Raw genomic sequence first — 42,796 nt, 5'->3', positions numbered from 1 at the left:
AGGAAACAGCTGAAGCCCCCGCCGGATCGGCGGGGGCTTCCCGTTCTTGCAGGTCAGGACAGGACTACTCTTTGTCAAGTGCCTCACATCCGGCCGCGCATGTACGGGTCGACCGAGAGGTGGGTGTTGCGCACCAGGATCTCGCCGGGACCCGGGACCCGGACCGGCGCCTGGACCAGGGCGAAGTCCGTCGGGACCGGCCAGCCCTGCGGACGGGCGGCGAGGTGCCATTCGCGGGCGGTGGCGGGCGCTTCCTGCTCTGCCATCGGTGGTGCTCCTTGAGGTTTCTGGGTGGTCCCCCGGTGATACCGCTCGACCTGAAAGGTTGAGCGACTGAAGTAACGATGGACATGAAAGGTTCATGTTGTCAACTGTTCAGGTAGACTGTCACCCATGGACACCCAGCCGACCGGGGCCGCCACGCCGCAGCCCGACGAGATCACCCGTGAGGTCGTCGACCTGATGGCCAATCTGGTCGCGCTCTTCCACCGCGAGTACGAGGAGGCCGCCGCCGCCCGCTCGCTCACCGGAGCCCAGGCCAAGGTCCTCGCCCTGCTGCGGCGCGGACCGATGCCGATGCGCCACATCGCCCAGACGCTCAGCTGCGAGCCGTCCAACATCACCGGCATCGTCGACCGGCTGGAGTCCCGCGGCTTCGTGACCAGGGAGGCCGACCGGCAGGACCGCCGGGTCAAGCTCGTCGCCGCCACCGAGACCGGCTCGGCCGCCTCGGAGGAGCTGCGCGAGTCGCTGAACTTCGCCCGCGAACCGCTGGCCGCGCTCGGCCCGGACGAGCGGACGGCCCTGCGCGACCTGCTGCGCCGGATGCTGGCGGGCGCCTCCGGCCCCGGGGCGTGAGCAGCATCACAGCCCCAGCGGCCGATCCGGCCGAATTGGCAGGCCATCGGCTGTAACCGAACACTCTCCCGAGTCGTCTAACGTTCGAGACTTGGCACCGGCCCTCCCACGGCCGGTGTGCGCAGGAACGACACCAGAAGACGGGGGGCCGGGGAGGATGAGCAGCAGCACGCGCCGGCGGCGCATCGTACGGACCGCCGTGGGGCTCGCCGCCGTTCTGGTGCTGTCCGTCGCAGGGGCGGGAGCCTGGTTCTACCACCGGCTGGACAGCAACATCACCACCTTCGACGCGGGCGGCGTCGCCACCGAGCGGCCCCCGGCCCCCGTCCCGGTCACCCCGGGCGCCTCCGTCCCGGTCAACGTCCTGGTGCTCGGCTCGGACACCCGGGACGACGGCAACGCCGACCTCGGCGGCGGCGAGGAGGGCGTCGGCCACTCGGACACCGCGATCCTGCTGCACGTCTACGCCGACCACAAGCACGCCGTCGGCGTCTCGATCCCCCGCGACGCGCTGGTGACCATCCCGTCCTGCAAGCTGCCGAGCGGCAGGTGGACGGAGCCCCGGACGAACCAGATGTTCAACTCGGCGTTCACCATAGGCGAGTTCCCCCAGGGGAACCCGGCCTGCACGCAGAACACCGTCGAGGCGCTCACCGGCCTGCGCATCGACCACACCATCGTGGTCGACTTCAAGGGCGTCGCCGCGATGACCGAGGCGATCAACGGCGTGGACGTCTGCGTCCCGAACGACGTGAACTCGCACAACATCAAGCTCAGGAAGGGCATGCAGAAGCTCTCCGGGCAGCCCGCGGTGGACTACCTGCGGGCGCGGTACGGCTTCGGCGACAACTCCGACATCGGGCGGATGAAGCGCCAGCAGGCCTTCCTCTCCGCGATGATCAGCAAGATCCAGGGCCAGGGCTTCTCGCTGCCGACCCTGCTCCCGCTGGCCGACGCCGCCACCCGCTCGCTCACCGTGGACGAGGGCCTGGGCACCGCGATGAAGCTGGTGGACTTCGCCCAGTCGCTGCAGAGCATCAAGCTCGCCGACATCACCTTCGTCACCACCCCGTGGCGCTTCGCCGGCGACCGGGTCGCACTGGTCCACCCGGACGTGGACACCCTCTGGAAGCTGCTGCGGGAGGACCGCACGCTGGACGGCCAGAGCACCGGCCAGGTGGGCGACCCGACCGCCGCGTCCGCCTCCCCGTCCGCCTCCGCCGTGCCCGCCGCCTCGCCCACCGCGCTCTCCCCCGAGCAGGCGGCCGTGCCGATCACCGTGGTCAACGGCGTCGGCACCCCCGGGCTGGCCGGGAAGGGCGCGGAGGCGGTCCGCGCCAGGGGCTTCCAGAACGTCGCCCTGGACGCCACCAGCGGCAGCCGGCTGCGCACCGAGATCGCCTACGACCCGGCCTTCAGGACCACCGCCGACCAGCTGCTGCTGCTCTTCCCGCAGGCCCGCTCGGTCGAGGAGCCCGGCGCCGGGGGGATCATCGTCACACTGGGCCGCGACTACCACCCGGCGGCGGCCACGAAGCTCGACGCCACCGGCTCCCCGGTCGGTCCGACGACCGGTTCGACGGCCGGTGCGACGGCCGGTCCGGGCTCCGGCGCGACGGCCACGCCCGGCGGCGTCCCGACCGGCATCGCCGAGAACGCCCGCGGGGCCGACACCGACCCGTGCGCCAACCTGACCTTCGGCTAGGCGCTGTCCGGCGGATCGGGCAGCCCGGTGACCACCGCGGTCAGCCGGGTGCCCGCCGGGAAGGCACCGGCGGCGGCCAGGTCCGACAGGGCCGCGAGCAGTTTGGCGACGTAGCGGTGCTCCAGCCCGATCCCGTGGCGCAGCTCGAAGCGCTCGGCGAAGGCGGCGAGCGCGGCCGGCACCTTGCCGTAGCCGCCGCCGTGGTGGTCGTGGTCGATCCGCCAGTTGTCGAACTCCCGGCCGTACGCGGCCCGGTGCAGCCGGCCGACCTCACCCTCCAGGTACCCGGCGCCGCCGCGCAACACCGCCACGCCGAGCGCCCGCGCACCCGGCGGCAGGCCGGCCGCGATGCCGGCGAGGGTGCCGCCGGTGCCGACCGGGCAACAGACCACGTCCCGATCGCCGAGGTCGGGCAGCTCGGCCGGAACGGCCGCCGCGCCGATCGCCGCCAACGCGTTGGAGCCGCCCTCCGGCAGCACCAGGCCGGGGCCCCAGCGCCGTTGCAGAGCGGCCTCCATCCCGGCATCGGACGCCCAGCGGCCGGCCGTCTCCCGGTACTCCGACCGGGACAGGAACGCCAGCCGCATGCCCGCCGCCTCGGCCGCCCGCAGCGACCAGTTGCGCGGAGCCCCCGCCAGCTCCTCGCCCCGGACCAGCCCGACGCTCTCCAGCCCGAGCGCGCCGGCGGCCACCGCCACCGCCCGCAGATGGGTGGAGTACGCCCCGCCGAAGGTCAGCAGCCTGGTGTGCCCCTGCTCGACCGCCGCCGCCAGGTTGGGCGCGAGCTTGCGCCACTTGTTGCCCGGCACCGTCGGGTGCAGCAGGTCGTCGCGCTTGAGCCGCAGCTCCACGCCGACCCGCGCCAACGCCTCGTCGGTGCAGTCCGTCAGCGGAGTGGGCAGCCGTGCGGGTTCGAGCATCGGGCCAGGATACGGAGCCGATGGCGCCGCCCCGGCGGCGCAGCCCACTGCTCCTGGCGCGGGAGCCGGGACTCGACCGTCGCCCGCCCGGGCCTCCCCGGTGCGCTGCGCCCGTCCACCATGGCTCACACTGGTGCTGGTACGGATATTCATACTAACTACTCGATATTCTCAACTTTTCAGCATGTTCATGGGGGAATGATGTCGATCGCGACACCCGTCAGAACCGCGCCGGATCCGGTGACGACGGGACGGGGCTCCGCCGGGGGTGGGCGGCTCCGAGGCCCGCTGGGCCGCCGCCCCCACTCCCGGCGCCTCTGGTTCGCCGCCGTCCTCCTCGGACTTCCACCGCTGCTGCACCTGGCCTCCGCCGACCTGCTGACCTTCGGTCTGCTCTGGTGCGCGGCCGCCTCCCTGATCGGGTCGCGCGCCACCGCGTTCGACCGCCTGGTGATCGCCGGCGCCGCCCTGATCGGGTGGACCTGCGCGCTCGGCCTGCTGGCCGGCCACTGGCCCTGGGGGCTGCACCCGGTGGCGCTGGCCGAGGCCACCGCCGTCCCCCTGGTCGCGATCCGGCTGATCCGCCGCCCGGGGCCGGCCGCCGTCCCGCTGCCGCTGCGCGCCCGGCTCCGCCGCGCCGTCCCGACCCACGACCGCCCGGTGCTCGTCTGCGCCGCCGCGGCCGCCGCGTTCCTGCTCTACCCGCTGCTGCGACGGGACGCCGTCGGCCGCCTCGGCACCGTCCTGGAGGCCGAGGACCTCGGCCGCCACGCCGCCCTCTACGACACCATCCTGCGCCTGGGCGGCCTCGCCTCCCTGCAGCGGGACGCGGCCCTCGACACCGTGACGCTGGGCCTGGGGACCTATCCGCAGGGCAGCCACCTGACGCTGGCCGTGGTGACCAGCTTCCTGAACGGGGGCACCGAGCGGGGCACGCCGCTCGCCCAGGTGTCGCTCTTCGTCACGCTCTTCACCCTGGTCACGGCCGCGCTGACGACAGCCGTCCTGTGGGCGGTGCGCCGCGCCGCCGGGCCCGCGCTGCGCGGCTGGCGCGCCCTGGCCCTCGCCGTTCCGGCCACCGCCTACCTGATCGTCGCCGAGCTGCCCCGCCTGCACAGCCGGGGCTTCCTGAGCGAGCTCTTCGCCCTCGGCCTGCTCGCGATCCTGGTCGGCCTGGCGATCCGCCCGCTCGACCGCACCCGCGAGCAGGTCGCCGTACTGGCCGCGCTGACGGTCGGCATCTCCTTCGGCCACTACCTGCTGCTCCCGGCCGCCGCCGCCACGGTGCTCGCCTGGGCCGTGGTGAACCGGCGCAGCTGGCTCCGGCACTGGGCGACCGTCCTGCCGATCGCCCTGGCCGGCGGTGCGCTCGCGCTGTTCCCGCCGTACGTCAACCAGCAGTCGGCCGGGACCGCGGACATCCTGACGCTGCCCGGCGGCATCGGCCCGGTCAGTCGGCACCTCCTGCTGCCGCTCGTGGTCGCCGCGTTCGCCGCCCTGCTGACGCGGAGCGCGCGCGCCAACCGGCCGCGCCGGGTGGCCCTCGGCTCCCTCGCCGCGGTCTCGCTGCTCTGCTTCGGCGTGATGGAGTACCAGCTGGTCACGGTCGGCGTGACCTCCTACTTCTACGAGAAGATGCTCCACCAGCTCCTGGTGGTCGGGCTGATCTGCTTCGCCGCCGGCCTGCTGCCGATGCTCGGCCGCCGGACGCTCGCCGGACCGCACCCTGGTCCGACGGCGGGCGCGGCGCGCCGACCGGGTGCGGCGAGGCTGCGCTCGGGCGCCGCCGTGGTGGCCGTGACGGGCTGCCTGGCCTTCACCGTCGTCAGCAACGCCCAGCCGGACGGCGGGCCGACGGGCTGGGCGGGCAGCGCCGGCCGGGACCTGCTGCGCGGCGAGGCGGCACGCCCCGGTGTGGCCGAGCGGGTCGCCGTGATCGACGCGAGCCGGCCGCGGGACGGGCGGGTGGCCGTCTCCCTCGCGGGGAGCCGCGCCTGGGGCGAGACCGTCGAGGACTGGGGCTCGGCCGAGGACAACCTCTGGCTCGGCGTGCTGAACCGGGACCAGGGCCGCTCGTGGCGGGCCTGGGAGTGGGCGCTGCACCGCCGGAGCGCCCAGGACGTGCTGGACTTCGCGGCCAGCTCCCCGGAGCCGCTGAGGTTCTACGTCGACGAGCCCTCACAGCTGCTCAGCGACCTGCGGGTGCTGACGGCCGGGGGCGGGCACCCGGAGCTGGCCGTCTCCGTGGTCCGCTACGACGGCGACGGCGACCTGGTCGTGGAGCCGGCACGGCTCGGCTGACCCCGGGGCGGGCCACCACGGCCGGTCTCACGGGGCCCCGGCCGCCCATCGGCGGCCGGGGGGGCGTCAACGCACCCCCGACGCGGCCCTATTCGGGTGATTCCCGGCCTGTCGGTACGGTCGCCACAGTCGCCGGTCACTAGAGTTCGTGCAGATGACCACACCTGGTCAAGCCCGGTCGTCCGGGCGAAAGGTGGGGCGGGTGGGACTCGAACCCACGACCAAGGGATTATGAGTCCCCTGCTCTAACCGGCTGAGCTACCGCCCCGGTTCGCCGCGCGTGCCGGTAACCCGGTCGCGGCAGCAGCAGACGGCCCCGGAAGGCCGTCCCGGGCAGCATAGCCGGTCGATCACCCGTGGTGCGCGCCGGGGGCGCACATGGGTGCGCACGGACACACGCCTCCCCGGCCGGAGCAGCCCCGCTGGCGGGCCCGCGGCGGCCCCGGGAGCCTGGGCGGATGACGGTACGTGAGGTGGCGGCGGTCGGCGCCGCGCTGGCGGTGCTGGCGGCGGCGGGCTGCACCACCGCGGCGGGGCCCGGCGGGGCCACCCCGACGGTGAGCTCCGGGCCGGCCTCGGCCCCCGCCGACACCCACGGCTGGACCCCGCAGCGGCTGCGCGGCGCGCTCGCCAAGCACACCGGCGTCACCCGCACCGCCAAGGCCACCGTGCTGAACGGCCTGGTCGGCGCCGTCTTCACGCGCAACGCGGACGGCGACCACTTCTGCACCGCCAGCGTGGTCGACAGCGCCGGGCTCAATCTGATCGTCACCGCGGCGCACTGCGTCTGGGACCCGAGACTCGGTCAACGCGGCGACCTGGTCTTCGTCCCCGGCTACCGGGACGGCGAGACCCCGAGCGGCGTCTGGCCGCTGCTGGCCGTCAGCGTCGACCAGGCCTGGAAGGACGACGCCGATCCGGACGTGGACGTCGCCTTCGCGGTGGTCCAGCCGCAGGGCGGCCGGCAGGTGCAGCAGGTGCTCGGCGCCAACCGGCTGGGCGTCGACCGCGGCTACCGGCTGCCGGTGAAGGTCACCGGCTACCCCGGCACCAGCGAAGTCCCGATCACCTGCAGCAACACCACCTCCGAGCAGAGTCCCACCCAGCTGCGGATCGACTGCCCCGACTGGACCGGCGGCACCAGCGGCAGCCCCTGGGTGACCGACTTCGACCCGGACACCCGGACCGGCACCGTGGTCGGCGTGATCGGCGGCTACCAGGAGGGCGGCGACTCCCCCGACACCTCGTACAGCAGTTACTTCGGCGACCGCGTGCAGGCCCTCTACGACCGGGCCACGGGCTGACCGGGCCGGGCTGGCGTCGCCGGGCCCGGCCTGGTAGATCTTCCTCACGAACGGCGGACCGCACGACCGGCAGTGCCCGCCCCGAGGACGAGACGGAGCCCCGATGCCCTCCCGCCCGGTACGGCCCGCGCGTGCGGCCCAGGCGGCCGCGCTGGCGGCCCTGCTGCTCGCCACCGGCACCGCCTGCGGTGGGGGTGAGCAGGCGCCGACCGCCGAGGTGGCGCCGCAGAGCCCGGTGGGCGACCGGATCGGCACCCTCTCGGTCCGCACCCCGCAGGGCCCGCGGGCCTGTACGGCGAGCGTGGTGCACAGCCCGGGGCGCAATCTGCTGGTGACCGCCGCGCACTGCGTGCAGAGCCGCCGGATCGGCCTGCTGGACGGCCTGGTCTTCACCCCCGGCTATCGCAACGGCTACTCACCGTACGGGAGTTGGCCGGTCCGGTCGATCACCGTGGATCCGCGCTGGGCGTCCGACGACGACCCCGAGTACGACGTGGCGTTCGTCACGCTGCGGCCGGCCGGCGGCCGGGAGGTCGAGGACGCGGTCGGCGGCAATCCGCTCGGCACCGGCCAGGGCTTCGGTCTCGCCGTCTCGGTGACCGGCTATCCCAATGAGCGCGACGAACCGATCACCTGTTCGGCGCACACCCGCTCACAGAGTCCGACCCAGGAACGCTTCGACTGCGGCGGCTACACCGACGGCACCAGCGGAAGCCCGTGGGTCACCGCGACCGGCACCGTGGTCGGCGTGATCGGCGGCTACCAGGAGGGCGGCGAGACGCCCGGCACCTCGTACAGCATCACCTTCGACGACCGGGTCGCCGAGCTGTACCGGCAGGCCACCGCCTGATCCGGGGGCGGGCCGGCGGGGACAACACGAAGGCCCCCCGGTCGACCGGGGGGCCTTCGCTCTGAGCAGTCACCGGGCGGACCCGGTGCAGCTCCCGCATTTGGACTCGAACCAAAAACCTGCCGGTTAACAGCCGGCTGCTCTGCCAATTGAGCTATGCGGGATCGCGGTGGACCAAGGTCGCACCACGGCCAGGACGGCCGACCCGAAGGCCCGCCACCTGAGCTCCCCCAATTGGACTCGAACCAATAACCTGCCGATTAACAGTCGGCTGCTCTGCCAATTGAGCTATGGGGGATCGAGCTTCCGCTTCGGCCCCCGGTTCCCCGGGCTCCTCGGCGCTCGCTGCGGGACATACATTAGCGCACTCGGGGGGGTGGTCCGCCAATCGCTTTCCCCGGCCGCCCCCGGCACCCCCGCCCGGCGTGCCCCGCGCGCGCCCGGCACGGCACCCGGGGATGCTGGGAGGCGCGGACGGTTCGCCGTCCCGATGGACGGGTAGGGCATTGCGGCAATGGCCGCCAGGAGAGGGTGGAATCCGATCATGTGGAAGTTGTCGTTGATCGTCGGACTCGCGGCGGGCTACGTCCTGGGCTCGCGAGCCGGTCGCCAGCGGTACGAACAGATCGCCAAGGTCACCCGGCAGGTCGCCCGGAACCCCAAGGTGCAGGGCGCCGCCGACAAGGCCAAGCAGCAGGCCGGCGCGGTGGCCGGGAAGGCGGCCGGCGCCGTCGCCGACAAGGTCGGCGACAAACTGCCGAACGCCGTCACCGACCGGGTCTCGTACTTCAACCGCACCCGGGTCGAGGACGACAGCTGGGGTACCTTCCGCCCGTGACCGGGCGGTGACGGAGGGTTGGCCGAGGTGGCTCCGGGGCGGTACCGAACGAGAAACACTCACCGGGCCTTGCCGCGTCCGGACGCGTGCTGAGGCATGATCTCGACATGGCCATCGTCGCGGGGATAGACAGCTCGACCGGTCGCACCCGGATCGTCGCGTGCGACAGCGAGACCGGCGCGGTGCTGCGGTCCGGCAAGGCGCCGCACCCCGTGCCGGAAACGCCGGACCAGCGGGCCGGCGAGGCCGACCCGCAGGTCTGGCTGCACTCGCTCGGCGACGCCGCCGCCGGCGGCCTGCTGGAGGGCGTCCGGGCGATCGGGGTCAGCGCGCAGCAGCACGGCATGATCGGCCTGGACGCCGGCGGCGTCCTGGTTCGGCCCGCGATCCTCTGGAACGACCCGCGCTCCAGCGGCGCCGCCGCCGCGCTGCTGGACGCGCTCGGCGGGCCGGCGGCCTGGACGGCCGCGATCGGCGCCGTCCCCGGCCCCATGCACACCATCGCCAAGCTGCGCTGGCTGGCCGAGTTCGAGCCGGCCAACGCCCGGCGGGTGGCCGAGGTGCTGCTGCCGCACGACTGGCTGGTCTGGCAGCTGCTCGGCCACCCCAAGCGGCGCACCACCGACCGGGGCGACGCCTCCGGCACCGGCTACTGGTCGCCGATCACCGGCGAGTACCGGCAGGACCTGGTGGAGCTCGCGCTCGGCCACCAACTGCGGCTGCCCGACGTCCTCGGCCCCGCCGAACCCGCCGGGCACACCCCCGAGGGCCTGCTGATCTCGGCCGGCACCGGCGACAACATGGCCGCCGCGCTCGGGCTGGGCCTGCGGCCCGGCGACGCCGCGGTCTCGTTGGGCAGCTCCGGGACGATCTTCGCCGTGCACGAGCAGGCCGTGGTGGACGCCTCCGGGCTGGTCTCCTCCTTCGCCGACGCCACCGGCCGCCACCTGCCGATGGTCGCCACCCTGAACGCCGCCCAGGTGCTCCGCTCCACCGCGGCGCTGCTCGGATGCGACCTGGACGGCCTGAGCGAGCTGGCGCTGCGCTCCTCCCCCGGCGCCCACGGCCTGGTGCTGCTGCCCTACCTGGACGGCGAACGGACCCCCGCGCTGCCCCACGCGGCCGGCACCCTGACCGGGCTCCGGGCCGAGTCGATGGCCCCCGAGCACCTGGCCCGGGCCGCCGTCGAGGGCATGCTCTGCAACCTCGCGGACGCGCTGGACGTGCTGCGTGCCCAGGGCGTCGAGGTGCGGCGGGTCTTCCTGCTGGGCCCCGCCGGGCGGTTGCCGGCCGTACGGCAGATCGCCCCGCTGCTGTTCGGCATCCCGGTCGTGGTCCCGCCGCCGGGCGCCCACGCCGCCCGCGGCGCGGCCCGGCAGGCCGCCTGGGCCCTGGCCGGCACCCCCGAACCGCCGCGCTGGGAGCTGCCGGAGGCCGTCACCGTCACGCCGGACGCCGAGCACGACCTGCCGGTCGGCGCGGCGGTGCGCCAGCAGTACCGGTCCGCCCGCGGGCAGATCCACCCGGAGACGGCCGCCTGATCAGCGCGATCGGCCGGAGCGGCCCGTCAGGGGACGCCGGAGCGACCGCGGCGAAGATGCGCCCGCCGGTGGCCGGTGACAGCGTGAGAGGCGACGCGGTCACCGGAACGAAGGGCGGCAGGAGCTCATGGCGCTGCACAAGGGGACCGGCGACGATCGCCGGCTGGCCATCAACCCGTTCGTCGGCGCCGCCGACCCGCTGAGTGCGATGGAGCTGGCCCCACCGGTGCACCGGCTCTCCGACAAGCCGGTGGCGGCCGACACGGCGTACCAGCTGATCCACGACGAGCTGATGCTGGACGGGAACGCCAAGCTCAACCTGGCGACCTTCGTCACCACCTCGATGGAGATCCAGGCCACCCGGCTGATGACCGAGTGCCTCGACAAGAACATGATCGACAAGGACGAGTACCCGCAGACCGCCGAACTGGAGCGGCGCTGCGTGGCGATCCTCTCCGACCTCTGGCACGCCCCCGACCCGGACGACACGGTCGGCTGCTCCACCACCGGCTCCAGCGAGGCCTGCATGCTGGCCGGGCTCGCCCTCAAGCGCCGCTGGATGCAGCGCAACGCCGACCGGTACGCGGCCGGCGCCCGCCCCAACCTGGTGATGGGCGTCAACGTGCAGGTCTGCTGGGACAAGTTCTGCACCTTCTGGGAGGTCGAGCCGCGCACCGTGCCGATGGCGGGCGAGCGCTACCACCTCGGCGCCGAGGAGGCGGTGGCGCTCTGCGACGAGAACACCATCGGCGTGGTGGCCGTGCTCGGCTCCACCTTCGACGGCTCCTACGAGCCGGTGGCGGAGGTCTGCGCCGCCCTGGACGCGCTGCAGCAGCGCACCGGCCTGGACGTCCCGGTCCATGTGGACGGGGCCTCCGGCGCCATGGTCGCGCCCTTCCTCGACCCCGAGCTGATCTGGGACTTCCGGCTGCCGCGGGTCGCCTCGATCAACACCTCCGGCCACAAGTTCGGCCTGGTCTACCCGGGCGTCGGCTGGGCGCTCTGGCGCGAGCGCGCGGCGCTGCCGGAGGAGCTGGTGTTCCGGGTCAACTACCTCGGCGGGGAGATGCCGACCTTCGCCCTGAACTTCTCCCGCCCCGGCGCGGAGGTGATCGCGCAGTACTACACGTTCCTGCGGCTGGGCCGGAGCGGCTTCCGGGCCGTTCAGGGGGCCTGCCGCGAGGTCGCGGTCTACCTGGCCGGGCAGATCGAGGCGCTCGGCTGCTTCCGGCTGCTGACCCGGGGCGACGAACTGCCGGTCTTCGCCTTCACCACCACCGACGACGTGACCTTCGACGTGTTCGACGTCTCGCGGAGACTGCGCGAGCGCGGCTGGCAGGTGCCGGCGTACACCTTCCCCGCCGACCGGGAGGACCTCTCGGTGCTGCGGGTGGTCTGCCGCAACGGCTTCTCCCGGGACCTGGCCGACCTGCTGCTGTCCGACCTCACCCGGCTGCTGCCGGAGCTGCGGAGCCAGCCCCGCCCGCTCAAGGAGTACGGGGTGCCGGCCCGGACGGCCTTCCACCACTGACGCCGGTCAGGCGGGCGCGGGACCGGCGGGGCCCGTGATCACGGCGAGGGGAGGGCGCATCGAAGCGCCCTCCCCTCGCCGCACGTCCCTGCAGTCGGGGCAGCCTCCCCCCGCGAGGCTGTCCCGACCGGTGGGGGGTCGGGACGTCAGGAACCGGCCGTCGCAACGGTGTCCGGACGAAGCATCCGGACGGCGAAACGCGCCGATGTGAGAACTCTGCACGACGGACAGGCACATGTTCGAGCGTCAGCCGGGGTTGTGAGACACTTCCGTCCGTCTCAGGGCCAGGACCTGGTGTTTGGGACGACAGGCCGATGAGGTTGGAGACGCGGACACGCCCCCCACGGCCCGGGCCGGAGCCCGCTCGGGCCCTCCCGCTCCCCCGCCGCCGCTCCGATGTTGGGATTGACCGTATGGGCTCCGCCTGGAAGCAACTGCCGGACGACCTCTCCGTGCCCGCCAAGCTCCTGACGGAGGAACTCCGTGCCGTCAAGGACGCGACCGGGCTCTCGTTGTCCGAGCTCGCCTCCCGGACCCACTACAGCCGGGCCTCCTGGGAACGCTGGCTGAACGGCAAGCGGATCATCACCGAGCAGGCGCTCGACGCCCTCACCAAGGCGGTCGAGTGCGACGGCCCCACGCTGCGGGCGCTCTGGGAGCAGACCGTGGCGGGTGCCGAGGACGCGGCGGGCGCCGTCCAGGGCGCGGCGGGACCGGACGCGGCGGCGGGCGTGGCGGGCGTCGAGCTGGACGCGGCGGACGTCGAGCCGGGCGCGGCGGGCGTGGAGCCGGCGGCCCCGGAGGGGGAGACCGCGGAGGCCGACGACGCGCAGCCGGCGGCCGGGGACGGCCCGGACCGTACGGCGACGGTCCGCTGGTGGCGGCGGCCGGTGGCGCTGGTCTGCTGCGCGGCCGTGACGGCCGCGCTGGTGGTGCTGGCCGGGGTCCGCTACAGCCGCGACGGCGGGACCGAGCCGACCGCCGTCGCGCAGCCCGCCGTGTCCGGCACGGCCACCACGACCTCCCGGACCGCCCCGGCCACGCCCTCCTGCCAGGCGATGGGCTGCTCCCACAAGGACCCCAAGGCGACCGGCTGCGGCGCCGACGCCCGGACCCTGCTGACCGGCAACATCGGCAAGGTGGTGATCTACCTCCGCTACAGCCAGCGCTGCCAGGCGGCCTGGGCCGCCATCACCGAGGGCGCGCCGAACGACTACGCGACCATCACCAGCAGCAGCGGCGAGACGGAGACGGCGCTGATCCACTGGGGGTACGACAACTACTCGGCGATGGTGAACGCGGCGGACCCGAGCGCCACCTTCCAGGTCTGCGGCCACCAGCCGGCCGGGAACGACTGCACGGCGGGCGTCTCCGGCCTGGCCCACGTCGTCGCCTCGACCCCGATCCCGATCGGCCCGGCCTCGCCGCCGGCCAGCCCTGCCACGCCCGCCGCGACACCCACGCCGGCCGAACCCACGCCCGCCGCCACGCCGGCCCCGGCCGAACCCACGCCCGCCGCTGCCGGCTCCTAGTCGAGGTAACCGCGGAGCTGCGCGGCGAAGGCGTGGTCCCGGAGCTTGACCAGGGTCTTGGACTCGATCTGGCGGATCCGCTCCCTGGTCACACCGAACAGCGCGCCGATCTCCTCCAGGGTGCGCGGGCGGCCGTCGTCCAGGCCGTAGCGGAGCTGGACCACCTGGCGCTCGCGGTCGCCGAGCGTGGCCAGGACCGCCTCCAGGTGCTGACGCAGCAGCAGGAAGGTGGCGGACTCGGCCGGTGATGCCGCGTCCGCGTCCTCGATCAGGTCGCCGAGCGCGACGTCGTCCTCCTCGCCGACCGGGGTGTGCAGCGAGATCGGCTCCTGGGCCAGCCGGAGCAGCTCGCGCACCCGGGCCTCGGTCAGCTCCAGCGCGACGGCGATCTCGGCCGGACCGGGTTCGCTCCCGCTCTCCTGGAGCAGCGCGCGCTGCACCCGGATCACCCGGTTGATCAGCTCGACCACGTGCACCGGCACCCGGATCGTGCGCGCCTGGTCGGCCAGGGCCCGGCTCATCGCCTGGCGGATCCACCAGGTCGCGTAGGTCGAGAACTTGTAGCCGCGGGCGTAGTCGAACTTCTCCACCGCCCGGATCAGGCCGAGGTTTCCCTCCTGGACGAGGTCCAGCATGGTGAGGCCACGGCCGATGTAGCGCTTGGCGACCGAGACCACCAGGCGCAGATTGGCCTCGATCAGCCGCCGCTTGGCGAAGCGCCCGATCACCACCAGGGCGTCCAGCTCCCTGGCCAGCGGGTCGGGCGGCGGGGGCTCGCGGTCCAGCCGCTCCTCGGCGAACAGACCGGCCTCGATCCGGCGGGCCAGCTCCACCTCCTCGGCGGCGTTCAGCAGCCGGATCCGGCCGATCTCGCGCAGGTACTGGCGGAACAGGTCCGCCGCCGGGCCGGTGACGCCCGCGGGCCCGGGGGCGCGGTCGGCGTCGGGGTCCGGTTCGGCCCCCGGCTCGGGCTCGGCCTCCCGGTCGGTTCCGGTGTCCCGGGCGGCGTCGGGATCACCCGACCCGGGGTGGCCCTCCGGGAGGCCCTGCGCGGGCACCCGGGCACCGTCGCCGGGCGGTGTCCCGGCCCGGCCGTGGTCGTCGTCGTGGGGGGCGAGCGGATCGGTGGTCGGGCGGGCGGTCGCGGCAAGGCCTTGGTCCACGGGCATCCCTCGGGGCGGGCGCGACTCTGGCGGACCCGCGCTGGACGGAGGTGGGACGCCCTCCAGTGTGCGGCACGCCACGTTCCGTGGCCGAGACTCGTGCGCGGACTTTCTCCGACCGGGCGTGGGCGGCCGGCCCGGGCGACCGGGCGTGGGCGGCCGGCCCGGACAAGGGCGGCCCGCGCGGATCGGCCCCGGGCGACCGGGCCCCGCAGGGCCCGCACCCGCCGTCAGAGGGCGGCGGCGCCCCGGCTGCGCAGACCCTGCCCGTACTGCTGGAGCTGCCACAGCTCGGTCTGCACCGCGTGCAGTTCCTCGGCGGAGGCCCGGGTGCCGAGCCGCTGGAGGTGGGCGCGGACCTCGTCGACCCGCCGGTCGACCGCCAGCAGCCGCAGCTTGACCAGGAACTCCCCGGCGTAGATCGCGTCCACCTTGCGGCGCGAGCGCACCGGCTCGACGATCAGCTCGGTCACCAGCGAGCGGACCTGGTCGTCCGGGGCCACGTCGCGGACGGTACCGGTGAAGTCGGCCACGGTGGCCCCGTACGCGGCGCCGCCGGCCTGGCCGATGGCGCGGCGCACGGCGGCGTACGGCGGGGTGGGGAACTCCTCCTCGCCGTAGTGGTCGAAGGCCGGGCTGACCAGGTCCGGGTGCTGCAGCGCCAGCTTGAGGAGCTCGCGCTCGACGAACTGGGCCGGGTCCCGCGGGTTGAGCCGGAAGGCCGGCTGTGCGGAGCGGACGGGCTGGGCCTGCTCGGGGCGGCGCTGCTGGCCGTTGGCGCGCGGGTTCTGCTGGCGCTCGCGGTCCCAGCGGGCCAGCTGGGAGATCCGGCGGACCACGAACTGCTCGTCCAGGATGCCGAGCATGCCGGCCAGCCGGACGGCGTACTCGTGCTGGATCGAGCGGTCCTTGATCTTGGCGACGATCGGTGCGGCCTCCTCCAGCGCCGCCGAGCGGCCCTCCGGGTTCTCCACCCGGTGCCGGGCGACGGCCGATCGCAGCGCGAACTCGAACAGCGGGACGGGGTTGTCGATCAGCTCCCGGACCGCCTCGTCGCCCTTGGCCAGCCGGAGTTCGCACGGGTCCATCCCGCCGGGGCTGACCGCGATGGAGGTCTTGGCGGCGAACTTCTGGTCGTCCTCGAAGGCCCGCAGGGCGGCCTTCTGCCCGGCCGCGTCGCCGTCGAAGGTGAAGACCGTCTCGCCGCGGTACTGGGAGGTGTCCATCAGCAGCCGTCGGATGATCTTGATGTGGTCCTCGGCGAACGCGGTGCCGCAGGTGGCCACCGCCGTCGTGACGCCCGCCAGGTGGCAGGCCATGACGTCGGTGTAGCCCTCGACCACCACGGCCCGGCCCGACTTGGCGATCTCCTTCTTCGCCAGGTCGATGCCGTACAGCACGTGGGACTTCTTGTAGATCGGCGTCTCGGGGGTGTTCAGGTACTTCGGCCCGTTGTCGTCCTCGCGCAGGCGGCGGGCGCCGAAGCCGACCGTCTCGCCCGCGATGTCGCGGATCGGCCAGACCAGCCGCCCCCGGAAGCGGTCGATCAGCCCGCCGCGCTGGCCCTGCGAGGCCAGACCGCCGAGCAGGATCTCCTTGTCGCTGAAGCCCTTGCCGCGCAGGTAGCGGACCAGGTTCTCCCAGCCGACCGGGGCGTAGCCGACGCCGAAGGTCGCCGCCGCCTCCTCGTCGAAGCCGCGCTCGGCGAGGAAGCGCCGCCCGATCTCCGCCTCGGCCGAGCCGAGCTGCTCCCGGAACCAGGCGCCGGCCACCTTGTGCGCCTCGACCAGGCGGGTGCGCTCGCCCTGCTGGTGGCGGGGGCTGTAGCCACCCTCCTCGTAGCGGAGCGTGATGTTGGCCTGGGCGGCCATCCGCTCGACGGCCTCGGCGAAGGTGAAGTGCTCGATCTTCATCAGGAAGGCGATGGTGTCGCCGTTCTCCTGGCAGCCGAAGCAGTGGAAGACGCCCTTGGCGGGGTTCACGTAGAAGGAGGCGGACTTCTCGTCGTGGAAGGGGCAGACGCCCTTGTACTCGCCCCCGCCACCGTTGGTGAGCTGTACGTAGTCGCCGACGACCACGTCGATCGGCAGTGCGCTTCGCACCGCCTGTACGTCTTCGTCCCTGATCCGCCCGGCCACCCCGGAAGTCTACTGGGGTGGCGCCGGTTACCGACCGCGCCGGGGCGGCCTCCTCACGACCAGGCCGCTCCGACCAGCTTGGCGTGCAGGGCCAGGGCGGAGGCGTCGGTGAGGGTGGCGATCTGGTCGATCACCGCGCGCAGTGCGCCGCGGTCGTCCTCCGCCTCGCGGTAGAGGGTGGCGAAGACCGGGTCCAGGCCCTCCGGGGCGCGCTGCGCGAGGACGTAGGCCAGCTCGGCGATCACGATCCGCTGGCGGGCCCGGAGCTGGGCCTGCTCGTCGCGCTGCATCACGAAGCGCACGGCGACGGCCTTGAGCACCGCGCACTCCAGCCGGACGTCCCGCGGCACCACCAGCTCGGCCGCGTACCGGCTGAGCCGGCCGGGGCCGTAGCGGGCCCGGGTGGCCTGCTCGGCGGCCAGGCAGAAGCGGCCGATCAGCTGGCTGGTGAGGTCCTTCAGGCCGGCCCGGGCGCGGGCCGAGCCGTCGTAGGAGCTGGGCCACCACTCCTGGCCGAGCAGCCGGTCCAGCGCGGCGGCCAGCTCCTCGGGCTCGGCGTCCGGGGCGTAGCGCTCGGCCACCTTGAACAGCTCGGCGCGCTCGCTCGGGGCGCGCAGCACGGCCGGCTCGATGTGGCCGGCCTGCAGGCCGTCCTCCACGTCGTGGGTGGAGTAGGCGACGTCGTCGGACCAGTCCATGACGGTGGCCTCGAAGCACTTGCGGCCGGGCGGGGTGCCGGCCCGCAGCCAGCGGAACACCGGCAGGTCGTCGGCGTAGACGCCGTACTTGGACGAGGCCGGGTCGACCGGGTGCGCGCCGTGCGTCCAGGGGTACTTGGTGGCGGCGTCCAGCGCGGCACGGGTCAGGTTGAGGCCGACGCTGCGACCGGGCCAGGGGGCCAGCCGGGCGGGCTGCTCGTCCTGCGGGGCGAAGCGCTTGGGCTCCAGGCGGGTGAGGATGCGCAGCGACTGCGCGTTGCCCTCGAAACCGCCGCAGGCCTCGGCGGCCTGGTCGAGGGCCTCCTCGCCGGTGTGGCCGAACGGCGGGTGGCCGATGTCGTGGGCCAGGCAGGCGGTCTCGACGAGGTCCGGGTCGCAACCGAGGGCGGCGCCCAACTCCCGCCCGACCTGGGCGCATTCGAGCGAGTGGGTCAGCCGGGTACGGGGGAAGTCACTGCGCATCGGGGCGACCACCTGGGTGGTGCCGGCCAGCCTGCGCAGGGCGGCGGAGTGGAGCACACGGGCGCGATCGCGCTGGAATGCCGTCCGGCCGGGGCGCTTGTCCGGCTCGGGCACCCAACGGGCCTCGGCGGCGTGGTCGTACGGGAGCGGGGCGGCGGTGAGGCGGTGCGCGGTGTCGTCCATATGCCAATCACCGTACGCCGCGGCTCCGACAGCCGGGGGGTGCCGCGCGCGAAGGGGCGTGGGCCGGGGCGTGAACCTTGGCCGCCCGGGCCTCCCGGAGGAGGAAGGGCCGGATCAGCCCCGGACGGCCTTCAACACGGCTGCGGCCACGCCCTCCTGGCCCCTGGCATTGGGGTGGATCGCCGCCAGCCCGGGGGCCGGGAAGGGCGGCTCCACCCAGCGGACCGCCTCACCGGCGCACATGTCGTGGCCGGCCGAGGGTGCGGCCGCGTCCACGAAGGCCGCGCCCGCCGCCTCCGCGCGGCGCTTGAGCATCGCGTTCAGCTGCTGTTCCTTCTCGGCCAGGAAGCCCAGGTCGGCCTCGGCGACGGTGCGGCCGAGCACCGGCAGACAGCTCGCCGGGTCGGCCGGCAACAGCGTCGGGTAGCCGACCACGTACACCCGGGCCTGCGGCGAGCGGCGTTTGACCTCCTGAAGCACCTGACCCAGCCGCTCGCCGGCCGCGTCCACCTTGCGCTGCACCTGGTCGGCGGCGCCGCCGGCCGAGGCGTAGTGGTCCCTGCACGGCGCCGGCGCCCGCTCGGAGCCGATCAGGCTCTTCACCGCGTCCGCCAGGTTCTCCTTGGCGCACTCGCCGACGACCTCCATGAACCCGGCGTCGTTGCCGCCGATCCCCACCGTGACCAGACGGGTGGCCGGGGAGAGCGCGTCCAGCTGGGGCGGATTGGCCCCGCCGCCGTCGGTCTGCTGGGAGCCCGTCAGGTCCCCGGTGCGGGCACCGCTGCAGCTGACGTCCGTGAACTGGCCGTCCGCCAGGCCGAGCGCCTTCGCCAGCAGGGACGGGTAGTTCGCCGCCGAGCGGGCGCAGCCCTTCGGCTCGCCCACCTGCGGGGAGATCTTCAGGCCCGAGGTGTAGGAGTCCCCGAGGGCGACGTAGGGGCCGGTGGGCGGCGGGGTCGGCGTGGGCGTCGGGGTGGCCCGCACCGGGTGGGGACCGTCCGCCGCCGCGGGCGCGGCGGAACCGCCGCCGCCGCTGCAAGCGGCCAGCAGCAGCGCGGCCAGCCCTGCGGCCAGAACGGCGGTCGGGCGTGTGGACACAGGCATGGAATCCCCCCGGGGGCCGGAACGGCGACGTATCTCTCCACGGCGGCCCGTCCCCCGGGCACCTCACCGCCAACGAACGACGGCGTCCGATCTCTCCCGCCCGGCGGAGAATCCCCCGGGGCGCGCGGACCACCCGGGGGCGGGCAGGCCACTCGCGGCCGCGGGCGGACTACTCGGGGCCGCGCTCGTGCTCGGCCAGGAACTGCTCGAAGCGCCGGCCCAGCTCGTCCGCCGACGGCAGGTCGACCGGCTCGGCCAGCAGGCTCTCCCGGCCCTCCGCCCCCGCGACGGCGTCGTACTGGCCCTCCATGCCGCGGATCGCCGAGCGCAACTCGCCGTCCCCGTGGGCCAGCTGCTCCTCGATGTCGGCGTACACCTCGCCCACCCGCTCGCGCAGCCGGGTGCCCGGCAGCACCAGGCCGGTGGCCGACTGCACGGCCTCCAGGATCAGCACCGCGGCCGCCGGGTAGGCCGAGCGGGCCACGTAGTGCGGCACGTGCACGGCGAAGCCCAGCACGTCGTGACCGGCCTCGGCGAGCCGGTACTCCAGCAGGGCCTGGGCGCTGCCCGGCACCTGGGCCTGCTCGAACCACTGCGGGTAGCCGGCGGCGAGGTCCAGCCGGGTGCCGTGCGGCGTCAGGCCGACCGGACGGGTGTGCGGCACGCCCATCGGGATGCCGTGGAAGTCCAGCGTCAGCCGGACCTCGAAGCGCTCGACGAGCTGGCGCACGGCGGCGCTGAAGCGCTCCCACTCGACGTCCGGCTCGGGCCCGGTGAGCAGCAGGAACGGCGAGCCGGCCGCGTCGTGGACCAGCTGGAGGAGGATCTCCGGCGGGTCGTAGGAGGACCAGTGCTCGCGGTCGAAGACCATCGCCGGGCGACGGGCCCGGTAGTCCACCAGGCGGTCGTGGTCGAAGCGGGCCACCACCTGCGGCGTGCCCTCCTCCAGCAGGTGGGCCACCACCTGGCCGCCGGCCTCGCCGGCGTCCATGAAGCCCTCGAAGTGGTGGAGCAGCACCAGACCCGCGCCGGTGTCGGCCAACGCGGCCTTCGCCGCGGCCACGGCGGCCACGCCCTGCTGATCCAGCTCGTACAGCGCCTGGGGATCACGCACCGCGCACCCAACCCCGTTCTCTACTCGTCGACTCGTACCGGCTTCTCGTCGTCTGCAGCGTGCCGGGCGCCGCCGGAATTCCCGCCGCGCACGGCCGTCGCGCGGCCGCTTCCGCGGTGAACGCCCGGCGAGCGGCCCTGGTGCCCCCGGTGCCGCGCCGAAGTGCCGTCCGAACCATGATCGCACCCAACGGCAAACCCGCTGGTCACGGGCGCTCGAAGCCCCTCCCGGGCGTGCGCCCGGGAGGGGCGCGCGCCCATTCGTGTGCCACGAGGTGACGCACCGCCTTCTGGCGGGTATCGTCCTCTCGCTGCCTCGCATCGTCGCGTCGTCGTCACGTCGTCCGTAACGCCGTCGATCACGTCCCGGCCCGGTGCTCGGCCAGCCACCCACGACGCATCTTGCCTTCATCTGGCCGCCTGCTCCCCTTCGCGCTCTCGTTTCCTCTTCGGCCATCTCGCGGACGCACACTGTCCCCTCGCTCATCCCGCCGGACCGGTCCGTCGACCCGTGTCCGTTCCGGCACCGCGCTGCCCGCCTCCGGGCCGCCGCCCCCACCCCGCTCGACCGGACCTCCGGCGTGCGCGGGCACGGGCGGACGGATTCCGGGGCCGGGGCGAACGTCCACGCAGCCCGAGCCGCACCCCGGCGCGGGACGCGCCCTCCGACCGATGAAGGACCGAAGGTTCCGTGCCCGTACCTGTCATCCTCACCGGCCGCACCGTGCGGCTGGAGCCCCTTGCCGCGCATCACGCCGAGGCCATCGCCGAGGCCGGCGCCGAGGACCGTACGACCTACGCCTTCACCCCCGTCCCGCACGGCCTGGAAGCCGCCCGCGACTACATCGCGCGCGCCCTCGCCGACCAGGCCGCGGGCCGGGCACTGCCGTTCGCGACGGTGAACCTCGCGGACGGCCGGGTGGTCGGCTCCACCCGGTTCCTCGAACTCGACTACTGGCAGGGCCCGGTCGTCTGGCCGCCGGTGCCCGGCGTGCCGTTCGGCGATCCGGCCACGGCCGTCCCGGACGCCGCCGAGATCGGCAACACCTGGCTCTCCCCGCGTGCCCAGGGCACCGGCGTCAACGCCGAGGCGAAGCTGCTGATGCTGCGCTACGCCTTCGAGGAGTGGCGGGTGCAGCGGATCTCGATGCGCGCGGACGCCCGCAACCTGCGTTCGCGGGCCGCGATCGAGCGCCTCGGCGCGACGTCGGAGGGCGTGCGCCGAGCGCACTCGCGCGGGCTGGACGGGGTGGTGCGCTCGACCGCGTTCTACTCGATCCTCGACTCCGAGTGGCCCGCCGTGCGGGACATCATCGAGCTGCGGATCGCCGCCGCCACCTCGCCGAGCGCCCCGGAGCGCGCGATCAACCAGGAGTGCCTTAGACACGGCGGCAGCGGGCAGCTGATCACCGCCTGAGGGTCGTCGGCACCGAGCGGGGCGGCGGTCCGGAAGGGCGCCGCCCCGGGTCGGCTCAGCGCGGGTGGAAGGCCCACTCGGGCAGCGCCTCGCGGGCGGCCGTCCACGCGGCGGGGATGCCGGCGGTGCCGGTGCACGCGGCGACCACGCCACCGGTGATGGCGGCGACGGTGTCCATGTCCCCGCCCGCACCGATCGCCTCCCAGACCGCTGCCGGGTAGTCGGTGAGCCGGCGGGCCGCGCACCAGAGCGCATAGGGGACGGTGTCGACGGCGCTGGTCCGGCTGCCGTTGCCGAGCACCTCGGCGGCGACCCCCGGGTCCGGCTCGGCGAGCAGGCCGATCGCCTCGGTCAGACCGTCGTGGACGGCACCCCGCGGGGTCAGCGCGGCGACCGCCGCCAGGAAGGTGTCCGGCGTCGTGGCCCTGGTCCGCGCCCGCACCGCGTAGGCGGCGGCCACCGCGACGGCGATCGCGCCGTCCACGGCCTGCGGGTGGGTGTGGGTGATCACCGCGGTGTCCGCGGCGGGCGCCACCGCCCCGGCCGGATCGTCGGCGTACAGCGCGCCCAGCGGCGCCACCCGCATCGCGGCGCCGTTGCCGTACGAGCCCTGCCCGTCGAAGAGTCCGGCGGCCAGGGCCTTGGCGTCACCGCCTTCGCGGATCAGCCGGAGCAGGCGGTTGGCGGCGGGACCGTAGCCGCGGTCGAAGTCGTGGCGGCGGGCGAACGCGTGGGTGAGGTCGACGGTGTCGAGGGCGCCGCGCTCGGTTCGGGCCGCGTACACCGAGCAGGCCATCTCGGTGTCGTCGGTCCACGGCCAGGGGCCGGGCGGGGTGGTACGGGCGGCGAAGTGGGCCGCGGCGGTGTCGGGGACGAAGAACTGGGCGCCGAGGGCGTCGCCCACGGAGAGGCCGTTGAGCGCGTCGAGCGCCGGGCCGGTGTGAAGGGTCGTCATCGCGGCCAAGCTCACCCGGCCGGTCGGCGCCGCGTCAACCCCGTTTGCGGACGGCCCCCCGACGGGCGATGTTCCGCATACCTCCGACCCGGGCGGGAAGCACCCCGGCATGACCTGCGCGGACCTCCTCGACCCCCTGCTGCTCGGCGCCGACCAGCAGCACATCGTCACCCGGGCGCAGCTGCGCCGGCTCGGGGTGCCGTCCGGCACCATCGCCCACCGGCTGCGGCCGGGCGGGCCCTGGCAACAGGTGCTGCCACGGGTGATCTGCCTGCAGAGCGGGCGGCTGACCGCTCATCAGCGGCTGCGCGCGGCACTGGCGTACGCGGCTCCGAAGGGGCGGCCGGCGCAGCCCGGCGAGGTGCTGCTGACCGGGGAGGCGGTACTGGCCTCGGCCGGGCTGCCGACCGCCGGACACCCGGCGGACCTGGCGGGCGTCGACGTGCTGATCCCGGGCCCGCGCCGGGTCGCGGACCGGGCCTGCGTCCGGATCCACCGGGCCTGCGGGCCGATGCCGGGCGGGTTCGAGCGGGACGACGGGCTCTGGAGCGCGACGGTCGCCCGGGCCCTGGCCGACCTCGCACCCCGGGATTTCCGGGCAGCGCCGGTTCCGGGCGCTCTGCGCGGAGGCGGTCCAGCGGCGGCACTGCGATCTCGGCGAGCTGCTGGACCAGTTGCTCGCCCGGCCGGGGGCGCCGCCGCCGCACGTCGCGCAGGTGGTGGAGGAGCTGGCCGCCGGGGTGCGCTCGGTCGTCGAGGGCGAGGCCCGGGAGCTGCTGCGCGGGGCCGGCCTGCCGGAGCCGCTCTGGAATCCGGTGCTGTTCCTGGACGGACGCTTCCTCGCCGTCCCCGACGCCTACTGGCCGCAGGCCTGCGTGGCACTGGAGATCGACTCCCGGGCCTGGCACCTGCGCCCGGCCGACCACGAGCGGAGCCTGGCCCGGGCCAACCGCCTCACCGCCGCCGGCCTCCCGGTCGTCCGCGCCCCGGTCCAGTTGCGGCGGGAGCCGGAGCCGGTGCTGCGGGAGCTGCGCACCCTGCTCGCCACCGGCCCGCACGGCCCGCACGCCCGGATCGGCTGGCGCCGGGCCCGGTAGGGCGTGCACGCGGCCCGGGCCCGGTCTCAGCCCCGGTCCTGCGCGGCGCCGGCGGCCTCGGCCGCGGCCACCAGCCGCTGCAGCTCGGCGAGGTGGGCGGCCAGCGCCTTGCGGCCGGCCCTGCTCGCGGCCAGCCAGGTCCGCGGGCGCTTGCCGACGTACCCCTTCTTCACCGCCACGTAGCCGGCCTCCTCCAGGGCGGCCGCCGCCTTGCTGAGCGCCGAGTCGGAGACCTCGCAGTGGTCGCGGACGGTGCCGAACTCGGCCTCGGTGCAGGCGCTCAGGAAGGCGAGGACGGTCAGCCTGGTCGGGTGCTGGAGCAGCGGGTCGAGCGCGGCGGGCATCAGCGGACCGCCGGCATCCGGCGGATCCGGGCGTTGAGCCGGCCCGTGGCCGCCCAGAACGCCGCACCGGCCACCAGGCCGGCCACCGCGCCCATCCAGCGCGCGCCGCCGCCCGCCAGCCAGACCAGCAGCATCGCGGCCAGCGCCGCCGCGATCACCGCGAGGACGGCCAGCAGGACGGGGCGGGTGAGGCCGGGCGCCAGCCGGTGCACGATCCCGCCCTCGTTCAGGGCGATCCGGGCCAGGGCGCCGGTCAGGGCGGCGAAGAGCACCCCGAACAGCCCGCTCAGCCAGCTCACCCCGGCCCCGACGGCCTGTCCGACGGCGGTGCCGTAGACGGTGAAGGCCACCGCGAAGGCCGGGCCGTACCAGCCGGGCAGGCGACCGGGCGTCTGGGCGGCGGCCGTGGCCCGCTCGGCCAGGCGCAGCGCCTCGGCGGCGGGCAGGTCGACGGGTTCGGCGGCGTTCGCTTCGGCGGCGTTCATGGAATCCCCCTGGATGCCCGGGCGCCCACGGGCGCCCGGCGTTGTCGGTACTTCCACTATGGCATCTACTTTCCATCCTGGAAAGTACTTCCCGACCTGAAGGGCTCAGCAGCGCGCGTCGATCTCCTGGAAGGTCGCGTAGTGGTCGGCCGTCCAGTACTGCTCGCCGGTGCTGCCGGTGACGACGCGTCGGGCGCCGCGGTCGCCGGAGCCCGGGGTCACGACGGTGAACTCGTGGTAGTAGCCGGAGGCCTTGCGCGGAAGGCGGTTCTCGCGGTTCTCGAAGACGATTCCGTCGGAGCGGTAGGGATACGGGCCGCCCTTGGCGATCAGGCCGAGGGTGTCGAGGGCCTGACCGGGCAGTCCGGTGCGGCAGACGTCGGCCAGCGCGGGATCGGTGGGCACCCAGCCGCCGGCCGGGGCGGGGGTCGTGCCGGCGGGCGGGGACGGCCTGGGGGCGGAGGGCTTCGGGCTCGTGGTGGTCACGCCGGCGGAGGCGACGGAGGAGGTGGCGGCGGCCTTCGGGCGGCCCGTCCCGTCGTCCGAGAGGAGGTACCCGGCGATCGCGGCGACCGCGCAGATCAGGACGGCCACCAGGGCGAACAGGCGGTTCTTGCTGGTCATGCGCTCCAGCTTGGCAGCCCGCCGGGCCACGGCCGGCCAGCCACACACGTGGCCTCGGCCACGGCCGCGGCGCCCCTTCGGGCAGCCGGGCGGGCAGACCCGCGGGCGGGACGGCGGCCGGGCGGGCAGACCTGCGGGCAGACAGACGAGCGGGGCGGGAACGGACGCCGTTGTCCGTTCCCGCCCCGCTCGCTTTACGTACGCCGGTTCTCCTGCGCCGAGCCCCGGTGTACGCCCTCCCCGGTGGGAGGGGGTGCGGTCAGCGACCGAGTCGCGCCGACGGTGCCCCGGCCGATGCCCGGCCGGGGCACCGCACTCAGCGCGAGTCGCTGCCCGCCGTCTCGATGGCGGCGCGGCCTGCCTCCAGGCGCGCCACCGGGATCCGGAAGGGGGAGCAGGAGACGTAGTCCAGCCCCACCTCGTGGAAGAAGTGCACCGACTCCGGGTCGCCGCCGTGCTCGCCGCAGACACCGAGCTTGAGGTCGGGGCGGGTGGCCCGGCCGGCCTCGACGGCGTGCTTGACCAGCGCGCCGACGCCGTCGCGGTCGATGGTCTCGAACGGGGAGACCCCGAAGATGCCCTTCTCCAGGTAGGCCGTGAAGAAGGAGGCCTCCACGTCGTCCCGGGAGAAGCCCCAGACCGTCTGGGTGAGGTCGTTGGTGCCGAAGGAGAAGAACTCGGCGGCCTCGGCGATCTGGCCGGCCGTCAGGGCGGCGCGCGGCAGCTCGATCATGGTGCCGAGCTTGATGTCCAGCTGGACGCCGGTGGACTGGGCGACCTCGGCCAGCACGCGCTCGCACTCGTCGCGGACCAGCTCCAGCTCCTGGACGGTGCCGACCAGCGGGATCATCACCTCGGGACGCGGGTCCCCGCCGGCCAGCTTGCGCTCGGCGGCGGCCTCGGCGATGGCGCGGACCTGCATGCCGAACAGGCCGGGGATGACCAGGCCGAGGCGGACGCCGCGCAGGCCGAGCATCGGGTTCTGCTCGTGCAGCTTGTGCACCGCCTGGAGCAGGCGCAGGTCGTTCTCGTTCGGGTCCTTGCGGGCCTCGGCGAGGGCGACGCGCACCGACAGCTCGGTGATGTCGGGCAGGAACTCGTGCAGCGGCGGGTCGAGCAGGCGGACGGTGACCGGCAGCCCGTCCATCGCCTGGAAGAGCTCCAGGAAGTCGCTCTTCTGCAGCGGCAGCAGGGTCGACAGCGCGGTCTCGCGGTCCTTGTCGTTGTCCGCCAGGATCAGGTGCTCGACCTCCTTGCGGCGCTCCTCACCGAGGAACATGTGCTCGGTGCGGCAGAGGCCGATGCCCTGGGCGCCGTAGCGGCGGGCGCGGCCGCCGTCCTCGGCGTTGTCGGCGTTGGCCCGCACGGCCAGCCGGCGACGGCCGTCGGCGTGCGACATCAGCCGGTGCACGGCCTGGACCAGACCGCCCTGGACGTCGGCGCCGGCGTGCAGGGTGCCCTCGAAGTACTCGACCACCGGGGACGGGAGGACGGGTACCTCGCCCAGGTAGACCTTGCCGGTGGCGCCGTCGATGGAGACGACGTCACCCTCCTCGAGCACCAGGCCGTCGGACGTGGTCATCCGGCGGCGCTTGGTGTCGACCTCCAGCTCCTCGGCACCGCAGACACAGGTCTTGCCCATGCCGCGGGCGACCACGGCGGCGTGCGAGGTCTTGCCGCCGCGCGAGGTGAGGATGCCCTCGGCGGCGATCATGCCGTCCAGGTCGTCCGGGTTGGTCTCGCGGCGGACCAGGATGACCTTCTCGCCGGAGCGGGACCACTTGACGGCGGTGTAGGAGTCGAAGACCACCTTGCCGATCGCGGCGCCGGGCGAGGCGGCCAGGCCCCAGGCGATCTGCTTGGACTCGGCGTTCGGCGCGAAGCGCGGGAACATCAGCTGCGAGAGCTGGCCACCGGTGACCCGCATCAGGGCCTCGTCCAGGTCGATCAGGCCCTGGTCGACCAGCTGGACGGCGATCCGGAAGGCCGCGGCGGCGGTGCGCTTGCCGACCCGGGTCTGGAGCATCCAGAGCTTGCCGCGCTCGATGGTGAACTCGATGTCGCAGAGGTCGCGGTAGTGGTTCTCGAGCTTCAGCATGATCGCCATCAGCTCGTCGTACGACTTCTTGTCGAGCTGCTCCAGGTCGGAGAGCGGCAGGGTGTTGCGGATGCCGGCGACGACGTCCTCGCCCTGGGCGTTGGAGAGGTAGTCGCCGTAGACGCCGACCGCGCCCGTGGAGGGGTCACGGGTGAAGGCGACGCCGGTGCCGGAGTCCTCGCCGAGGTTGCCGAAGACCATGGAACAGACGTTGACGGCGGTGCCGAGGTCGTTCGGGATGCGCTCCTGGCGACGGTAGAGCCGCGCCCGGTCGCCGTTCCAGGAGTGGAAGACGGCGTGGATGGCGAGGTCCATCTGCTCGCGCGGGTCCTGCGGGAAGGCCCGACCGGTCTCGCGCTCGACGATGCCCTTGAACACCTCGACCAGTTCCCGGAGGTCGGAAGCGTCCAGGTCCAGGTCGTTGGTGGTGCCCTTGGCGTGCTTGGCCTCGTCCAGGGCCTCCTCGAACAGCTCGCCGTCGACGCCCAGTACGGTCTTGCCGAACATCTGGACCAGACGGCGGTAGGAGTCCCACGCGAAGCGCTCGTTGCCGGACTGCGCGACCAGACCGACCACCGAGGCGTCGGAGAGGCCGATGTTCAGGACGGTGTCCATCATGCCGGGCATGGAGAACTTGGCCCCGGAGCGCACCGAGACCAGCAGCGGGTTGTCGGCCTGGCCGAGCCGCTTGCCCATCTCCTGCTCAAGGGCGTCCAGGTGGGCGCTGATCTCCTTGTGCAGCGAGGCGGGCTCGCTGCCGGTCTCCAGGAAGACCTTGCAGGCCTCGGTGGTGATGGTGAACCCCGGAGGGACGGGGAGGCCCAGGTTGGTCATCTCGGCCAGGTTCGCGCCCTTGCCGCCAAGAAGATCCTTGAGGTCCTTGTTTCCTTCGGTGAAGGAGTAAACAAACTTCTGCTGGGACGGCACGGGTCGGTCTCCTCGCACACGGTTGCCCTGACGCCGGAGAACATACCCATTTCGAAGGCGCTTCCGCGCCGCCAATAGGCCGTACGAGGCCGGTACCCAGCGGTAACCCAATAGATCGAATGCACATAAAGGCGTTCACCTCTGTTGGTGAAATCGTCCGGATGACGCTAGCCAATGTTCAACTCTTGAACACAAGGAAACCGGAAGATCACACGAAGGGGACGGAGGGTAGCGGTCGGCGGTCCAGCGTGTTGCCCCGGCTTGATTTCCTGCACCCCGAGCACCCGATCCCGCGTCACCCCCTTCGGGAAGCGATTCCCCGCCGACCTGTCCATTTCGTCCCCTGAAGGGTCGTCAGGCCCCACGGTATGTGGCAAGCGTCACGGACGCATCTCGCCCGTCGAACGTAGTCCTCCTCCGCCGATCGTCGCACTGCGTCCGGATTCGTGCTCGTTCCGTGACATCGATGCACCAAAAAGGAGCCCTCCTGTCCAGGTTGGACAAGAGGGCTGGGACGCGGTGGCGAGGGGCTGCCGAGGGGCATTTTCGCCAGTGCGTATAGATCAACCGCCAGAGGTGTCCGATTCGGCGTCTGCACTGGGGAGAGCGCAGTCATACGGATCGTCCAACCAGCCTTCCGGCAGAACCACCCGGTTGTTGCCGCTGGTGCGCCCGCGCGGGCCGTCCGCACCGGCCGGCCAGAGCTGGGACTGCTCCACCATGGACAGGGTTTCGGCCAACTCGGCCAGCGAGGAGGAGTTGGCCAGCTTCACCCGCAGCTCGGAACCGACCGAGAAGCCCTTGGTGTACCAGGCGACGTGCTTGCGGAAGTCGATCACGCCGCGGGCCTCGTCCCCGATCCACTCCCCGAGCAGCTGCGCGTGGCGCACCATCGCCCGTGCCACGTCGGCGAAGCTCGGGCGGGCGTAATCGACCTCGCCCTCGAAGATCGAGACCAGGTCCTTGAACAGCCACGGCCGGCCGAGGCAGCCGCGCCCGACCACCACGCCGTCGCAGCCGGTCTCGCGCATCATCCGCACCGCGTCGTCCGCCGACCAGATGTCCCCGTTGCCGAGCACCGGGACGTGCGCCGGGACGGACTCGCGCAGCCGGGCGATCGCCGACCAGTCCGCCGTGCCCCCGTAGTGCTGGGCGGCGGTGCGCCCGTGCAGGGCGATGGCGGCCACGCCCTCCTCCGCGCCGATCCGGCCCGCGTCCAGATAGGTGAGGTGGTCGTCGTCGATGCCCTTGCGCATCTTCATGGTGACCGGGAGGTCCCCCGCGTTGGCCACGGCTTCGCGCAGCAGCTCGCGCAGCAGGTTGCGCTTGTACGGCAGCGCCGAGCCGCCGCCCTTGCGGGTCACCTTGGGGACGGGGCAGCCGAAGTTGAGGTCGATGTGGTCGGCCAGGCCCTCGTCGGCGATCATCCGGGCGGCCTTGCCGACCGTCACCGGGTCCACCCCGTACAGCTGGATCGAGCGCGGCTTCTCGCTCGCGTCGAACCTGATCAGCTGCATGGTCTTGGCGTTGCGCTCGACCAGGGCCCGGGTGGTGATCATCTCGCTCACGTACAGACCCTTGCCGCCGCTCTGCTCGCGGCAGAGGGTGCGGAAGGGCGCGTTGGTGATGCCGGCCATGGGCGCCAGCACGACGGGCGGCCACACCTGCATCGGGCCGATCGTCAGCGGCGCGAACTCGGTGCTGGTCGCGGACGCGGGCGCGGCGGCGGCTGCGGCTGCGGCTGCGGCTGCCGTGGCGGGCGCGGTCGCGGACGCGGACGCGGTGGTGTCGAGCGTGGCTGTCATGCGCGGCTGACCTCGTGGACGGGGGTTCGGGACTCTTCATTGTCCCCCACCGCGCGCCGGGGCCGGTCGGCGCTGCTCTCCGGGCTCCCGCCGGACCTGCCGGGGCTTGCGCCCGCCCCTCGACGGGCCTCGTCACAGGCTTCTCGACGGGCCCTCTCGACGGGCCGGTGAGCCTGCCCCGGTCAGCCCCGGTCAGCTCCCCGAGGAGACGATCCGCACCTCACCCGAAGTGGTCGTCACCCGGACGGTGTCGGGGCTGGCGGTGTCGGCCAGCTCGGGATCGATGTGGCGCTCGCCGCCGGCTCCCCCGTTGTAGTCGAAGGCGTACCGGGAGCCCTGCGGCAGGACGAGCGACACCGAGCCGGAGGTCGCGCCGACGTCCACCAGGTGCGGCGGCCGCACGAAGTCCAGGCGGATCTCCCCGGAGAAGGCCCTCGCCTCCACCCGCGCGGACCTGAGCCCGTCGGCCGTCACCTGGCCGGAGGTGGTGCGCGCGTACACCTGCCCGGAGAGCCCGGACAGCTGGATCGCCCCCGAGGTCGCGGAGAGCCGGACGTCCCCGGTCAGGTCCCGGGCCTCCATGCTGCCGGACGTCCCCCCGCCGGAGACCGAGGCCGCGGCCGGCACCTCCAGGTCGATCAGCGCGTCGCAGCCGACGTCCACGGCCGGCAGCAGCTGGTTGCAGCGCATCCGGACGGTGAGCACGTCGCCGTCGAAGACGGCCGAGACCGTGGGCTTGCGGACCGTCCAGTCCAGGTACTGCCTCATCACCACCCGCCCCGGCGCTCCGGCCCGGATCCGGACCGCCGCCGTCCCGGTGTCCAGCTCCACCCTGGTCACCGGGACCTGGTAGGTGCGCTCGGACACCGCCTTCTGCTGCACCACCATCGCCCAGGTCTGCACGGCGCCGAACACCACGACGAAGGCCAGCGCGAGCGTCCCGGTGACCTGCCAGCCACGACGTCCCCGCACGGCTACCCGACCTCCAGGAAGCGCAGCACCGCCAGCACCCGGCGGTGGCTGTTGTCGGCCGGCGGCAGATCGAGCTTGGTGAAGATCGAGTTGATGTGCTTCGCCACCGCGCTGTCACTGACCACCAGGGCGGCCGCGATCGCCGCGTTGGAGCGGCCCTCCGCCATCAGGCCGAGCACGTCCCGCTCGCGCGGGGTCAGCTTCTCCAGCGGATCCCGGTGACGGCGCACCAGCAGCTGGGCGACCACCTCCGGGTCCAGCGCCGTCCCGCCCTCGGCCACCCGCTGGAGTGCCTCGACGAAGTCGTCGACATTGGCCACCCGCTGCTTGAGCAGGTAGCCCACCCCGCTGGTGTTGGTGGCCAGCAGGTCGGCCGCGTACCGCTCCTCGACGTACTGGGAGAGCAGCAGCACCGCGACCTCCGGCCACTGCCGGCGGATCAGCAGCGCGGCCCGGACCCCCTCGTCGGTGTAGCCGGGCGGCATCCGGACGTCCGCGACCACCACCTGCGGGCGGTGCTCCTCCACTGCGGCGAGCAGCTCCTCGGCGTCCCCGACCGCGGCGGCCACCTCGAAGCCCACCGCCTCCAGGACCTTGACCAGACCGACCCTGAGCAGGACCGAGTCCTCGGCGATCACAGCGCGCACGGCAACTCCACGGTGATGGTGGTGGGCCCCCCGAGGGGGCTGAGAACGGACAGCGTGCCGTCGACCGAGGCGGCGCGCTTGCGCAGCCCGGTCAGGCCGGTGCCGCGCGCGGCGTCCGCGCCGCCGACACCGTCGTCGCTGACGACCAGGCGCAGCCGGCCGCCGGCCGTCCGCACCGAGAGGTCGACCCGGGAGGCCCGGGCGTGCTTCGCGACGTTGGTCAGCGCCTCGGAGACGGTGAAGTAGGCGACCGCCTCGACGGTCGGGGCGATCGGCTCGGTCAGGGCGACGTCGAGGCGTACCGGCAGTGGTGAGCGGGCGGCGATGCCGGACAGCGCCGCGTCCAGACCGCGGTCCTCCAGGACGGCCGGGTGCAGGCCGCGGACGAGGTCCCGCAGCTCGTCGATGGCGGCCTGGGCCTCCTCGTGCGCGTCCACGATCACCTGCAGGAACTCGGGCGGGGCGTCCTTGAGGGTGCGCCGGGCCAGGCCCAGGTTCATCGCCAGCGAGGTCAGCCGCTGCTGGGCGCCGTCGTGCAGGTCACGCTCGATCCGGCGGCGCTCGGCGTCGACGGCGTCGACCAGGCCGGCCCGGCTCTCGGCGATCTCCTCGACCCGGCGCTCCAGGGTCTCCGCCCGGCCCGGGCCGAGCAGCCGCACGGCCACCCACTCCTCCAGCCGGGCCAGCAGGGCCGTCACCCAGGGCAGTACGAAGAGCAGCAGGGCACCGGCCACGGTGACCGGGACGTCCAGCTTCACCAGCGACTCGCGCGCCGGGTTCGAGGGCGGCATCAGCCACGCCCAGCCGTAGACGGTGGCCATCGCCAGGCCCGCGCCCCAGGCGTACAGCAGCCCGAGCGCGCCGAGCGCGAGCAGCGGGCCCGCCAGCAGGTGGTGGCCGACCTGGCGCCAGCTCACCCCGGTGCGCAGCCCGGTCAACAGGCCCGCCGGGGTGCCGGCCGACCGGAGCAGCGGCGGCACCTCGACCCCGCGCAGGGTGCGCAGCCGGCCGCGCTGGGCCGCCGTCAGCAGGCGCAGACCGAGCAGGAACAGGCCGACGACCGGCAGGAAGAGCTTGGAGTAGGTGAGGGACAGCCAGATCGGCGCGGCCAGCGGGATGCCGGCGGCTATGAAGCGGGTGTCGCGCCAGACGGCGGCCGACCACGGCGGTCGCCCGGCGCTCCTGGCGAGCGCGCGGCGCAGCGGGGTGGAGGGCATGACGGACAGCGTAGGGCTCGAAGATCGACTGCCGCCATGAAGGGGAGTGGAGAGTGGGGGTGTACCTGGCTACACCCCCGGTTCGGAGCGGTGCACTACCGACAGCGGGTGCCGTCCGGCGGGAGTCTTGACGGCATGACGAGCACTCGACCGCACACCGCCACCCCGCCGTGCCGACGGCCCGCCACCGGGAACGGGAACGCCTCCGCCCCGGGGGCGCTGCCGGGCGGTGCGGTGGCGTCGCCCGGGCTGCTCGGGGTGGCGGGGTCGGTGGCATCACCGGTGCTGCGCGGGCCGCTCGGGCCGCTCGAACTGCCCGGCCCGTGGTCGGTGCGGGGTGTCCCGGCGTCCCGGGGGCGGGCGGCACTGGAGCTTTACGAGCACGGCGAGTTGCTGGACGTCGTGGTCGCGGCCCGGCTCGCCCCCCAGGTGCTGCGCGGCGCCCGGCGGTGCCCGACCCCCGGCACGCGGGGGTCGTTCGGGCTGGCCTGGGGCCGGCTCCCGCGAGGCGGCCCGGCCCCCGTCGTGGAGTTCACCGCCGGGCGGCTGCGTCGGGCCGGGCGGGCGGCCGGGGTCGTCGAGAGGCCCGAAGTCCTCACGGTGGACGGGGAGTTCTGGCTCGCCTGGGCGCACGGTCCGTTCAACGGCGTGCTGGTGGAGCACCCCGACGGCCGCGAGCGGCAGCCGCTGCAGCGGGCCCGCCGCCGCGATCGGAGCGCACGGTGAGCACCGCCCTCCTGACAGCCCGGCCGACCACGGCCGCGCGACCGGCCGCCCCGGCGCTGCCCGCCTGGGCGCCGCGGGTGCCCGCCCTGGCGGCACTGGCCCTGCTGCCCTGGCTGGCCGTGCTGGCCGCCTGCCACGAGACCGCCTGGGTCGCCCTCGACCTGGCCGAGCTGACCGCCCTGCTCGGGCTGGACGCGCTGCTGCGCCGCCGCAGCCCCGCCGCGTTCGGGGCCGCCTGCCTGGTGGCGCTGCTGCTCGCGGGCGACGCCCTGGCCGACATCGGCACCGCCGCTCCGGGCCTGCCGCTGCTCGCCGCCCTGGTGATGGCCGGCTGCGTCGAACTGCCGCTGGCCGCCCTCTGCCTGGCACTCGGCCGACGGGCGGGAGCCGGTCAGCGGCGGCGTCCGGCGCGGAGGCCGACCGCCATGACGTCCACCCGCGCCCGGGTCTCCTCGTCCGCGCCCTGGCCCTCCGCCTCGCCGACCGGCTGCTGGGCTCCTTCGCCGTCCTCCGGCTGAGCACCCGCCTCCCCCGCTCCATCGGATGAGGCCCGTTGGAATGGCGGCGGGGCCCGGCCCACCGGCCTGCACCGCCCCCGCCCCCGCCCCCGCCCCCGCCCCCGCCCCGAACTGGACCGTTCGGTGGCCGTCACCGTCGGCCGGTGGCGACCACCGGAGGACGGTTGCCGCCGGACGTCAGCTCGACCGGGTCGGCGTCATGACCCAGCTGGGCTCCCAGCTCTCCCTCTCGTCGTAGGAGAAGGACTGCACCCACCGCGGCGAGTCGGCGGTGACGTCCAGCCACTCGAAACGCAGGGTGATCGTGCGCCCGCTCACCACGTCGTCGCAGCGGAACTCGCCGCACCCGTCGACGAACCGGCCCCAGACGGGCGGGTCGAGGTGTCCCGGACGGCCGGGGCCGACCGGCGCCGGCGTTCAGTCGGGCCCGGCGACGGTCAGCCGGCACTGGCCGTCCACCGTGCAGGAGCGCTTCAGACGGCCGCGCGAGACGGTCTGGATCAGCCCGATCGTCCAGCACATCGGGCAGCCGCGCAGGGCGAGCACCCCGACCGGGAGCAGCAGCAGGGCCCCCGGCCCCACGACCGGAATGAGCGCGAACGAGCCGATCAGCGCGCCGAAGCCCAGTGCGCCGCGCGCCAGGTGCCGGGTCAGCGACGCGCTCGCGAAGTCGGGACGGTCAGTCACCGGTACCTCCAGGAGTCGGCGTGGCCCGCAGCGCACAGCGGACCGTCGTACGGGCGCGGTGCAGTCGCGACTTCATCGCGGTGCTGCTCAGGCCCAGCGCGTCGGCGACCATCCGGCCGCTGAGGCCCTGGACGTCCCGCATGACCAGGACGCGGCGCTGGTCGGCCGGGAGCGCGGCGATCGCCGCCGCCACCCGCCCGGCCTCCAGGCGTTGCAGCACCTCGTCCTCGGCCGACAGCACGCCCTCGTCCCCCACCGGCGGAAGCTCGCGCCGCAGCATCCGCGCGCGGCGCAGGCACTCGTTGCGGACGATGCGGAACATCCACGACGCCAGCGCACCGGACGCCCGCAGCATCCCGATCTTGCGGTAGAGGATGATCAGCGCCTCCTGCGCCGCGTCCTCGGCGTCCTCCGGCGACGCGCACAACGACCGGGCGAACCGCCGCACATGCGGGTGCGCCCCCGACACCAGCGCGGCGAGCGAGTCGACGTCCCCGGCCTGCGCCGCCACGACCAGCTGCTCCCCCGGCCAGGCGGCGGACTCAACCACGTCGCCGCCCCCGCTTCCTCAGCACGACCACGCTGCAGGTGCACAGGAGCACCACGGTGACGGCGACGGCGATTCCGATGATCACGACTACCTCCCGATCCGGTCCGACCTGTTCGTCGGAACATTCATAGGAGACCCGCCCCCGCGAAAAGGATTCGGCCCCGGCGCCGTCGGAACACACACTGGGCTTCTCCGGCCGACCGGGCGTGCCGACGCCGCGGGGTAGGCCTGTGCGGCGGGCGAGCACATGGTGCCGCTCGTGCCGGACCTGTCGGGTCGGGTCGTGCGAGCCGGCCGCGGGGCGGGGTGGCACGATCGTGGGATGGCACATATCGGACTGACCACCGTGCTCGTACGGGACTACGACGAGGCGATCTCCTTCTACGTGGACGCCGTCGGCTTCGAGCTGCGCGAGGACGCACCGCGTGAGGGCGGCGGACGCTGGGTGGTGGTGGCGCCGCGCGGGTCGACGGAGACCGGGCTGTTGCTGGCACGCCCGTCGAAGCCGGAGCAGACGGCGCGGATCGGGGACCAGACCGGCGGACGGGTCGGGCTGTTCCTCAACACCGAGGACTTCGAGCGCGACCACCGCCGGATGACCGCCGCCGGGGTCCGCTTCCTGGAGGAGCCGAGGCACGAACCGTACGGCACGGTGGCGGTGTTCGAGGATCTGTACGGCAACCGCTGGGACCTGCTCCAGCTCCGCTGAGCCGTACCGACCGGGCCCGTCGGAGCCCCCGGCGAGGGGGTCCGACGGGCCCCGGCGGGCTACTGCGCCGCGGGCCGGCCGCCGCCGAGGAGGAAGGTGCTCACCGCGGCGGCGACGGCCGCCGGGTCCTTCTCGTAGCCGAAGTGGTCGAGCTTGGGGAAGCGGACCAGTTCGGAGGTGGTGATGACCTCGCGGAGGCGGACGGCCGCGCGGCCCGCCCCCGTCGTGGCCTCGTCCTTGCCGGCCATCAGCAGGACGGGAGCGGTGAGCCCGGCGTACTTCGGGTAGTCGTTGTCCAGCCGGGCCGCCTCGGCGTGCTCGCGGATCGTGCCCCCGAGCAGGGCGTGCTTGCGCAGCCGCTCCGGCTCCTTCATGACGAACCGGAGGATGATCCGCAGCAGCCAGCGCGGCGCCTTGCCGGAGGTCTCCGGATTGATCCCGCGGACGAAGGTCAGGAAGGCCTCGGCGTCCTTGCCCTGCGCCAGCAGCCGTTCGGTCTCGGGGGCCCAGCCCATCGGGACGGAGCCGTCGATGGAGACCCCGGGCTCGTAGAGGGCGATCCGGTCGAAGGCGGATCCGCGCAGGGCGGATTCCAGGGTGAGGAAGGCGCCGAAGCTGTGAGCGAAGACCAGGCGCGCACCGGTCGCGGCCCGCACCGCCTCGATGTCGGCGCACTCGGCGTCGACGCCGTAGCCGTCGCCCTGCGGACCGCTGGCACCGCGGCCGCGCCGCTCGATGGTGTGCACGGTGAAGTGCCGGGCGAGTTCGGCGGCGACTCCGTCGAACTCCTCGGCCACGGACAGCGCCCCGGGTACGACGAGCAGCGCGGGGCCGCCCGATCCCACGCTGCGGTAACCGATGACCGTGCCGTCCGCCGAGTGCACCGACCCGACGGAGAATCTTGCCGCCGTGACCTGCGCTGTCATGCTTCCCCCTGATTGATGATCAATTCCGCCTGTGCGGCCGCGTTTGCGGGACGGCCTGCACCGCGACCCGCAATCGAACAGCTGCACAGAATACAGATTTCAACCACCCCGGCGGCGGCCCGTCCGGCGCCGCCCTCCGCGAAGGCCGTCCGGCCGCCTCGCCAGCTGGGCAGCCGGGCTGCGGACGGGCCTCACCAGGCCACCCGCCCGGGCCGGCGCAGGACCCTCGCCGTCCCCCACCCGTGCGTGGGCGGCGGCGGCTCGTCGGCCACCACCTCGACCGCGTACTCGAACCAGACCACCTTGCCCGCGCCCTGCCGGTGCCAGCCCCAGGCGCTCGCCAGCGCCTCCACCAGCAGCAGGCCACGCCCCCTGGTGGCTTCCCCGTCCTCCTCCGGCTCCGAGCGGGCCAGCAGGGCAGAGGCGTCCGCGACCTCGACCCGCAGCCGCTCCCCACGCCACCGCACGCTGACCGAGCACCCGCCGCCCGTGTGCTCCACCGCATTGGCGATCACCTCGCCGGCGCACAACTCCACGTCCTCCAGGGCCTCCTCCGACAACGGCACACCCCACTCCCGGAGGACCGCCACGACCGATCGCCGCGCCCGCGGCACCGCGGCCGCATCGGGCGGCACGTCCCACTCACAGGGCACCTGGAATCTCGCATTGCCGAGAGGACTGCTGGTCACCGGTCTGCTCCGTCCCACCACAGGGGTCACATCGGGTACGCCCGGTCGGTAAGTCGTACGGACCACGGCCCCGACCACCCGTTGGGCTGACATCAAGTCAACGGGGGTACACAGGAGAGGAGAACAAGCCATGCTGGTCCGGGGGTTGAATCGGTTGAACGAAGGAGACGGGGATCGTGATGGCGCAACGACCGCGTACGCCGAACACCGCGTTGGCCGCGCTCATGCAGGAGACCGCCTGGGGCAACGACCGGCTCGCCCGTGCGGTCAACCGGACCGGGAGCGAGGCGGGTCTGCGACTGACCTACGACAAGTCGTCGGTCTCGCACTGGCTCGCCGGCGTCCAGCCGCGGGCCGAGGTCCGCGAGGTCGTGCGGGAGACGTTCGCACGCCGCCTCGGGCGTCCGGTCACCCCTGAGGAGACGGGCTTCGAGGCCGCCCCCGAGCCGGCCGGCGACCGGTGCGCGCCGGCCGACCTGATGTCGATCGGCCGGGCCGACATGGACCCGTCCCGGCGGAGCGTGCTCGCGGCCGGGCTGTACTCCGCCGCGCTGAGCCTGCCGGTGTTCGACGACAGCGCCGAGCGGATCAGTCGGGCGTCGGCGGGCCCGACCGTGCGCGTCGGACAGGGCGAGGTCGAGACCGTCCGGAACATGACCGACCGGATCGCCGGGATCCTCGACGAACTCGGCGCGGCGCACGCCCGCCCGATGGCCGCCGCGTTCCTGGTCAACTCCGTGGGGCCGTGGCTCCAGGCGTCCGGCACCGCCGAGGTGAAGGCCGACCTGCTCTCGGCCGCGGCCGACCTCACCTACCTGACCGGGTGGATGGCCATGTACGAGACCGCCCACGGGCTCGGTCAGAAGTACTACGTCGAGGCCCTCAAGCTCGCCCGCGACGCCCAGGACCACGTGACCTACTGCCGCACCCTCCGCGGCATGGCCCTCCAGGCCGCCAGCCTCGGCCACGGCCCGAAGGCACTGGAACTGGCCGACTCGGCCGCCGAGGCCGCGCCCGCTTCGGGCCCCCGGCTGCGCGCGTTCCTCGCCGGCCAGCAGGCCCACGGCGCGGCCATGGTGAAGGACCGGCGGCAGGCCTTCGCCCGGCTGAACGAGACGGAGACGGCTCTCGCCCTCGCGGACGGGCGCAACGACGCGGTCGGGGGCTACGACCAGGCCGCCTACCACTTCCACGTCTCCCACGTCCTGTACGAACTCGGCGACCTCCCAGGGGCGATCAAGGAACTCCAGCTCTCGAACCGGGCCCGGCCCGTGAACGAGAAGCAGGGCCGGGCGCACGCCAACGGCCTGCTCGCGCGCCGCCAGATGGAGCTGGGTCACGTGGAGGCCGCCTGCGCGACGTGGAACACCTTCCTGGACGACTACGTCACGCTGAGCTCCGTCCGCGGCGACGAACACTTCCGGGCCCTCTCCACCACCGTGGCCGCCCGCCCGGACACACCCGTCGTCCGCCAACTCCAGCAGCGCACCCGCGACGTGGCCCTCAGGAAGGCCGCGGCCTGACGGGCCCGGCCAGGAGCCTCAGGACTCGGACCACTCGGACCACCGCAGGCGGGTCACGAGGGCGGTGGAGAAGAGCGCCCACCAGGCGAGGCGCCCGACGGTCGACCGGTCGACCGGTCGACGCCCACCAGTAGGGCGGGACCGACCGCGAGGCCGCCGAGGGCGGTGAAGACGACGCCGGCACGGGCCAGTTCAGCCCTGACCGGCGAGTTCTTCCTGCCGCTCATGACGGAGCCCCTTCCGGAGGAGTTCGACGAGGCGGACGATCACGTCCGGACGGACGGCGCCGAGATCGATCCGGTAGTCGCCCGTCGCCCTGCCCGCCTGCCAGTCGATCCCGACAGACGGCAGCGCGACGCCGCCCAGAGCGAGGACGGCCCGGAGGTCGTCGAGCGCATCGGCGGCCGCTCGGCGCTGCTCGACCGTCGCGCGGGTGAGAGAGGATCCCATCACGCCACCCGCCCGATTCGGTGGAGACCCTTCGTCGTCCCCCACCCGTGCGTGGGGGACGACCACTCGTCTGCCACCGACCCGATCGGGAACTCGAACCAGACCACCTTGCCCGCGCCCTGCCGGTGCCAGCCCCAGGCGCTCGCCAACGCCTCCACCAGCAACAGGCCACGCCCATTCGTGGCCTCCTCCTCCGGCGTCGAGCGCGCCAGCGAGGCGCCGGCATCCGCGACCTCGACCCGCAGCCGCTCCCCACGCCACTCCACGCTCGCCGCACAGCGACCACCCGTGTGCTCCACCGCATTGGCGATCACCTCGCCCGCGCACAACTCCACCTCCCCCGAAGCATCGCCCGACAACGGCACACCCCACTCCCGGAGGATCGTCACCACCAATCGCCGCGCCTCGGGCACTGCGGCCGCGTCGGGCGGTACGTCCCACGTCAGCGGAACGGGAAACCGCGCCATGGTCAGTGGGCTGGCGATTCGGGTCGACTCCATTGCATCTCCGTCACTGGAGCATGGAGTCCGGAAGGAGTACAGCCGCTCCCACGATGCTCCACGGGCCACAGCTGCCCACGGGAACGTGGGCAGAACGGCGGGAGAACCACCATCACTCTTGGTGATCGATCCGTTACACGTGAAGCTACTCGCAGAGATTCTGTGAGTCAAGAAGTGATGCGACTCACAGATACTCAGCGAGCCATGCAACACTTGCCCCAACCTCAAAGGGAGTTGGCACCATGGGATTCGGACTCGTTGTTCGCTTCACCACCCATGACGCGGCATCGGCCCGCGCCTTCGACGGGCTGGCAGAGGAGGCCCTGAAAGGAATCCGCACCCAGGAACCGGGCACTCTCGTCTACGTCAATCACTCGGTGCCGGACGAGCCCAATGTCCGGGTGTTCTACGAGCTCTACGCGGACCGCGCGGCGTTCGAGGAGCACGAGCGCCAGCCGCACGTCCAGCGCTTCCTGAGCGAACGCGCCCAGCACCTCGCCTCGTTCGAGGTCACCTTCCTGGACGAGATCTCCGGCAAGGGCACGCCCGACAGGCAGGCCGAGCAGTGATGCCTGAAGACCGTCGCACTTTCGGCGCCCGGGTAGCCCAGCTCCGCAAGCAACGTGGCATGAACCAGGAGCAGTTGGCGGCCGCGATCAACCGGACCGCCAGTTGGGTCTCGCAGGTTGAGCGAGGCGTCCAGCCGGTGGTCCGCCTCGACGTCCTCCACCTCCTTGCCGAGGGGCTCGGCATCTCGATCCAGACCCTCCGGCCCGACGCACCGCTCACCGCAACTCTCCCGTCGGCACACGAGGCAGCACCCAACGATCTGGATCTGACACGGCTCCTGCTGTCGGGACACCCCGCTCTGGAGACGCTGTTCAACGATGCCCCTCGCGCCGATGCGGTCGACCTCGGCGAACTCGGCAACGCGGTGGACGAGATCTGGCAGCTGACGCATGCGGCACGGTTCGCCGACCTGAACACCGCCGTGAACGTCCTCCTGCCACAGCTGGAACTCGCCTCACGGACCACCGCACCCGAGGACCGTCCTGCCCTCCACCTTCTGCTCAGCCGGACCTACCAGGCGTTGGCCGCGGCCTTCGCGCGCCAGGGCGAGGACGACGCGGCCTGGGTCGCCGCCGACCGGGCCGTCCGGGCGGCCGAACAGTCCACCCAGCCGTTGCAGGTGTTCGCGAGTGTCTACCGCCTGGCGCACGCCTTCGTCCGATTGAGGCGAATCGATCAGGCCGAGCATGCGGCGGTCGCCGCAGTGGCAGTCCTGCAGAGGCGGACCTCGACCAAGAACCCGGCGCCCGAGGCCCTTTCGATCCTCGGGTCATTGCACCTCGTGCTCGCCCTGGCCGCCGCCCGAGCCGGTCGGCGCGAACAGGCGAGGAAGGAACTGGCCGACGCACGCGAGATCGCGGCCCGGCTCGGCACTGACCGCAACGACTTCAACCTGGAGTTCGGGCCGACCAATGTGGAGATCCAGGCCGTCTCGACCGCCGTCGAACTCGGTGACGCCGGGGAGGCGCTCGACCTGGGCGCCCGCATCGACTCCAGCCGGCTCTCTCCGGAACGCAGATCGCGCCTCCTGATCGATCTCGGCAGGGCTCACGCCCAGCGAAGGCACCCGGGCGAGGCGCTGAACTGTCTCCTGCAAGCCGAAGAACTCGTTCCCGAAGCCGTGCACTCCCACGTCGCAGCACGCGCGACGATCCGCGAGCTTGTCCTCATCGCCGGCCGGAGTGCGCCGACCGAGCTTCTCCAACTGGCCGAGCGTGCGAACGCCCTTGGATAGTCCCGAGTCGTGGGGCGGGCCGCCGGCGGCCCACCCCACGACATTGTCGTGCCGGCGCGGACCCGGGCATGACCTCGAGTACCGCTCAGGCCGCCGGAGGAGGACTGTCCTCGTACATCCGGATTTGCCGTTCACGCTGTGCCGAGGCCTTCGCTCCGATGAAAGCCCCTGGAAATAATGCTGATATGACGACCACACAAGAAGATCTATGCTGAGCGCGTTCACGATCTATCCCCGGGTTCTCCGCTCAAGAAGCAGGTCTACTTGATGAAGTTGCCCAAGGTGTCCGCCGTCATCGCTGCGGCTGCGCTTGCGCCCACCGTGCTGTTCCCGTCGATGGCCTCCGCCGCCGAGCCGCCGGCTCCGATCGGGGTCTCCGGTCCGGACACGGCGTCCGACGCCGCAGGGGACCACGACACCCAGGAGGCGCTGGACCGCGCCGAGATCCAGCGGATCCTGGCCGACAAGTCAACCGGCCGGGGCGTCCGCGAGGCCGCCGAGAAGGCCCTCGCCGGCACCGCCGCCGACCTGCGCCACTTCCTCACCGTCGAACTCGACAAGCAGCGCCAGGACGACGACCGGGTCGAGGTCAGCAAGCTCATCGCCACCGGCGGCCCCGCCGTCAAGAAGGCCGCCGCTGCCGCGCTCAGCGGCACCTACGCGGACCTCGTCACGTTCCTCAAGGAGGGCCAGTTCACGGCCCGCGCCGAGGACGACGACCGCGCCGAGATCGAGCGCATCCTCGCCGACAAGTCGACCGGCCGCGGTGTCCGCGAGGCCGCCGAGAAGGCCCTCGCCGGCACCGCCGCCGACCTGCGCCACTTCCTCACCGTCGAACTCGACAAGCAGCGCCAGGACGACGAC

Annotated in this window: 40 protein-coding genes, 3 tRNA genes and 1 pseudogene; 18 read left to right on the top strand and 26 right to left on the bottom strand. The window is 73.6% G+C overall.

Going from position 1 to position 42,796, the window contains the following annotated elements; translation table 11 throughout:
- Nucleotides 1-86: 86 nt before the first annotated feature.
- A pseudogene (locus ACFVYI_RS22140) lies at nucleotides 87-266 on the bottom strand (NADP-dependent oxidoreductase); the annotation flags it as partial.
- A gap of 127 nt (nucleotides 267-393) precedes the next feature.
- Here ACFVYI_RS22140 and ACFVYI_RS22135 point away from each other — a divergent pair.
- Both ACFVYI_RS22135 and ACFVYI_RS22130 read left to right on the top strand, forming a co-directional pair.
- The gene (locus ACFVYI_RS22135; RefSeq protein WP_329487507.1) at nucleotides 394-858 is read left to right on the top strand and encodes a MarR family transcriptional regulator; all 465 of its coding nucleotides are present in this window, start codon (nucleotides 394-396) and stop codon (nucleotides 856-858) included.
- Between the two features lie 157 nt (nucleotides 859-1,015).
- A complete protein-coding gene (locus ACFVYI_RS22130; protein WP_387888173.1) occupies nucleotides 1,016-2,563 on the top strand; it encodes an LCP family protein in 1,548 nt (515 codons plus the stop codon).
- On the opposite strand, the gene ACFVYI_RS22125 is transcribed toward ACFVYI_RS22130, so the two are convergent.
- Complete coding sequence (locus tag ACFVYI_RS22125; RefSeq protein WP_387888170.1) at nucleotides 2,560-3,483, bottom strand: 1-aminocyclopropane-1-carboxylate deaminase/D-cysteine desulfhydrase; 924 nt, start codon at nucleotides 3,481-3,483, stop codon at nucleotides 2,560-2,562. The two genes, ACFVYI_RS22130 and ACFVYI_RS22125, sit on opposite strands and share 4 nt — an antisense overlap.
- A 240-nt stretch (nucleotides 3,484-3,723) precedes the next feature.
- Here ACFVYI_RS22125 and ACFVYI_RS22120 point away from each other — a divergent pair, with 240 nt between their 5' ends.
- Entirely contained in the window at nucleotides 3,724-5,784 is a 2,061-nt protein-coding gene (locus ACFVYI_RS22120; RefSeq protein ID WP_387888167.1) for a hypothetical protein, read from the top strand.
- Nucleotides 5,785-5,978: 194 nt separating this feature from the next.
- Here the strand turns inward: ACFVYI_RS22120 and ACFVYI_RS22115 are convergent.
- Nucleotides 5,979-6,052: transfer RNA gene (locus tag ACFVYI_RS22115), tRNA-Ile, on the bottom strand.
- 190 nt (nucleotides 6,053-6,242) lie between these two features.
- Between ACFVYI_RS22115 and ACFVYI_RS22110 the strand changes: the two genes are divergently transcribed.
- Both ACFVYI_RS22110 and ACFVYI_RS22105 read left to right on the top strand, forming a co-directional pair.
- Entirely contained in the window at nucleotides 6,243-7,088 is an 846-nt protein-coding gene (locus tag ACFVYI_RS22110; RefSeq protein ID WP_387888165.1) for a trypsin-like serine peptidase, read from the top strand.
- 103 nt (nucleotides 7,089-7,191) lie between these two features.
- Nucleotides 7,192-7,938, top strand: a complete 747-nt coding sequence (locus tag ACFVYI_RS22105) for a trypsin-like serine peptidase (protein ID WP_387888162.1) — start codon at nucleotides 7,192-7,194, stop codon at nucleotides 7,936-7,938.
- A gap of 91 nt (nucleotides 7,939-8,029) precedes the next feature.
- Here the strand turns inward: ACFVYI_RS22105 and ACFVYI_RS22100 are convergent.
- Together ACFVYI_RS22100 and ACFVYI_RS22095 are read right to left on the bottom strand one after the other, a co-directional pair.
- Nucleotides 8,030-8,102 (bottom strand) — tRNA-Asn (locus ACFVYI_RS22100).
- 61 nt (nucleotides 8,103-8,163) lie between these two features.
- Nucleotides 8,164-8,236, bottom strand: a tRNA-Asn gene (locus ACFVYI_RS22095).
- Between the two features lie 246 nt (nucleotides 8,237-8,482).
- Here ACFVYI_RS22095 and ACFVYI_RS22090 point away from each other — a divergent pair.
- From ACFVYI_RS22090 to ACFVYI_RS22075, 4 genes are all read left to right on the top strand, one after another.
- Nucleotides 8,483-8,776, top strand: coding sequence for a hypothetical protein (locus tag ACFVYI_RS22090; RefSeq protein WP_387888159.1), 294 nt, complete (start codon nucleotides 8,483-8,485; stop codon nucleotides 8,774-8,776).
- A gap of 107 nt (nucleotides 8,777-8,883) precedes the next feature.
- The gene (locus ACFVYI_RS22085; RefSeq protein ID WP_387888156.1) at nucleotides 8,884-10,317 is read left to right on the top strand and encodes an FGGY family carbohydrate kinase; all 1,434 of its coding nucleotides are present in this window, start codon (nucleotides 8,884-8,886) and stop codon (nucleotides 10,315-10,317) included.
- A 127-nt stretch (nucleotides 10,318-10,444) separates the two neighbouring features.
- Nucleotides 10,445-11,848, top strand: a complete 1,404-nt coding sequence (locus tag ACFVYI_RS22080) for a glutamate decarboxylase (protein ID WP_387888153.1) — start codon at nucleotides 10,445-10,447, stop codon at nucleotides 11,846-11,848.
- A 413-nt stretch (nucleotides 11,849-12,261) separates the two neighbouring features.
- Nucleotides 12,262-13,380 carry a DUF2690 domain-containing protein gene (locus ACFVYI_RS22075; protein ID WP_387888150.1) on the top strand — a complete coding sequence of 373 codons (1,119 nt, stop codon included), beginning with the start codon at nucleotides 12,262-12,264 and terminating at the stop codon, nucleotides 13,378-13,380.
- Here ACFVYI_RS22075 and ACFVYI_RS22070 read toward each other — a convergent pair.
- From ACFVYI_RS22070 to ACFVYI_RS22050, 5 genes are all read right to left on the bottom strand, one after another.
- Nucleotides 13,377-14,549 carry an RNA polymerase sigma factor gene (locus ACFVYI_RS22070; protein ID WP_387888147.1) on the bottom strand — a complete coding sequence of 391 codons (1,173 nt, stop codon included), beginning with the start codon at nucleotides 14,547-14,549 and terminating at the stop codon, nucleotides 13,377-13,379. The two genes, ACFVYI_RS22075 and ACFVYI_RS22070, sit on opposite strands and share 4 nt — an antisense overlap.
- 224 nt (nucleotides 14,550-14,773) lie before the next feature.
- On the bottom strand, nucleotides 14,774-16,681 hold the full coding sequence (dnaG, locus tag ACFVYI_RS22065; protein ID WP_387888145.1) for a DNA primase: 1,908 nt from the start codon (nucleotides 16,679-16,681) through the stop codon (nucleotides 14,774-14,776).
- Between the two features lie 53 nt (nucleotides 16,682-16,734).
- A complete protein-coding gene (locus ACFVYI_RS22060; RefSeq protein WP_387888142.1) occupies nucleotides 16,735-18,045 on the bottom strand; it encodes a deoxyguanosinetriphosphate triphosphohydrolase in 1,311 nt (436 codons plus the stop codon).
- 114 nt (nucleotides 18,046-18,159) lie between these two features.
- Nucleotides 18,160-19,149 carry an SGNH/GDSL hydrolase family protein gene (locus tag ACFVYI_RS22055; RefSeq protein WP_387888140.1) on the bottom strand — a complete coding sequence of 330 codons (990 nt, stop codon included), beginning with the start codon at nucleotides 19,147-19,149 and terminating at the stop codon, nucleotides 18,160-18,162.
- Between the two features lie 169 nt (nucleotides 19,150-19,318).
- Nucleotides 19,319-20,263, bottom strand: coding sequence for a PAC2 family protein (locus ACFVYI_RS22050; protein WP_387888138.1), 945 nt, complete (start codon nucleotides 20,261-20,263; stop codon nucleotides 19,319-19,321).
- Nucleotides 20,264-20,953: 690 nt separating this feature from the next.
- On the opposite strand from ACFVYI_RS22050, the gene ACFVYI_RS22045 reads away from it, so the two are divergent.
- Entirely contained in the window at nucleotides 20,954-21,679 is a 726-nt protein-coding gene (locus ACFVYI_RS22045; RefSeq protein WP_387888136.1) for a GNAT family N-acetyltransferase, read from the top strand.
- Between the two features lie 55 nt (nucleotides 21,680-21,734).
- Here the strand turns inward: ACFVYI_RS22045 and ACFVYI_RS22040 are convergent, their stop codons facing one another.
- On the bottom strand, nucleotides 21,735-22,634 hold the full coding sequence (locus tag ACFVYI_RS22040; protein ID WP_387888134.1) for an ADP-ribosylglycohydrolase family protein: 900 nt from the start codon (nucleotides 22,632-22,634) through the stop codon (nucleotides 21,735-21,737).
- 674 nt (nucleotides 22,635-23,308) lie between these two features.
- On the opposite strand from ACFVYI_RS22040, the gene ACFVYI_RS22035 reads away from it, so the two are divergent.
- The gene (locus ACFVYI_RS22035) at nucleotides 23,309-23,731 is read left to right on the top strand and encodes a hypothetical protein (protein WP_387888131.1); all 423 of its coding nucleotides are present in this window, start codon (nucleotides 23,309-23,311) and stop codon (nucleotides 23,729-23,731) included.
- A 26-nt stretch (nucleotides 23,732-23,757) separates the two neighbouring features.
- Here ACFVYI_RS22035 and ACFVYI_RS22030 read toward each other — a convergent pair whose 3' ends face one another.
- From ACFVYI_RS22030 to ACFVYI_RS21995, 8 genes are all read right to left on the bottom strand, one after another.
- Complete coding sequence (locus tag ACFVYI_RS22030) at nucleotides 23,758-24,075, bottom strand: transcriptional regulator (protein WP_387888128.1); 318 nt, start codon at nucleotides 24,073-24,075, stop codon at nucleotides 23,758-23,760.
- On the bottom strand, nucleotides 24,075-24,560 hold the full coding sequence (locus ACFVYI_RS22025; RefSeq protein ID WP_387888126.1) for a hypothetical protein: 486 nt from the start codon (nucleotides 24,558-24,560) through the stop codon (nucleotides 24,075-24,077). Before ACFVYI_RS22025 ends, ACFVYI_RS22030 begins: the two co-directional genes overlap by 1 nt.
- A 105-nt stretch (nucleotides 24,561-24,665) precedes the next feature.
- On the bottom strand, nucleotides 24,666-25,184 hold the full coding sequence (locus ACFVYI_RS22020; RefSeq protein WP_387888124.1) for a ribonuclease domain-containing protein: 519 nt from the start codon (nucleotides 25,182-25,184) through the stop codon (nucleotides 24,666-24,668).
- A 316-nt stretch (nucleotides 25,185-25,500) separates the two neighbouring features.
- Nucleotides 25,501-28,209, bottom strand: a complete 2,709-nt coding sequence (gene ppdK, locus ACFVYI_RS22015; RefSeq protein WP_387888123.1) for a pyruvate, phosphate dikinase — start codon at nucleotides 28,207-28,209, stop codon at nucleotides 25,501-25,503.
- Nucleotides 28,210-28,772: 563 nt separating this feature from the next.
- Nucleotides 28,773-29,879, bottom strand: a complete 1,107-nt coding sequence (gene dusB, locus ACFVYI_RS22010) for a tRNA dihydrouridine synthase DusB (protein WP_387888180.1) — start codon at nucleotides 29,877-29,879, stop codon at nucleotides 28,773-28,775.
- A gap of 327 nt (nucleotides 29,880-30,206) precedes the next feature.
- Nucleotides 30,207-30,986, bottom strand: a complete 780-nt coding sequence (locus ACFVYI_RS22005) for a DUF4097 family beta strand repeat-containing protein (protein WP_387888120.1) — start codon at nucleotides 30,984-30,986, stop codon at nucleotides 30,207-30,209.
- Nucleotides 30,987-30,988: 2 nt separating this feature from the next.
- A complete protein-coding gene (locus ACFVYI_RS22000) occupies nucleotides 30,989-31,633 on the bottom strand; it encodes a response regulator (RefSeq protein ID WP_387888117.1) in 645 nt (214 codons plus the stop codon).
- Complete coding sequence (locus ACFVYI_RS21995) at nucleotides 31,621-32,850, bottom strand: histidine kinase (RefSeq protein WP_387888114.1); 1,230 nt, start codon at nucleotides 32,848-32,850, stop codon at nucleotides 31,621-31,623. Before ACFVYI_RS21995 ends, ACFVYI_RS22000 begins: the two co-directional genes overlap by 13 nt.
- Before the next feature lie 135 nt (nucleotides 32,851-32,985).
- On the opposite strand from ACFVYI_RS21995, the gene ACFVYI_RS21990 reads away from it, so the two are divergent.
- Both ACFVYI_RS21990 and ACFVYI_RS21985 read left to right on the top strand, forming a co-directional pair.
- Nucleotides 32,986-33,576 carry a hypothetical protein gene (locus tag ACFVYI_RS21990; protein ID WP_387888112.1) on the top strand — a complete coding sequence of 197 codons (591 nt, stop codon included), beginning with the start codon at nucleotides 32,986-32,988 and terminating at the stop codon, nucleotides 33,574-33,576.
- A complete protein-coding gene (locus tag ACFVYI_RS21985) occupies nucleotides 33,573-34,094 on the top strand; it encodes a hypothetical protein (protein WP_387888110.1) in 522 nt (173 codons plus the stop codon). Before ACFVYI_RS21990 ends, ACFVYI_RS21985 begins: the two co-directional genes overlap by 4 nt.
- Before the next feature lie 177 nt (nucleotides 34,095-34,271).
- On the opposite strand, the gene ACFVYI_RS21980 is transcribed toward ACFVYI_RS21985, so the two are convergent.
- From ACFVYI_RS21980 to ACFVYI_RS21970, 3 genes are all read right to left on the bottom strand, one after another.
- A complete protein-coding gene (locus ACFVYI_RS21980) occupies nucleotides 34,272-34,412 on the bottom strand; it encodes a hypothetical protein (RefSeq protein WP_387888108.1) in 141 nt (46 codons plus the stop codon).
- A 99-nt stretch (nucleotides 34,413-34,511) separates the two neighbouring features.
- Entirely contained in the window at nucleotides 34,512-34,781 is a 270-nt protein-coding gene (locus ACFVYI_RS21975; RefSeq protein WP_387888106.1) for a hypothetical protein, read from the bottom strand.
- Nucleotides 34,774-35,331 (bottom strand): RNA polymerase sigma factor, encoded by a 558-nt coding sequence (locus ACFVYI_RS21970; RefSeq protein ID WP_387888103.1) that lies wholly within the window; start codon nucleotides 35,329-35,331, stop codon nucleotides 34,774-34,776. Before ACFVYI_RS21970 ends, ACFVYI_RS21975 begins: the two co-directional genes overlap by 8 nt.
- Nucleotides 35,332-35,653: 322 nt before the next feature.
- Between ACFVYI_RS21970 and ACFVYI_RS21965 the strand changes: the two genes are divergently transcribed.
- Nucleotides 35,654-36,040, top strand: coding sequence for a VOC family protein (locus tag ACFVYI_RS21965; RefSeq protein ID WP_387888101.1), 387 nt, complete (start codon nucleotides 35,654-35,656; stop codon nucleotides 36,038-36,040).
- A 59-nt stretch (nucleotides 36,041-36,099) separates the two neighbouring features.
- Here the strand turns inward: ACFVYI_RS21965 and ACFVYI_RS21960 are convergent, their stop codons facing one another.
- Both ACFVYI_RS21960 and ACFVYI_RS21955 read right to left on the bottom strand, forming a co-directional pair.
- On the bottom strand, nucleotides 36,100-36,966 hold the full coding sequence (locus ACFVYI_RS21960) for an alpha/beta fold hydrolase (protein ID WP_387888099.1): 867 nt from the start codon (nucleotides 36,964-36,966) through the stop codon (nucleotides 36,100-36,102).
- Nucleotides 36,967-37,157: 191 nt separating this feature from the next.
- A complete protein-coding gene (locus tag ACFVYI_RS21955) occupies nucleotides 37,158-37,655 on the bottom strand; it encodes an ATP-binding protein (RefSeq protein ID WP_387888096.1) in 498 nt (165 codons plus the stop codon).
- A gap of 179 nt (nucleotides 37,656-37,834) precedes the next feature.
- Here ACFVYI_RS21955 and ACFVYI_RS21950 point away from each other — a divergent pair, with 179 nt between their 5' ends.
- Complete coding sequence (locus ACFVYI_RS21950; protein ID WP_387888093.1) at nucleotides 37,835-39,178, top strand: hypothetical protein; 1,344 nt, start codon at nucleotides 37,835-37,837, stop codon at nucleotides 39,176-39,178.
- Nucleotides 39,179-39,370: 192 nt separating this feature from the next.
- Here the strand turns inward: ACFVYI_RS21950 and ACFVYI_RS21945 are convergent, their stop codons facing one another.
- The gene (locus ACFVYI_RS21945) at nucleotides 39,371-39,628 is read right to left on the bottom strand and encodes a hypothetical protein (protein ID WP_387888091.1); all 258 of its coding nucleotides are present in this window, start codon (nucleotides 39,626-39,628) and stop codon (nucleotides 39,371-39,373) included.
- Nucleotides 39,628-40,128, bottom strand: coding sequence for an ATP-binding protein (locus ACFVYI_RS21940; RefSeq protein ID WP_387888089.1), 501 nt, complete (start codon nucleotides 40,126-40,128; stop codon nucleotides 39,628-39,630). Before ACFVYI_RS21940 ends, ACFVYI_RS21945 begins: the two co-directional genes overlap by 1 nt.
- Nucleotides 40,129-40,370: 242 nt before the next feature.
- On the opposite strand from ACFVYI_RS21940, the gene ACFVYI_RS21935 reads away from it, so the two are divergent.
- The 3 genes from ACFVYI_RS21935 to ACFVYI_RS21925 all read left to right on the top strand — a co-directional run.
- The gene (locus ACFVYI_RS21935) at nucleotides 40,371-40,697 is read left to right on the top strand and encodes a putative quinol monooxygenase (RefSeq protein ID WP_387888086.1); all 327 of its coding nucleotides are present in this window, start codon (nucleotides 40,371-40,373) and stop codon (nucleotides 40,695-40,697) included.
- Nucleotides 40,697-41,932: a helix-turn-helix domain-containing protein gene (locus tag ACFVYI_RS21930; RefSeq protein WP_387888083.1), complete on the top strand. Its 1,236-nt coding sequence runs from the start codon at nucleotides 40,697-40,699 to the stop codon at nucleotides 41,930-41,932. The genes ACFVYI_RS21935 and ACFVYI_RS21930 overlap by 1 nt, the downstream gene beginning before the upstream one ends.
- Nucleotides 41,933-42,199: 267 nt before the next feature.
- On the top strand, nucleotides 42,200-42,796 hold a 597-nt coding region (locus tag ACFVYI_RS21925; protein WP_387888081.1), incomplete at its 3' end, for an ALF repeat-containing protein.

It is taken from the genome of Kitasatospora sp. NPDC058218, from assembly GCF_042882445.1.
GTDB lineage: Bacteria > Actinomycetota > Actinomycetes > Streptomycetales > Streptomycetaceae > Kitasatospora.
This window is presented reverse-complemented; position numbering and strand designations above follow the sequence as displayed.

What these genes read in the sequence shown, in the direction of transcription:
- ACFVYI_RS22135 (WP_329487507.1), top strand. Translation starts at nt 394, where the DNA reads ATGGACACCCAGCCGACCGGGGCCGCCACGCCGCAGCCCGACGAGATC.
- ACFVYI_RS22130 (WP_387888173.1), top strand. Translation starts at nt 1,016, where the DNA reads ATGAGCAGCAGCACGCGCCGGCGGCGCATCGTACGGACCGCCGTGGGG.
- ACFVYI_RS22125 (WP_387888170.1), bottom strand. Translation starts at nt 3,483, where the DNA reads ATGCTCGAACCCGCACGGCTGCCCACTCCGCTGACGGACTGCACCGAC.
- ACFVYI_RS22110 (WP_387888165.1), top strand. Translation starts at nt 6,243, where the DNA reads ATGACGGTACGTGAGGTGGCGGCGGTCGGCGCCGCGCTGGCGGTGCTG.
- ACFVYI_RS22105 (WP_387888162.1), top strand. Translation starts at nt 7,192, where the DNA reads ATGCCCTCCCGCCCGGTACGGCCCGCGCGTGCGGCCCAGGCGGCCGCG.
- ACFVYI_RS22090 (WP_387888159.1), top strand. Translation starts at nt 8,483, where the DNA reads ATGTGGAAGTTGTCGTTGATCGTCGGACTCGCGGCGGGCTACGTCCTG.
- ACFVYI_RS22085 (WP_387888156.1), top strand. Translation starts at nt 8,884, where the DNA reads ATGGCCATCGTCGCGGGGATAGACAGCTCGACCGGTCGCACCCGGATC.
- ACFVYI_RS22080 (WP_387888153.1), top strand. Translation starts at nt 10,445, where the DNA reads ATGGCGCTGCACAAGGGGACCGGCGACGATCGCCGGCTGGCCATCAAC.
- ACFVYI_RS22075 (WP_387888150.1), top strand. Translation starts at nt 12,262, where the DNA reads ATGGGCTCCGCCTGGAAGCAACTGCCGGACGACCTCTCCGTGCCCGCC.
- ACFVYI_RS22070 (WP_387888147.1), bottom strand. Translation starts at nt 14,549, where the DNA reads ATGCCCGTGGACCAAGGCCTTGCCGCGACCGCCCGCCCGACCACCGAT.
- ACFVYI_RS22060 (WP_387888142.1), bottom strand. Translation starts at nt 18,045, where the DNA reads ATGGACGACACCGCGCACCGCCTCACCGCCGCCCCGCTCCCGTACGAC.
- ACFVYI_RS22055 (WP_387888140.1), bottom strand. Translation starts at nt 19,149, where the DNA reads ATGCCTGTGTCCACACGCCCGACCGCCGTTCTGGCCGCAGGGCTGGCC.
- ACFVYI_RS22040 (WP_387888134.1), bottom strand. Translation starts at nt 22,634, where the DNA reads ATGACGACCCTTCACACCGGCCCGGCGCTCGACGCGCTCAACGGCCTC.
- ACFVYI_RS22030 (WP_387888128.1), bottom strand. Translation starts at nt 24,075, where the DNA reads ATGCCCGCCGCGCTCGACCCGCTGCTCCAGCACCCGACCAGGCTGACC.
- ACFVYI_RS22025 (WP_387888126.1), bottom strand. Translation starts at nt 24,560, where the DNA reads ATGAACGCCGCCGAAGCGAACGCCGCCGAACCCGTCGACCTGCCCGCC.
- ACFVYI_RS22020 (WP_387888124.1), bottom strand. Translation starts at nt 25,184, where the DNA reads ATGACCAGCAAGAACCGCCTGTTCGCCCTGGTGGCCGTCCTGATCTGC.
- dusB (WP_387888180.1), bottom strand. Translation starts at nt 29,879, where the DNA reads ATGCAGGTGTGGCCGCCCGTCGTGCTGGCGCCCATGGCCGGCATCACC.
- ACFVYI_RS21995 (WP_387888114.1), bottom strand. Translation starts at nt 32,850, where the DNA reads ATGCCCTCCACCCCGCTGCGCCGCGCGCTCGCCAGGAGCGCCGGGCGA.
- ACFVYI_RS21990 (WP_387888112.1), top strand. Translation starts at nt 32,986, where the DNA reads ATGACGAGCACTCGACCGCACACCGCCACCCCGCCGTGCCGACGGCCC.
- ACFVYI_RS21965 (WP_387888101.1), top strand. Translation starts at nt 35,654, where the DNA reads ATGGCACATATCGGACTGACCACCGTGCTCGTACGGGACTACGACGAG.
- ACFVYI_RS21960 (WP_387888099.1), bottom strand. Translation starts at nt 36,966, where the DNA reads ATGACAGCGCAGGTCACGGCGGCAAGATTCTCCGTCGGGTCGGTGCAC.
- ACFVYI_RS21950 (WP_387888093.1), top strand. Translation starts at nt 37,835, where the DNA reads ATGGCGCAACGACCGCGTACGCCGAACACCGCGTTGGCCGCGCTCATG.
- ACFVYI_RS21945 (WP_387888091.1), bottom strand. Translation starts at nt 39,628, where the DNA reads ATGGGATCCTCTCTCACCCGCGCGACGGTCGAGCAGCGCCGAGCGGCC.
- ACFVYI_RS21940 (WP_387888089.1), bottom strand. Translation starts at nt 40,128, where the DNA reads ATGGAGTCGACCCGAATCGCCAGCCCACTGACCATGGCGCGGTTTCCC.
- ACFVYI_RS21935 (WP_387888086.1), top strand. Translation starts at nt 40,371, where the DNA reads ATGGGATTCGGACTCGTTGTTCGCTTCACCACCCATGACGCGGCATCG.
- ACFVYI_RS21930 (WP_387888083.1), top strand. Translation starts at nt 40,697, where the DNA reads ATGCCTGAAGACCGTCGCACTTTCGGCGCCCGGGTAGCCCAGCTCCGC.